We start from the raw sequence: 57671 nt of genomic DNA, 5'->3' as shown, positions 1-57671 counted from the left end.
AGGACTGACCCAAAAGTTCACTTAAAGTGATCGTTTGGCATCAGTCCCTTTTGCTTGTATTCTCTAATACCCCAAGCAATGGGGCTGGTTTTTCCGTTGAGATTATTTCGTCTTCTGCCCCGTTACCGCGATGGTAGGCACGCCCTTTAAGGTGTCCTTCACCGGGCAGACCCGCTCCACGTGCTCGATCAGGGCTTGTACCTTTTCCGGATCAGAGGGGGAATCGATGTCAATATGGTAGCGGATTTCCAGGAAACCAGGACGGACATCAGCTTTTTCCATGAAGCCGTCGGGATCCAGATCCCCTTCCACATGTACTTTGCTTCCTTTCAGCTCCACCCCGTGCTGTTTGGCAAACAGGGATACCAGCACATTGATGCACCCACCCAATGCGGCCAGGATCAGTTCCACTGGATTGGGCCCTTGATCTGTTCCACCCAAGGCCGGCGGCTCGTCAATGATCACCTGTTTATCGTTGATCTCAGCCACTGAGCGCACTCCCTCGCCAGACCATTTTACATCAGAAGAAAAGGTAAGCTTAGGCATGGATCAAACCTCCCCATGGATTAAGTAGCAATTATTTCGATGATTGATTTTTCGCACTTTTCTCACATAAAGAACCTTGACCTAAATATACAAAAAAGATGGATAAACTCTGAATTTGAAATGAATGAAATGTTTTTACTCAAGTCGAGTTAATATAAGAATAATCCATAAAAACCGATTTGACAAGTAGGAATTAAGCAAAAATTTGACGATAGACAGTGCAATTTAAGGATCATAACAAAACCTGTCACTACTACATACTGTATTCCTTTGGGATAAAGACTAAACTTTCCATATGATTATAAAAGGAATTTTTACGGGTACAATCAATGGTAAAAAGATTTCATCCTATTCCACATGTTAAGCCAAATACATCTTTACAGGAGCTACTTCCGATGTTTGATCAAACCGAACACCGTCCCTGGCCTGTTCCTTCCAAACCTTGGCTTATTACACAGACATGGGAACACCTTTTGTTTGCTCACTGGCCTATACCAGTAGAGTCGATTCGAAATCTCGTGCCTTCTATTTTGGAGATCGATACCTTTGACCATTACGCTTGGATTAGTGTAGTACCTTTTCAAATCAGCCAGATCCGTTTACGAGGGATCGTACCGATTCCCTTTTCAACATTTCCCGAGCTAAATGTGAGAACCTATGTGGTATATCGCAACAAGCCAGGCGTTTATTTTTTTAGCTGTGATGCAGCTAGCTGGCTAGCTGTAATCGCTGGAAAAACCATTCATCATTTGCCTTATTATCATGCACATGGCCAACTCATTCATCAAAATGACTGGATTACCTTTACTAGCCGTCGCAATGGTTCAAAGACGATACCCGCTGTCTTTGAAGCTCAATATCGTCCTGTTTCAGGTGTTTATCATGCCTCTGATAATTCGCTGGATCATTGGCTGACAGAACGATATTGCCTCTATACCACTTATCACAATAAGCTGTACCGCTGTGATATCCATCATCTTCCCTGGCCACTTCAACAGGCAGAGGCTGAAATCGTGCAAAACACTTTGATGACTTCTCAGCAAATTTTTCTTCCCAATATTCCTCCCATATTCCATTACGCCAAAAATCTAACTGCCTTCATTTGGACTTTGACCCTGGAAAATGATTAGAAGGAACATGCTTATTCCTTATAAGCCTCAGCTTGTTGACAAAGTTTCCGTTATATGCCGGTTTTCCTTTTCCGTTTCACTCCCGCTCAAAAATACGAGCAAGAAGTCGTTCAACTGGAAAAGGAAAACCGGGTTTGTCAACAGTCTCAGGCTTATTCCTCATAGCCCTGACTGTTCATGAGAAATAAGCCTGTGAATAAAACTCTACTTAATTGACAGCCCGCCGTCCAACACAAAATAACTGCCTGTAATGTATTTCGCACGATTGGAAGCAAGAAAAAGAACCAATTCTGCTAAATCTTCAGCACTTCCGTAATGCTTAAAAGGGATCATTTGCGTAAACAGATCCCGTGCAATCTGAGGGTTTTCAGGTACAATTCCAGCTTCAATGGATTGCATCATCCGTGATTCGATGGGACCTGGACAGATACTGTTCACACGAATATGATAATCCGCACACTCCAGGGCAGCTGTCTTAGTCATCCCAATAATCGCATGTTTCGACATTACGTATGGGGTAAGACAGGGTGCTCCATGAATTCCCATAATCGAGGATGTATTAATGATGACTCCATAATTTTGCTCTTGCATGATGGGAATCACATACTTCAGTCCTAAAAAAACACCGCGCACATTCACGCGATAGACTTCGTCAAAGTCTTCCACCGAAAGCTGTGGTATTTTTGCCACTTTCCCTTCTATTCCTGCATGGTTAACAAAGATATCAATTTTATCAAAATATTCTTTTGTTTTTCGGACGTAATCTTCTACTTGCTTTTCATCCCTTACATCTGCCTGAATCAGCAAAGCACGTTCATCATCTAGGTGTAACTCTGCTGCCAGGTCATTCAATCCCTCTATATCAATATCCACTAATGCCAGAAAAGCGTTTTCTTTCCAAAACTTTTCAGCAATCATTCTCCCAGTTACACCAGCCGCTCCTGTGATCAAAACGACCCGATTTGTAAATTCCATTTTTGCTCCCTTCCTGTCAAATTCGTATGATTTTTATTTTATAATGAAGTCGCAGACATGCCCCCATCAATGGCATAATGAGCACCCGTAATGAATTTTGCTTCATCGGAGGCCAAGAAATAAACGAGATTGGCTACTTCGCCTACCTCACCATATCGTTTCATCGGGATCTTTTGAGCGAATTGTTCCTGGATCATCTGTCCATGTCCTGGAGCTGTTCCTTCTTCAATGGAACGCATCATTCGTGTATGTATGGGCGCTGGACATATGGCATTGACACGAATTCCAAAGTCTGCACACTCCAAAGCTGCTGTTTTCGTTAAACCAATCACGGCATGCTTTGATGCAACATAAGCCCCCAGTCCAGGCGTACCCATTTTTCCAGCCACCGAGGCGGTATTGATCACTGCACCGGATCTTTGCTCTTTCATGACTTTGAGTACATGCTTCAATCCCAGGAAAACACCACGAATATTTACTTGATAGACCTGATCCAATACTTCTATATCCAAATCGGTAATAGCTCCTATTTTCCCTTCAATACCTGCATTATTAAAAAAAACATCAATCCGGCCAAAACGATCCACTGTCTGTCGTGTATAACGGATCACTTGCTCCTCATCTGAACAATCAGCCGGGATGGCAAGAGTTTGTTCATTACTTAGTTGCAATTCGTTAACAACCTGCTTTAAAGCCTCTTCATTTAAGTCAACAAGTGCCAACTTTGCGCCACTTTCAGCAAATTTCCTGGCTGTTGCTTTTCCAATTCCTCCAGCTGCACCTGTAATTAAAACAACTTGATCTTCAAATGCCATGTGTAAACCCCCTGATGATATATATATCCTAATTATAATAGTTTTTCTATTTTCTATATATATTGTTTTTGTATTTTTATGTTTATATCATTTAATATCGTATTTTCTTATAAAAGGTTCCAGATATCTTTCAGCTTGTTGACAAAGTTTCCGTTATATGCCGGTTTTCCTTTTCCGTTTCACTCCTGCTCAATAAAAACGAGCAAAAGTCGTTCAACTGAAAAAGAAAAACCGGATTTGTCAATAGTCTCGATAACTTTCATTTCATCCTTGGCAACCATCCTGCCTTAAATCTTCCTGCGTTATGGCGAAAATGAAATGATCTTCCCAGTTTCCATTGATTTTTAAATAATTCCTGGAAAAGCCCTCTTTGCGAAATCCTGCTTTTTCCAAAACGCGAATGGATGCATGATTATGAGGCATTACCGCTGCCTGTACACGATGTAGGTAGGTCCACTTCATGAAAAGCAAAATTTACAGCTTGCTTCACAGCTTCTGTCATATATCCTTTTCCATTAAATGAACGATCCAAATAATATCCAATGGTACAGTTTTGCCAAGCGCCACGAACCACATTGCTCAGGTTTACTCTTCCAATTAATTGTTGAGAAGATTGCAAGAATATGCCAAAGCCATATCCCAAATCCTTCTGCCAATTTTCGATTACATTTTGAATGGCTTGTATTTGTGCTGGCAAAGTAAAGTGACTTTCAGGATGGCTTGGCTCATAGGACCTAAAAAACGATCGATTCTTCAGGCGTAGTTCCAAAAGCGCCTCCGCATCTTCCAGCTCAAGTCGTCGAATATAAACAGAGTCCAATTTCTTTCCTCCTAGCATTTCACTGCTTTGAAAAGGTTTCCTGTAAACAATCATAACCCATTTTTTAACTTATATCTGTTTTAAACATTGCTTAATGATTCGGGCAATGATATAAATCCCTTTCCTTATCTCAGCAAGTGAGGCATATGAATAAGAAAGACGGAGATACTGGTTGTACTTTGGATGATAGATACTCCCAGGGTAAAATAAAACTCCTTGGGATAATGCCTGATCAAACACCTTTTTCATCGGTACCTGAACGAGAATCTTTACCCATATAAAAAAACCGCCGCTTGGGATATTCCAGGAAGCCAATCCTTTTAAATGCTGCTCAAGAGCCTCTACAGCCACTTGGCGACGGATTTTTAATTGAGATCGAACTGATTCTACATGCTCATGATACAAACCACTCTTAAACCATTCGGCCGCAATCCATTGTGATATAGCGCTGGTTCCATAATCGGTCTGCATCTTGATATCGGCGAGGCGATCCACTACTGGTTCTGGACCGACGATCCATCCAATCCGAAGTCCAGGGCTTAATGTTTTGGACAAACTACCCAGATATAACACTTGTCCATGCTTGTCTCTCGCCTTTAAGGGAAGGGGTGGCCTTGCATCGATCCAAAGCTCTCCATACACATTATCTTCGATAATCGGTAGCTGTTCTTTTTCACAGATCCCCAGAATCTCTTTCCGTCTATCTTCAGACATAACCGTTCCTGTTGGATTATGAAATGAAGGATTCACATACAAAATATTCCGTTTCCGTTGTTTTCCATGAATAGAGAGAGACTTCAGGGTTAAGCCATGTTGATCCATCGGCAGGCCTGAAAGGATCATCCCTGCTGATTGGAACAGTTGTAACGAAAATAAATAGGAAGGCTCTTCCAGTAAAATAGTAGATCCTTTGGACAGAAGCCCAACAGAAATTAACTGCAATGCCTGTAATGCACCTGAAACAATCAGAATGGAAGCCGGTGAAACATGGATTCCCAATGTTTTCAAATGCTCATGAATCGCTTGACGTAACACCAATAGCCCTTTCGGCTCTCCATACCCCAATGAATCCATTTCTTGGATAAAAAGGTTTGTCACCATCTTCCATTTATCAAGCGGAAACAATTGTGGGGAAAGTTCCCCTTTTCCCAAATGAATGAGATCGGAACGGTTTTCTGCCAGATTAATTCTCTGTACGATGGACTGGTTGGGTTTATAAAAGCCTGACTTTACATAGACATTCCAATCAGGTGGAGTGGCGGTCAATAAGGACCACGTATTATTTACCACGATCGTTCCCTTCCCTGTTTTCCCCTCAATCAGCCCCAAAGCCATTAGCTCTTCCAAAGCTGTTATCACTGTACTGCGATTGACTCCAAAGGCCTTCGCCAATTCACGTTGCGGTGGAATTTGGCTTCCAATCGGCCATTCTCCGCAGGTAATCTTATCTTTGATGTATTGAACGATCTGTTGATACAAAGGAATAGTCGATCGTTTACTTGGCCTCCAGTCAATGTGATGCATGAAGACACTCCCTTGAAATTGGTTGGCTTGATCAACATGAAAATTGGTTCAATACATTTTTATCATCCTATATTAACATGAAAACCAACCATATCATAAGGAGTGATTGGTTGGTATGAAAAAAAGTACAGATATAAAAATTGTTTTTGCTTATATTCTGGTCATCTTTCTTTGGTCCTCCGCTTTCCCTGGCATCCGGGTTGGATTGGAAGGCTATTCTCCACAGCATTTGGCACTTTTACGCTTTTTGGTGGGATCGATCGCACTTCTCCTGTTCGCTTTGATCACTCGTATGCGTTTGCCAGATTTCAGAGATCTGCCCGCTATCGTATTATTTGGTTTACTGGGATTCTCAATCTACCATATAGCATTAAATTATGGGGAAACAACGGTCAGTGCAGGAGTAGCCAGCCTCTTGGTTTCAACTTCTCCGATTTTCTCATCGATCCTGGCAAGTCAGTTTAAAGGAGAAAAACTATCTCTACTGGGTTGGATCGGCATAATGACTGGTTTTTTTGGCGTGTTTCTTGTCTCTTTAGGGACAGGCGATTCATTTTCATTGAATATAGGAGCCTTGTACATTCTTTTAGGTACCCTATCGGAAAGTATCTATTTTGTCTTTCAAATCCCTTATGTAAAAAAATATGGCCCTTTGCCGTTTACCACCTATACCATATGGGCTGCTACCCTATTCATGTCAGTTTTCCTGCCTGATCTTGGCCACAGTCTCATTCACGCTCCGATTCCATCTACACTAAGCGCCCTATATCTCGGTTTGTTTCCTACGGTTATTCCCTATATTGCCCTGGCCTATATTACATCACGAGCAGGCGCTTCCGAAGCCACAAGCTCCCTCTACCTCACGCCCACTTTCGCTTTTCTGATCGCATGGATTTGGCTTGGTGAAGTACCGACCCTTTTATCCATCATAGGCGGAATCATCACAATATTGGGCGTTGTCATGGTAAATATCAAGTCTGTAAGCAAAAATGGATACAAGTAGATAAAGAAATGGACGTCTACACTTCCATAAGGCCAAGTACTTGTATGATACGGCAGTCTTCATCGCCGATAAAGGATGTTTCCCTTTCCATTGAGATTTCTACTGGCAAAAAGCTCAAGTAGTGGAAAGGGAAATGAAACAAAAGAAATATCAACTGGATAGGAAAAGGTCTAATAAATCTTGAATAAAATCATTATCATTTTCTTCACCATGGATTGCTTCGATCGTCCATTTAATCCACTGTTTTAAGTTTGGTTGTTGCTCAGTCCATTTTTTTAAATCCCGTTTAAATCTTTCCAAATTGTAATTTGATAAATATTCTTCCAACACCCCTGCCTTTCTTAACAAAAAATATAATGAAATGGATTGTTTACTTGGAAAATCTTCACCAATTAGTTCTGTATGTAATTTTTTCACAATGGGATCGATTACTTCTTGTTTTACTTTATAATCGGCTGACTGGATAAACAGAAACTGTTGCTCTACTTTTTCTATAGCTCCTTTTTCTATTAAACTTTCTAAAATACTTTCATAAAGGTAATCAACCAATGCACTCTCAGTAGCTGGGATATAGTCCATTTTTTCCTTAAAATAAGCAGACCATTCTTCGATCTTTCGATCCCAATCATGGCTACACACTTTGGCTAGCATTTTACTAATATAATCTGTTCGCGGGGTCTGTCTCTTCGCAATTCGTACAATTTTCCTGTCATCAATGTCAAGGTTTCCATCTAGTAGAAGCTCAAGAAAAGTTGCTGAAATACACAGATCTCTTTTATTCATTCGAAACTCGAGATTGAAGTTCTCATTGCTTTGATAAAGACCTAAGAGTACAAATTCTTCTGCTAAGTTGAAATTCAACTTCATCTCTCTCCCTCTGATTATCTGGAATAGGATAGCAAGAATATGTTTTTTAGTAGAATTGTTATGAATAGTGGTACGAAAAACATGATATAACATAAACCCTTATATGATCAAACACTAAAACATAACAAATGGGCAGGGTTACTACTGAATTTATAGACATTCAGCCAATGAACAAAGGAATCTGATGATCTCAATACCTGACAAAAACTTGGTTCCCTCTTTTTCTATTATGATAAAATTAAAAAAGTCAGATTTACCATCAACTTCATTAGGAGTGAAAATATGCAGCCTGACTTGAAGCAATTCCGCTCCGTTTGCCCGCTGGATTGCCCGGATACCTGCAGTCTATCGGTTACAGTCAAAAATAACCGGATTGTTTCAGTTACCGGAAACCCTCATCATCCGGTCACCAGAGGCGTGATATGCCATAAAGTCCGCAAATTCCCTGAGCGCATCTATCATCCTGATCGCGTTCTCTATCCACTGAAACGAACGGAAAAAAAAGGGGACTTGTCTTCTTTTCAGCGGATCACTTGGGAAGAAGCTTATGAAGAAATCGTGAGCAAATTTCAATCCATTATTGCTACATATGGAGCTGAAGCCATTCTTCCCTATAGCTTTTATGGAAACATGGGTATTTTGAACAGCGAGTGTATGGATCGAAGATTTTTTCATCGTCTGGGAGCCAGTCATTTGGACCGAACCATCTGCAATAGTGCCAGTAGTGAAGGAATTCGATATACGATGGGTATGGGAGTCGGCATTGATCCTGAAGATACTGTTCATGCCAAATTGATTATCATTTGGGGATGCAATCTCATTAGCACCAATATGCATCAAGCAGTCTATGTCAATGAAGCCAGGAAAAAAGGGGCCAAAGTTATCGTCATCGATGTTCATCGCAATCGGACCGCCAAGTGGGCAGATTGGTTCATTCAGCTTCGACCTGGGACAGATACAGCTTTTGCTTTAGGGCTGATCCATGTACTGATCGCAGAAAATTATATCGATAAAGATTTTATCAGCAGATACACAAAAGGATATTCAGAGCTGCAACAGGCCGTAAAACCATATACACCTGAATCTGTCTCCAATATAACGGGTGTACCCGCTGAAGATATTATCCATCTGGCCAGAATGTATGGGCAAACCTCTCCTTCTTTTATCCGTGTGGGAAATGGTTTGCAACATCATGACAATGGAGGAATGGCAGTTCGTACCATCTTTTGCTTGCCTGCGTTAACAGGTCAGTGGGGCAAAAAAGGTGGAGGTGCTTTAAAGGGAAACAGCGGCTATTTTGGCTTCAACCGTGAACGAATCCAGCGGCCTGATCTACACCCCAATCCGCATGCCCGTACGATCAACATGAATCAGCTCGGCGATGCCCTCTTATCTGCTGAACCACCCATTTATGCTTTGTTTGTATACAATTGCAACCCGGCACAAGTCGCTCCTGACCAGAGTAAAGTTCGCCAAGGTCTCATGCGTGACGATTTATTTACTGTTGTCCATGATCTATTTTTGACGGATACCTGTCGCTATGCCGATTTGGTACTACCAGCCACGAGTCACTTTGAAAATCTGGATCTCTATCGATCTTATTGGCATTTATATCTTCAACTGCATGAACCTGTGATCGAACCGATCGGCGAATGTAAATCCAACTTTACTCTTTTCAAGGAACTCGCTCACCGAATGGGTTTCAAAGAAGATGCATTTCAAGTTACGGAAGAAGAAATGATTCAAGAGATTCTGGAAACAACAGATAGCCTTTATTTAAAAGGCATTACTTATGAGAAGCTAAAGAAACAGGGATTTGTCAAGCTTACTGTCCCAGATGAACTAACTTTTCCAGCATATATCCCTACCCCTTCCGGGAAAATCGAATTCTATTCTGAGCAATTGGAACAAAAGGGATTACCACCTGTTCCTGCATATATCCCAATTCAGGATAATGACAATTACCCGCTTATCTTCGTCCCTGGTCCCAACCACCAATACCTGAATTCCACTTTGGCCAACATCGCATCACTACAGAAGATGGAAGGAAAACCCTTTTTGCACATTCATCCTGAAGATGCCAAACAGCGTTCGATTCAAACGGGAGATGAAATCCTTATATACAATGAGCGTGGAAGGTGCAAGCTATATGCCAATGTCACCGAAGATGTTTTACCAGGGACCGTTGTCAGCCAAGGGCTTTGGTGGGATGATCCAGAACAGGGCTTGCAGTCTGTCAATCACCTTACTTCCCAGCGGCTGGCAGATATGGGCGGTGGAGCCACTTTCTTTTCCACCACTGTAGAAGTATGCAAGTTTTCATCCATACCCAGTAATAAAGACACAGGAGAGTGATCCCCTGTGTCTGTCCAATCTTTTTGATCTATTCTGATATTTAATTTTAAGCAAGGCTTCTCTTCCATACCCCCTTTTTCCTGGCTCTTGCCTGATTTTCCAAACGAAGCAGGAAATTGATTCGATCCATAATTCCTGGAGATAAATCTCTTCCAAAATATCTCAAACAAGCGAGTCCCTGACGAACCAGCATCGCTTGTAGCAGTTTCCCATCCAGATAAATATCCACTACCAATCGGCCATAACGGTCTCTGTTGCGAAAGCGCTTACGTGTCGAAAGGATGACTTCCTGCGAATTTTTAATTTGTTCGATGACATATCTTTTGGCTTCTAGTGCTTTCTTCCGTTCAAACACATCTTCGGAATGAAGCTCTGGACAGTCAATATACAGTAACCGGACATGCTCTTTCCTGCCGGCTACTTCCACTTCCAACGTGTCTCCATCGACAACACGAAGTACTTTTACCTTCTCCCGCATCATTTTCCCCTCCCGACCGCTCTTCTAGCAAAACCAATCGGCCAGTTCTTCCACTTGGGCTTGGAAAGCTTGTCCAAATCGGTTTATGTATTCTATACCCATTTCATCTGATGAAAAAAACCTGGACTTGCTGCCTGTCACCTTTGGTGTTCCCTATGTGGAATGTTGGGGTGATGCGGTGTCCCTGCCGGGTCTAAAACAGAAATTCTATGGGGGATACCAGCGTCACCATGATTCCGTTCACTCCCCCTCAATTTTGATAGAAAAGGGGAACTTCTGTTCTGTTCCCCTGTCGTCCTATCTATTCCACCGTAGGTACTGGCTTGCCCAACCACTTCTCATAGAAGGCATCGATGTCCGGTTTAAAGTCAAAGATTACCGGGTACCCGGGGGGAACCGACTCCACCTCCAGCTGGGTGGAACAACCCGGGCAGTAATACTCCCGAATCTCCATCCAGCGTGGATCTGGCCCCATCAATTTTGGGTAGATTTCCGCTATCTTCTCCTCAGTATCCCGTACATAGACCAAAGCATTTAACTTCCAATTCTTCCGGTAGTCGCCAAACTCATATCCGCAATCGCACTTAACCACCCTGTCCCCGTTTTCTTTCAACACGATGTACAGGTGAAGGCCAAGGGGCAAAAGAATCTTCTCCGGCCATGGGACCCTGGATTGATGAATCTCCAACATCATCTCAAAGCGTTCAGGATCCTTGAAGGAGCTCATCATCACTTTGACTTCGGAAAAGGGCAGCTTGCCATCCAGGAGGTTCTTGAGTGTTTCGCGGGTGTACTTTGGCATTTTGTTTCGCTCCTTTCAATCAAACTGGAATTCTTCGGGCAAATCCCAGAAAGTGCGGAACTTTTTCGCCCATGTTTCGCTCAGTTCCATGCTGCTCTTGTACATATCCTTTACCGGCTCGATGATGTCTTGTTTCAGGATCCGCTTTCGTTCTTTCTTCATCCACTCTTTGACGGGAACACCCCGCATCTTGCGCTTCCGCCGGATTTCTTGACGGCGTTCTTCGGAGGCTTTAACATCCACTTTCCACTTTCCGTCCTCACCTTGGACGATTACGGCACCGTACACAGATCCAGCTAATCTGGGAGATAGGAGGCCTTCATTGAGATCCTCTTCCACGGCAGAAAATGCCCGTTCCAGAGGATCTCCCAGGCCTGGACCGCCCCGCTGCATCGACAGGTATAAGTCCCACTCTCCGTACTCACGCATAAAGGTGAGGGCTTGCTGGTCAAAATCCACTTTTTCCGCCTTAACCAAGTTTTCCATCTCCGACTCTTCCGGGTTACCGTCCCCTGTTGGATAGGGCAATTTGTTTTTGATCAGCTCCTGCATGTTTGTTCCGCGCATATTATGCCGGTATCCTGAACTGCCAGGATAGCCGCCGAAGAGGCCACCGCCGTTCACCGTATAACCGTCACCGGCGTTGTAGAGGTATTGGTGATCTGTCTTCCAAACCATTCTGAGAGCTTCCATTCCGGGACCTCCCCGGTATTTTCCGTGTCCTGCAGTGTCAGGCTTCACACGGCGGCCCAGGTAAAGGAGGGGTTCAATAAATTCCCATGCTTCAATATCTCCCATATCTCCTTCGGGGTTCCACATGGCTGCACAGAAACCCTCTCCGTCCTTGACTGCACTAGCTCCGGTTCCTTGGGAGGAAATCTCAAAGTTGGTGAAGGCCGACTCGATGCCGAAATGGTTGATTCCCCCTCCTTGCATCAGGTTGCAGGTAACCGGATAACCAGCCAGCACTTCTTCCACATACCCCCGGGAGTAGAAGGCTCGGCTCAAGCTGCGGATCATCCCGGTAAAGCCCGGAATCAGAAACAGCCACGACAGCGTGGTGGAAACGTTTTGATAGTCCGGGTTGCACCAAGAGCCGTAGGGTAAAATGCACTTGGTAGCCAAGTATGCCCCATCGTTTACCTTGTCGTTGGGAATCAGGGTCTGGGTCAACAGCACCCACAAAGCCCCTTGCATCGGGCTGGGTGCACAGTTGAAGGAGTGATGTCCCCACTTGTTGGCTCCTTCAAAGCTCAAAATGTATTCCCCGTCAGCCCCGACTGTAAGCTCCAAGGGGGAGTGGTTCATCGTATCCTTCTGCATCAGCTGGTTGACGGGCTCGTCCTTAAAGGGAACCTCGATGAAGGAAGGTGCCTCATAAGTACCTGGAATCAGCATTTCCTTCACCCGGTTCAGGAAGGAGCGACGTCCCTCTTCAATTGCCTCTCGGATGAACTGCTTGTAAACATCAACCCCTTCCTCTTCCACCAGGCGAATTACGGCATCTCGGATCATCAGGCAACCGGCAAGGCGCGTCTTTTCGTCCAACAGCCAGTACATCGGCGACCGAACGGACATCTGTGCGCGTAGCTCATAGCTTTTTAAAAGCTCGTCGTTCTCCCCGATCTTCTCACAAGGGACAATAAACCCATCCCCGGGGAAACGGTTGGCCTGACCGTAGGACATGCTTCCCGGATATTGCGCCCCTACGTCTATCTCGTGGGTCACGCCGCCGGCCCATCCCAACAGCTCCCCTTTATAGAAAATGGGGATCAGAGTGTGAACGTCAGCGTTGTGAACGTCGCCGATCATCGCATCGTTGTTGCCGAAGACATCTCCGGGGCGAATTCGCGGATTCATTTCATAGTTGTTACGAATCATATACTTGATGGCGTCGCTTATGGTGTGAACGTGGACGATGATTCCAGTAGAAAGGGCGACCGCGTCTCCCTCAGGCGTATACAGTGCGAAACACAGCTCCCCAAGCTCCTTCACAATGGGCGATGCCGAAATGTTCAACGCTGTCTCCCGGGCATTGACCAACCCCCCGCGGATACGGGAGAAGATTCTCTCATACCGGATCGGATCCTTTTCCTTTAGCTTAAGCTTCTCTAGCCCGTAATATCGGCCGGTCTCCCTGAAAAGCCGCTCGCTCTCCTCCAGCATCTCACGTAAGGTGCGCCCGGCCCAACCGATACCATAAACTTTCCCTTGGGACAGATCCATTGCCATCTTTTATATACCCCCTATGTCAAACTTGTTTACTTTTTTGCGCAGGTGGAAAATGCGGTACTGATCCAAGCAAGCCTCTTGATCTGGAGGCACGACAAAGGTGGTGGCGGGTGCTTCGACAATGCTTAAGCCCTTAAGGACGTTTCCGGGTTTCACTTTTTCCATGTCGTAAATGTCCGCCGTGATCCAATTCCCACGCCAATAGACCTCACGTGTGCCCTTATGGGCTTCCGCCGGTGGTTCCGGACCTGCCAGGGGCTCATTGGGCAAATCTGGCTTCTCCACTGGAACGGTTCCAGTGACAATTGCAGTGGTGACAAGATACCCTAGTTCAGGCGATTTAGCGGAACGGGCGTAAATCCGGCCATACAAATTTTCGAACTCTTCGACAATTTCGTCCAGTTCCTCTTTCTTTGTGATTTCACCGGTCCTAGTGTAGAACTCCAAGTCATTGAGCTGTCCTTGATACTGCATCCGCACCGCGTGGCGGAATTTGATCTGATCTTCGGGAATGCCGCTCTTTTCAAACTGGGAGATTACTTTTTGCCGCAGTTCCGCCCAAGCAGCATTCAACAGCACGCTCACCGTCATCGGATCCAACTGTCCTATCCCGCCGATGGGCAAATCCACCGTCCGATCGTAACGATACTCGAAGTCGGCACAGGCGCAGCCGAAGGCGGAGAAGCCCGCCGCCCAAGTGGGGATAATCACATCTTCAAAGTCAAGGCCTTCAGTGCAGCCACCTACATGCAAGGGTCCTCCGCCGCCGTAGCAGAGAAGGGTGTAGTTTACTGGAGCGTACCCTTTACCCAGAACCATGGCCACCACTTGGTTCTTCAGAGAGTCCTCAAAGAGCCGTACCACTCCTGAAGCGGCATCATAGACGTTGAGACCCAAGGGCTTGGCGATCTTTTCATCAATGACCTCGATCGCCCGCTGCTTGTTAAGCTTAATATCCCCACCCAGGAAAAAATCGGGGTTCAAGAGACCGAGAACCAAGTTACAATCGGAGATGGTGGGAGCGTCGAGATTCTCCTGTTCGTTGGAAACCCCAATCCGGTATCCTGCGCTGTCCGGTCCCAGCTCGATTCGGTTGGAAGTTGGGTTCACCCGTACAAAGGTTCCGGTTCCCGCTCCCACAGAGTCAATTTGCACTAGAGGAAGATTCAAGATAAAACGGGCGATATCCGGGGTGCTTTTGATATGGAACTCCCCGTCAGTAATGAGGGCCAGATCAAAACTTGTACCACCGATATCGGTACATACCACATTTTTAATGCCCAGCTTCTCTGCCAGGTATTTTCCGCCGATTACCCCACCGATGGGGCCGGATACTAGTGTGGGAGCCAGTTTCTTAGCGTCGATCCCAATGGTTCCGCCGTGACTGGCCATCACCCTGATGTTAAAACGGCCACCCAACTCATTCACCTTGTTCTGTACCCTCTCCAGTTGGCCACGGGAAGGTTCCGCCGCATAGGCCTCCACCAGAAGGGTGTTGAGCCGAGGGAAATCCCGCCGCACCGGGTACAACTCGGATGCCAGGAAAAGTGGAACCTGAACACCTTTTTTCTCCATCACCTTCTCGGCAATTTCCCGCACTTTCACTTCATGGATCGGATTGCGGTAGGAGTAGAGGAGGTTGACGCAAATCCCTTCGACTTCTTGATCCAAGAGTTCTTCCACCGCCTGAAAGACCTCATCTTCGTAGAGGGGGATGATCACATCACCGAACAGATCGATCCGTTCCCTTACACCGCGGATACGCTCTCGAGGGATCAAGGGCTCATTGTGGCGATGAGTGGCCACATGCAATCGGTCGGAGTAGGAGTATCCCAAATAGGTTTGAATGCCGCGTTCCAAGCGCAGGTAATCCTCCTGACCCGCGGTTACGATTAGCCCCAGACGCTTGCCCTTGCGCTCCAACAGCCGGTTTAACATTGCTGTTCCGGAATAGATGCCGGAGATAATGGTGGGAAAGGCCTCCTCGGGCAACATACCCCAATACTTCAACGCGTCACGACTAGAGTTTGCAACGCCGATAGACTCATCGTGAGGAGTCGTCTGGGCTTTTCCGACAATAAATTCCCCTTTCTCATCAATGATGAAGGTATCGGTCATGGTGCCGCCAGCGTCTATGGCTAAAATCTTTGCTTTGTGTGGCATAGCATAACCTCCTTTTGTATATTGTCGTCGCCCTTTATTTGTAGCAATTACTATGCCACTTATTAAAATAGGGATGATTGGCTAAATGCAGATATCATACCCTATTGGCAAAAATATTACAAATTGTTGCCTATGTGATAGGGTGTCACACATGCTGTTACAGACCGTAACGCTTCATCCACCGGTATACAGTCATCCGGGACACATTTAGGATGCGGGCTGTTTGGGTGATGTTCCACCGGGTCGCCTCCAAGGCCCACAACAGCTTTTCTCGCTCATCCAAAGGTTCCCTTTTCTCTTTCCAACTGCTCATTATCCACACTGCTTCACGGTCTCTCGCCTGTTCCACAATCTCCTTCGGCAGATGCTCCAATCCGATGCGATTCTCAGCGTAAAAAAGCGCCCTATCCAATACATTTCGCAGCTCCCGGAGATTTCCAGGCCAATGGTACGCCTCCAACACACGCATCGCAGCGGGGTCGACTGAGGGCTTTCTCTTACCCTTTGTCAACTGTGCAACCATCCGGTCGACCAATAGGGGCAAATCCTGCTTTCTACGGCGCAACGGTGGAAGTTGAAAATGGATCACCTTAAGGCGAAAGTATAGATCTTCCCGAAAATTCCCCTTCCTCAATTCCTGCTCCAAATCCTTATGGGTTGCAGCGATCACTCGTACATCTACAGGAATCGGCCGCTCCCTACCAAGGGGGTGGACCATCCGCTCTTCTAAAACCCGGAGCAGATAAGTTTGCACCTTCAATGGCAAGTCGCCGATCTCATCCAGCAAAATCGTTCCCTTGTCGGCCAGGAGGAACTTTCCCTTTTTCCCCTGCCTGTTGGCCCCAGTGAAAGCTCCCTTCTCATAGCCGAAGAGTTCACTGGCCAGGAGCTCCTCGGGAATTGCACCACAATTCACCGCAACAAAAGGTCCCTCTCTGCGGGATCCATGGTTGTGGATCGCCTGCGCCAGTACTTCCTTTCCCGTTCCCGTCTCACCGGTGATCAGAACTGTCTGATCGGAAAAAGCCGCTTTTTTCGCCACTTCGATCAAATTGAGCATGGATGGGTGTTGAGTGACGAGGTCAGAAAAGTGAAACCGGGCTACATGTCCCACCGACGTTTGAATCCTTTGGGACCATTCTTTTTTGAACAACACCATGGAACCGAACAATTTCCCAGCGATTTTATAAGGATAAAATTTGGCCACCCAGGCGGTTCCATTTCTGGATCGTAGTTTTTCTTCGAAGATATTGGAAAGACGCTCCCTCCATTCCAAAGGATCAGCCGCCCATTCCAAGATGTTGAAAAGGATTGACTCCTCCTTAAGATCGAGCATCATCTTCGCCGGCACATTGCTACGCTTCACCGTTCCGTTCACATCGATAACGACAAAGGGATCTCCCATAGAATCTGTAAGCGTTTGCAGCGTCAACGCATTTTCTTGTGTTAAATGCAGTGTCAAATTATGTTCGATTTTCCCTACTTGACTGACTAAATAGTACAAATCATGGGCGAGGACTAAACCCTTTTCCCCTGATATATCCAGAATTCCTAATATCTTGTTGGTCAAAGGATCCCGGATCGGTACAGCAGAACAGACCCAGGGATGCCATGCCCAGCAAAAGTGCTCTGCTCCAAACACCTGAGTGGGCTGTCCCGTGGCCAAAGCAGTTCCGATGGCGTTGGTTCCAGCAGAGCCTTCCGTCCAATCCGCTCCCTGGAAAAAGGTGTGTGATTCCGCTGTGGACAGTGATTTTTGGTTTGCCTTGATTTCGATAATGACTCCGCAAGCATCAGTTAACACCGCACTAATTATCTTTTCAGTGGGGAAGTGGAGGAAGATTTCTTCCATAAAAGGCATAGCAACCTCAAGCAGGAGTTTGTTTTCCACTTTTTTTTGCAAGAGATCGTACTGATCAGAGACCACCTGCACTTGGGTTTGAAGTGGACTCACTCTCATCCGTTCGCATCGTTTCCAAGAAGAACTAATCAAACTCCGCAATCCGCTGGGCACCTTTTTCTTTGTTAAATAATCATCCCAACATACGAGAAGTTGTTTTTCCCTCTCCGAAAATTCCGCAAAAGATTGAATGGCAAGCGGACTGTCGTACAATTCAACCGGACCTCCCTTTATAATTTTCTCCTCTCAGTTGCATACACATATCCCAGCATTCCCTTGCAAAAATTTGTGGATCTTTCCTTACTTCCCAAAAGGGTACTCACATATAAACTCAGTATTACCTTATGGAAAATAAGCGCGTTCAGTTGGATAAGTTGAAATGTTCATAAAATATTATTTATAGGAAAGAAGAGATTGAATTTCTCGAAGAAAAGAAACACCTCCACTAAATCGTTTAAATACGATTCAGGAAGGTGTTCTTCCATGTCTCATTTTATGGGTTCAGAGAGAAAAGAGGTCTGCCATTCCCTAGTACTACTTTAATATTATCAGAATATAATAATTAATTCAATAAATTATACCAACGATCGCTTAAAAAAATGGTTATGAAGTCGGCTGTTCTTCTGGTTTATCGAAGAAGCGTTCATGGGTTTTGTTTTTCCAAAACTTCCGATAGTACACATACTGACCGATCAAAAGAACTGTAAACGAAATGGGGTAAGCCAGCCATACTCCATATAATCCCAACGTACGGGACAGGATATAAGCAGCGGGTAATTCCACGAGCAATACACCCAATATCACTAACAGCGTCGGCAAAAATACTGTTCCACTTGAACGCATCAGCCCCGATATTATGATCACATTTCCAAGCAAAATAAATGACCACAATGTAATATACAGCGATTTTTGTGCAATATCGACCGTCGTTGGATCCGTTAAAAACATCGATAAGATCGGTCGGCTAAATATGTATGCCAATCCGGTTAAAACAATCCCAATCGCATAATTCAATATGACTGTTGCTTTTACCAGCTCATCCAACCGATCCTGTCGATTGGCCCCGATGAGCTGCGCACCGAAAATACCGATGGCAATCCCTAAACTCATCGCCGGTATCTGAACATAGTTAATCACTTGGGTAAATGTGGGTGGTACTTCAATTATACCATTTAGGAGCGATTTTTTATTTGTCTAAATACAAGAAGGGAGCTGACCAAAGATCACTTTAAGTGACCTTTTGGTTCAGCCCCGGCTTGTCATCAAGCTCTGACAAACAACACTTTTTGTTTGGCGTATATGAGAAGAGTGGACAGTAAGGATAGTAATAGTTCCTCTAAAGAAGAAGATCTGATGTACCACGTCGTGGTCATTTCTCACAAGCAACTCATGGCTCTAAATATGGGTGTGCCTTCCCGGAATTCCGCAAGCTTAACACAGGAACCTATACTCAGATGTTCAACCGGCTGTTGTACACGTCCCATAAGACGAAGTCCATCTTCGCACTCAATGATTGCCAACAGGTAGGGAGCTTCGCTATTAAACCTTTCTTCACAAACGTGCACCCTTGTAAACGAAAAAACGGTTCCGGTAATTTCCAGGTCAATTGGACGATAACTGTTTGCCGACCGACATTTTGAACAGTAACCTTGTGGAATCAATTGTCTCAATCCACATTCGTCGCACTGATATACCGTCATTCTCAAGGCCAATTCGGTTACCTCCTTTTATAAATATGAACGGTGCAAGTGCCACCGGCTCCGCCTAGGTTGTGAGTCAAACCTATCTCTGCGTTCTTTACTTGCCGCAGTCCCGCCTCGCCGCGTAACTGGCAGACGACTTCCACTCCCTGGCCCACTCCTGTTGATCCCACAGGGTGACCTTTTGCCTTTAGTCCCCCGCTGGGGTTAATCGGCAACTCGCCACCCAGGCGGGTTCGTCCCTCTAAGGCAGCAATTCCCCCTTCCCCCGGTTTAAAGAACCCCAGATCTTCGGTCGCCACAATTTCTGCAATTGTGAAACAGTCATGAAGTTCTGCAACATCCACGTCATCAGGTTTTATGTTAGCCATGGTGTAGGCTCTTTTGGCAGCGAGCCTTGTAGCCGGAAAAGACGTTAACAACTCATTGGCGAAAATCTCGAACCTGCCGGAAGCTTGCCCGGTGCCAACAATATCAACCACATCTTTACGGTGTGTTTCCGCAAGTTCCGGTGCGCATAAAACCATGGCGGAAGCGCCGTCGGAGATCAGGGAGCAGTCATACCGGCTGAGAGGCTCCGCTACCATATGTTGACAGGAAAGTACCTCTTCCAGGGTGATCTTTTTTTGCATATGAGCTTTCGGGTTCAACATGGCATGATTATGATTTTTTACCGCCACCGCCGCCAAATGTTCCCGAGTCGCTCCATACTGATGCATATATCGGCGAGCGACAAATGCAAAAACAGCAGGAAAAGTCAGTCCGTGTCCGACCTCAGCTTCCCAATTGCTTGCTTTGGCCAGAACACTCGTTACCCCGGAAGTATCCAAAGAAGTCATTTTTTCCGCACCTACAACTAGAACTCTCTTGTACAATCCGCTTTTTATGGCAAGGATTGCCTCACGAACAGCCAAGCTGCCTGATGCGCAAGCTCCTTCCACCCGTGTTGCGGGAACACCGTTTAATCCTATGGCCGACGCCGAATAAGCAGCCAAATGATTCTGGTTAATAAAGTTTTCACCGGCAAAGTTGCCCAAATAATAGGCATCTATATCCTCCGGGCCTATACCTGCATCTCGAAGTGCTTGGGAGGCGGCATCAATCACCAACTCAAGAAAGGAAGAATCAAGAACGCCGTAGCGTGTACTTCCAACACCGATCACCGAAGCAAGTGCCAATACTCTCACTCCTTGATATCTATGATTTTTATCGGAAGTACTTTATTACTTCGGGGGTTGAACAAACTCAATCACCACCCCGTCAAAAGATTCTCGTTCCGCAAATGCAACTGAGGAGTTGTGTGCGCCCGGACGCGGTGTCATATCTTTCAAAAGAATTCCGGAACTGGCTGCATGGTGAATCGCTCTGTTTATATCTTCTACCTCAATCGCGATATGGTGGAGCCCTCCGCCTGTTGCGCGAAGAAATTCAACGAGTTCCCCCTCGTCGCCCAATGGTTGCACCAATTCAATCTGCGTATCCCCGATGGGCACAAACACTACTTTTACGTTATACGATTCCACATATTCGATATTGGAAGGGGTTAACCCCAGTCCTTTTTGATAGGGCACAAGGGCTTTTTCGATATCATCCACGATTACGGCTATGTGATTGATTTTCTTAACCATGAATTTTTGCTCCTTCCTGATGCATTTTTCTCAAAATATGTTTCTGGATCTTGCCGACAGAGGTACGGGGCAGTTCCGTCACAAATTCGACATATTCCGGAACTTTAAACTTGGCCAATCTGGTTTGACAAAACGATATGATTTCATCCGGCGAAACTTGATGTCCTTCACGTAATACTACGTATGCCTTGATGCTTTCATCCCGTATCTCATCGGGAATTCCGATGACGGCACAGTCGAATACGCCCGGATGTTGAGTAATGACCTTTTCAATTTCATTGGCTGCCACATTTTCGCCGGCTCGTTTAATCATGTCCTTTTTTCGGTCTACGAAGAAAAAGTACCCTTCCTCATCCATCCGGACATTATCGCCGGTATATAACCAGCCCTCCTTCAGCGCCTCTTCGGTTGCTTGTTGATTGTTAAAATATCCTTTCATTAACGTTCTTCCGGGAACTCCTTTTACAATCAACTCTCCGACCTCTCCCTGCGGCACCTCATTGCCAAAATCGTCAACAACTTTCACTTCATACCCCAAAACCGGTTTTCCGATCCCCATGTTCTTGCGTACTCCATCGATCGGGTTCATCAAGGGTGTTCCAATTGTTTCGGTCATTCCATACAACTGCAACAGCTTTGTATTGTAATTCTTTTCAAATGTTTCAAGTTGTTCTTCCGTAACCGTTTGCGCAAACCAGACCACGCGCAGATTGTGATCCCGATCAGCCGGATCGTATTTTTGTCGCAAAATCATCCGAATGGGCGCGGCAAAGAGAGAACCGACAGTCGCTCCTAATCTCTTCGCCTGTTTAAAATACCGGGAAGCGCTAAAGCGCTCGGTCATTGCTATACTTGCTCCGACGGTCAGGGCGGACATGGTAGAATAATATTGCGCGTTTGCATGGAACAAGGGTAGTACGATGAATGGTCTGTCGTCAGGAGTTAAGCGAATGGATTTCGACATCACTTCTCCTGCATACAAGTAATTGGCATGGGTGATGAGTACGCCTTTGGGACGGGAAGTTGTTCCCGACGTATACATCATGGCAGCCACATCTTCGGAATGAAGCGGAACGAAGGGGACTTCTCCTTTAGATTGTTCTATGATTCGGTCCAAACTCTTGTCTTGATATTCGGTACCTTCATAACGGGCCAGCCAGATATCGCGAAGCGGCAGTTTATCCTTGATGTTATTAAACTTTTTCAGGTAGATTTCCTCAGTAATAAGCAGAATGGACTCCGAATGTCCCAATATATATTCCATCTCATCTTCGGTTGACAGGATATTGGTCGGGACCATAACCGCCCCAATATGTGCCAGCGCAAACCAAGAAATCATAAATTCCAGGCAATTGGGCAGATGAAGGGTAACTTTGTCCTCTTTTTTTACCCCAAATTCAAGAAGGGCCGCCGCAAGTCGATTCACCTTTTCTGAGAACTCCCGATATGTGAGAGTAAATCGTTGTTCCTTGTTATCTTCAAATACGAGAAAAGTTTTGTCCGGGTGAATCGTTACTTTTTCTGTCAAAAGATCGCGAAGTGTACGATTTCCAATAACGTCCATAAGAAAAACCTCCCAATAACTTTTTCGGGAGGTTATTAATGCAAATATGATGCCAATCATAGGCCGTGCTTTTTTTTCTTGCGGACCAAAGTGGTCAAATCGATGCCGAGAACCTCCGCACAACGCTTTAGCGGACGGTAATTCCTCAAATGCCAACTTAGAATTTCCTTTTCATGATCATTTAAAAGTTCCTTCAGCGTTTTTCCTTGGAATGAATGAGAGTCATATTCGCTATAAGTGGCCGAGGAAGTATGGTGACTGTTCCGAATATTTAGAGGCAGTTGTGGTTCATCAATCGTATCCTTATCCGATGTCAATATTAATCGCTCCACCATATTCTTCAGCTCGCGAACGTTGCCCGGCCATTCATATGCAAGCAACTTGTCGATTGCTGCGGGAGTTAAAACTTTGCTTGTCTGATATTTTTTGTTGAATTGGTTAAAAAAGTGCATCAAAAGAGCGACAACATCATCCTTGCGTTCCCTGAGGGGAGGAACCTTAATCGTTAACACGTTAATTCTGTAGAAGAGATCTTTTCGAAAGCGTTTTTCTTTTATTAAAGTCTCGAGATGAGCGTTGGTCGCCACGATGATACGAACATCAATCGGTATGGGTTTCGTTCCCCCCAGCCTTTGAATTTCCATATCCTGCAGTACACCCAGCAGTTTTACCTGCAAGGATAAAGGCATGTCGCCGATCTCATCAAGGAAAATAGTTCCTTTGTTTGCCACCTCAAACAAACCGGCTTTTCCCTTGCGGCCTGCGCCGGTAAATGCTCCCGCCTCGTAGCCGAACAATTCGGATTCTATCAGATGTTCAGGAATAGCTCCACAATTCACTTTAACGAAAGTTCCTTTTTTATGGCGTCCACTGATATAGTGTATATATTTGGCCAACACATCTTTTCCGACCCCTGATTCTCCAAGAATAAGAATCGGCGTATCGGTAGCCGCAATTTTGTTCGCCAAAGAAATAATTCTCTCCATCGCATGACTCCGGTAAATCATTTGTCCACCTTCGAGTTCCGCAGACTGGACCTCTTGCAGCGTTTGTCGATATCCTTCGTTTAACGCTCTGGTCTCATCCAGTTGTCGTTTTAGTTCATTCAATTCCGTCAGATCCCTTACATTTGCAATTACACGCAACAAATTGCCCGCATCGTCAAAAACCGGAGTTGCACTTACCAAACCTTCAGAACCATTAAAATAATTGATGACACTGGTCACTGTTTCTCTTTTTTGAATGGCTTCAGCAACCACTGAATTGGGAAGCCAATTATTTTCCAATAATTGGAAAACAGTGTGATTGTCTAATTGGGCGGGGGTCAATCCAGAGATTCGCAAAAACGCCTTGTTATACCATGTCGTAAGTCCGTTTCCATCCGTAATGTAAATCCCATCATATGAACTATCGATTAAGTGCCTTAGTAAAAGTTCAGACTCATAAAGTCGCTTGGAAAGTTCAATCATACGATCACCTTAATATTTAATATTTGGTGTAATATGTGCATTATCGCATATTTCAAGCAAAAATGCATATGTAAAATTGCATATTTCTTCACACATGAAAGCCATGACCCACTAACTGAAGAGGAATCATGGCTTTCGCTTTGATTTTGTACTTTTACAGGTGAATCGGCATCAGGAACATAGCAATGCTGGTAATGATGATATAAACCAGCAGCAACATGGTACAGAATCCGGCAATTTGACCGAATTTTGTCTTGGTGATATCCAACAGGGCGATTGCCCAGAACGGCTGAATCAGGTGAGACATCATATCTCCCCAACTGTAAGCGAGAGTTGTACTTGCGGGACTGATTCCCAGCTCTTTGGCCGCCTTTAACAAATAGGGGGCCTCAATAATCCATTTGGAACCGCCAGATGGAACAAAGTAACCCAATATACCGGAATACCAATATACAATGGGCAGGAACGTTTGTGGCGTTGAAATGGATGTAAAAAACGTGGTCAATACATGTCCTAAATCCGTATAGGAGATCAGCCCGAAAATACCTCCGTACAGAGGGAATTGCACAAGAATTCCCCATGCTCCTTGCACGCCTTTTTTACACCCTTCCAAAAACACAATGGGTCTCCAGGTTAGGAAGAGGGCCAAAGTCAAGAATAACAGGTTATAAGTGTCAATACTCCAACCTGCAATTCCTTTCGACGTAAAAATGTTAATGAGAAAATACAGGCTGGCAACTCCTAAAATAATGTTCCAACCTGGCCACCAAGCCATTCGGTCGGCAGGGCTGAGATTGGCGGGACGTTGAAAATCGTTTTCTTTGGTAATAGAATCCAATACGCTTTGATCCATCTTGACCTGAGATTTTTTCGGCGTTAACAACGTCAAAATCAATGCGGTGGTGACGATGGTGACAAGGACCAAGAGGATATTAAATTGTGAGAAGATCGTTCGCGTTACTGGAATTAGATCAGTTAAAATGTTATCCTTGAGCAGGAAATTCTCCGGGGTTGCCACAAGCAAGGTGGCAGATCCGGAAAGTCCTGCATGCCAGAGGGTTGCGATTCCGACATAAGCGGCAGCCACTAATAAGCGCATATCTGATTTCGGATTGTGTTTGGCAACAAACGGAACAAAGATGGCTGACACCACAACGGTCAGAGCCCAGTTAATATAACCGGTTAAGAGAGAAACGACGGCAACCAGTAAGGTAGCTTGCCAGGGTTTATCCGGATCGGGGCGGGAACCCAACCAGTTTAATGCCTTTTTGGTTGCAGGGGCGGTGGCACAGACATACGCTACAATGATTGCAAAACTAAATTGGGCCATAAGTGGCAGCAAAACCCAAAGTCCTTTCCCCCAAACTTGAGCCGCTTTAACAGGGGAAGCGTTTCCAAATGAGATGGTCATAAGAAATACGATAATGGAAAGGATGACAGCAATGATCCAAGCGTCAGGAACCCATTTTTGAGTCCATTCACTGGTTGATAGCGCAAAATTACGAAACCGGTCAAGAATTCCGTTCGTTTTGTCGTTTTCGGATGAGGGATGTTGGCTTGAATTTTCATGCAAATTGATTTGTGACATGTTCTGACCTCCCTAGTTGAATAGTTGAATACTTTTTTAAATTGATATATGGCAATTATTGAATTAGTAAGTAACCCCCCTTTTTTTCTCTTTAAAGTAATTAGTAAGCAAGTTCCATGCCAATACATAGCAATCAAATACGAAAAAATGTCGAAATTGTGGTTTTCGCTGAAAAAATAGATCCATCGCTTCTTCGAATGATAATCTGCTGCCAAAGTTCTAACTGCCTCCTGTGCAGGTCGGTACAATGATTTGTTATGATGAGAATAGCAACCGAGCGAAAATTAAGTGAATAAAACAAGAGAGCCATTAAGGCTCTTTTTTTCATTTCTTTGCAAATTGACCCCAAATTCGACGCTCGCTCCCTCTACTCTTCTTAAGATCGCCACTGGTAACAGCTACGCTGGTATTACTCCATCTACCCCTAGGATGGAAATATTTTATTTTATTGAATTATTTTTATATTATTATAATTTATAATTAGATAGGTATGAAGAGTAAACCACTGAAAAGTGAGGGAGAAATTTATGTTGAAAAATAAAGCTCTAGCTCCTCTTTTATCGTTGTGTTTAACCGTTGTTTTTTTCTTTTCTTTTCATGGTAGTGTATTTGCTGCCTCCGAAGGTTGTTATCTCAATCCTGAAGAGACTTTTTGCAAAACTTATACTGTTAAAGTTAATACAACTGGTCATTTTGTTGATATTACATTTTATAATTACTACGGTTACGATACAAAAGTTCAGGTAAGAGACTGGAAAAATGGGAAAATCATATACACTCGATACTCTACTTCAGCGGACGATGATTTTAACGTACTTTTATACAAAGTGTATAGTGAATACCAAGTCATACTAACCTGTCTTGCCAGTGCATCCTGTTACGCTTATGGAAGAATTGATAATAAATAATAAAGCCATTGTACAATGAAACCTTTTCCGTAACCACGGATAAGGGTCTTTTTTTTCTTAGTTCAGAAAAACCAAGTAATTGACACTCTACACAGCTGAAACCATGGGATTCTTGAGTCGTTAGCGTCCATAGTCCGTTTCTGTTTTAGTGGACGCCCAGTACATGTCCATAGTGGAAAAAGGCTACCCTTTTCTTAAAACATGAGAGGATAGACCTTCATGTTGTTGAGTAACAATATCAAAGGGATGAAAAAGAGGTTCTGTTTTCTATATAGCGGAGGAATAAATACCTTACGGAGTAACTGAGATGGTACAGAAGTCGTCACGGAGGAAGGAACCCATCCCGAAGCGCTGGAATAACGCATCCATATTTTAAGGATTCCAAGATAGCTTTTTCTTTGAATTTATCAATTCTAGATGATCATGATCAATGTGGCGATAAAAGCCTAGTATTTGAAGTTCATAAAAGATATTATCACACGATTTTTAAAATTAAAAGGGCTGTTGGCTAGGACAGGCTCCTTTCGATGCCCTTCCCCCCCTATTAATAGTCTTTACACAAAAAACCGCTTAAAAGCAAGCGGCTATGAGGTCGGTTGTTCTTCTGGTTTATCGAAGAAGCGTTCATGTGTTCTGTTTTTCCAAAACTTCCGATAGTACACATACTGCCCGATCAAAAGAACCGTAAACGAAATGGGATAAGCCAGCCATACTCCATATAATCCCAGCGTACGGGACAGGATATAAGCAGCGGGTAATTCCACGAGCAATACACCCAAAATCACTAACAGCGTCGGCCAAAATACCGTTCCACTCGAACGCATCAGCCCCGATATTATGATCACATTGCCAAGCAAAATAAATGACCACAATGTAATATACAGCGATTTTTGTGCAATATCGACCGTCATTGGATCCGTTAAAAACATCGATAAGATCGGTCGGCTAAATATGTATGCCAATCCGGTTAAAACAATCCCAATCGCATAATTCAATATGACTGTTGCTTTTACCAGCTCATCCAACCGATCCTGTCGATTGGCCCCGATGAGCTGCGCACCGAAAATACCGATGGCAATCCCTAAACTCATCGCCGGTATCTGAACATAGTTAATCACTTGGGTAATTGCCCCATAAGCAGCAGTAGCCTGCGCACCAAAATGATTCACAAACGTGACGATGGCTATTTCAGATAACGAAACGACGATCATCTGGATACTCGTGGGCAAGCCGATTTTTATCATGAGTCGTAAAATCTGGGGGTCAAGCCTCAGCTTTTTGATTGTCTCTCTGTCCAATGCCAACGGATGCTTGATTTTAAGCAGATATCCCACTAAAAGAAGAAAAGAAATGAAACTGGCAACGATTTGTGCCAAAGCTGCTCCTTCCAATCCCATTGCTGGTACTCCCCAGCCAAACAAAAACATCGGGGTAAACAGAATCGTTAACCCGGTACTGATAACAAGGAAATAGAATGGCGTCTTCGAATCACCGCTTCCACGCAAAAAAGTGGTATAGATCACATAGAGGAATAACACAGGGAGTCCTGCAAATAGCACATGCATATATTTAGATGCATCCGCTTTTATTTCTGCTGGAGTTTTGATTAATGCAAGCAATGAGTCAGAAAAAAGAATGCCTGCGGATGCTGACAAAATTCCCAACAAAAAACTGAAAGTAAGTGAAGTCCCTACGGTTGACTTCATGCGTTCCAGTTTTTTACTGCCAAATGCCTGGCCAATTAAGATCGAACTGGCACTCCCTAAACCTATGACAAAAGAAACCAGAAAAAAAGTAATCGGAAATACCGCACTCGCTGCAGCCAAGGCATTTTCCCCTATTTTCAGTCCAATCAAGACCGAACTGACAGTTCCCCCCAAAGACTGCAATACATTGCTGAAAACAAGTGGAATAAAAAAGAGGATTAACGATTGCCACATCGGTTTTGAAAAATCGATGGAAAACTTGTCCTTCTTCTGCTCAGGCTGATCTTTCTTCTCTTGAAGCACCTGACTTTCCTGCGACAAAATAGTCCTCCCCTTTTGTCTAATTTTTATCGTATTTTAAATATGTCCGCACACACTATTTTATCTGTTTAAGTCTTAAATTACGACTTAAATTGTATTAACATTTCTTAAATGAATATTTCCAAAATCATCGGCAAAATCACGACTGGGAACCGGACAGTTCCAGATGTTTCGCCAAAATCGCACGTACCCGCCGAACTTCTTCCTGTCCAATCGTCCAGTAAAAAATGCCATGACGTGTAATGGGGATGGTGTGAAAAGATAAACTCTTGATCTCTTGATTGGTAATCGCTCTATATTGTTGTTGCAAAGTGAATACTTTCCAGGGGGAAAGATCTGTTCGCACATGCGTCCCGACCTGCTCCATCACATCATCCAGTCTGGTCAAGGAGCTGAACTGGGTTCCTTTATGAATGATAGCGCGGATCATTTCTTGCTGTCTTTTGTTTCGGCCAGTATCTCCTTCCGGATCTTCTTTGCGCATTTGTACAAACGCAAGAGCCTGTTTGCCATTTACATGCATTTTTCCTTTATGAAAAGTGGACCCATGATATGAAAAATCAAAAGGAACTTCAACTTCCACTCCTCCAAGTGCATCGACAATACTTTTAAGACCTTGCATATTGACTTTCACATAACCATCAATCGGCAAGTCCAAAAACTGTTCGACCGTTTTTTTGGTCAAATCCACACCGCCAAATGCATAACTGTGATTGATCTTATCATGATGATAGCCTGGTATATAAACAAGCGTATCACGGGGAATGTTTGTCATATAAATATCTTCCTGCTTTGGATTTAAAGTCATATAAATAATGGTATCCGCTCTTCCTACATCCCCCGGCCGCTGGTCAATGCCCAACAGCAAAATAGAAATGGGATCTTTGGAAAAATTGACTTCTTGCGAACGCTTGTCTGATTTGGCCTGTTTAGGCGGATCATAGGCTTGATTGGCCGTCCTGTAAAAAACATATCCATAGTAAATAATGATCACTAATAAGATCGCAAGTAACACACCCAATACACGGAAGGCCTTTTTACGGGCTGAACTTGGCTTAGCCATCGATATTCCCTACTCCCTACATCAGATTGTTAATTTATGGTTACGATGTAACAAGTACTTGTACCTTTATTTTTTTACAAATAGCTTGTCTCCATCCTACATACATGATCAAAAGAGGATGATTATTTTTGTAAGGGATCCTGTAAAGAAATTCAGGAATAGAGATTCTCCTAATCGATATTACCTATGATTTTCATTCCGATAAGGCATTGGAATATACTGTACGGTAGGCCTGCGCGTTGGAGATTGTGGATATAATTCCATCAACTGATATACTTCCTCTGGTAAACCAAATCTGACTGGCAAACCAAAGTCTCTCAATTGTTCTCCCGTAATCGGATAATCATGTGTCCAACGCCCTTCTGCCAAAATCCGGGCCAGCTGATCCGCTCTCTCTTCATCCATCTTGGAAACAAGCACTTCTTTTACAAACGCCCGTACTTGATGAATGGCTTTTTGTGCGATGTCTGCTAAAATCAATGTCTCATCACTAATTTCTTCACTGTCTTTGATTTTCAATACTTGTAAAATCGAAGCTGCTGGATACCGTCCCAATTGTGGATCCACCGGACCCAAAACAGCATTTTCGTCCAAAACGATTTCATCCGCTGCCAGACTGATCATCGTCCCTCCCGACATGGCATAGTGAGGAATAAAGACAGTTACTTTGGAAGGATGCTTTTTGAGCGCTTCTGCAATCTGTTCAGCAGCCAACACCAAACCTCCAGGCGTATGTAAAATAAGGTCAATCGGCATATTATCAGGTGTCAGGCGAATCGCACGTAAAATTTGTTCGGAATCTTCTATATTAATAAAATTACGAAAAGGAATGCCAAAAAAGCTGAGTGTCTCCTGACGATGAATCATGGTGATAACCCTTGAACCCCGACTTTGCTCCAGGGAACGAATCGTCCGATAACGATCCTGATTTACTTTCCATTGTTTAAGAAAGGGTAAAAAACCATATAAAATAAACAACAACAAAAGAATATCCATCATAAGACCAATTCCTCCAAAGAAAATAAAGTGCGTCGCCGTATAGTTTGTGCATGTGAAGTCATTTATAAACCACAAGTGCAGTGTCAATGGAAATGAAAAAACAGTCTGTTCTGGAAGAAAAAAGAGGCATTCCTAAGTGAACCTTGGAATCCTTCTTATATTTTTGTTTGTATTACAAACTTGTTTATAATTTTCGGCTTTTTGTCAGATAATCATATTTTTGTACACCTTTGATTCTCGGTTTTCCTAAAAAAGCTTCTGATATAGTGAAAGGATCCTCGCCTATCGCAAAATATAAAACCCCTGACTCTTCGTAAAGCACCAGGGGTTTTCCATCAAGCTCAGATTTTCAATTTCTCCTTCAGAAATCGGCCGGTATAAGACGCTTCGATCCGGGCAATTTCCTCTGGGGTTCCTTCGGCCACAACAGTCCCTCCCTTGTCGCCTCCTTCGGGACCGATATCGATCACCCAATCCGAATGGCTGATCAGATCCAGGTTATGTTCCACAAGAATGACAGTATTTCCGGCATCGACCAGTTTGTTTAAAAGAACGAGCAGCTGCCTTACATCCCTTGGGTGCAGCCCTGTTGTCGGTTCATCCAGCAAATACAGCGTATGATTTTTCGTTTTTTTGCTTAACTCTTTGGCCAACTTGGTCCGTTGGGCTTCGCCGCCAGACAACGTATTGACGGATTGTCCCCACTTCAAGTAGCCAAGTCCCACTTCACAGAGCAGCTTCGCCGTCTCGGTTATTTTCTCCTGGTCCTCAAGAACGGACAGGCTCTCTTGAATGGTCATATCCAATAAGTCGGAAATGGTATGGCCTTTGTACGTAACACGGAGAATATTTTCTTAAAAAACGTCTGCCGCGGCAAGCCGGGCAACGCACTTCAACCTCCGGGAGAAAATGCATGTGAATCGGTACAACGCCGAGTCCCTGACAGTTTTCGCACCTGCCTCCAGGCGTATTGAAAGAGAAATGTTTAGCCGTTAACTTACTGCGTTTTGCTTCGGGCAAACCGGCAAACCAATTTCTCAAGTGTGTATACACTTCGGTATACGTGGCAATGTTGGATCTCTTCATGCGCGAAAGGGGTGACTGGTCGACGGTGACCAGCTGTCCAACCGCATCCCATCCGGTGATCCTTTCGCAGCCGATGGGCTGTCCCTTTTCCTGATAAGAAGCGGCAAGCACATCGAACAGGAGCGTGGATTTCCCCGAACCTGAAACACCAGTCACAGAAATAAGGCAGCCGAGAGGAAACGAAATGGTAATGTTTTTCAAATTTCGCGCATGCGCATTTCGGATCGTCAGAAAATTACCATTTCCTTTCCTTCGTTTGAACTCTTCCATACGATGGCTTTCTTCCCTGAAATAAGCTCCGGTTACTGAATCGGGGTTATTCAGCAAATCCTCCAATCGCCCCTGGCCAACCACATTTCCTCCAAGGCTGCCAGCACTTGGCCCCATGTCAATGATGCGATCAGCCGCCCGCATCACCTCTTCGTCATGTTCAATCACCAGCACGGTGTTCCCCAAATCTCTCAATTGATTCAACATTCGAATTAATCCTCTTGTATCTCTCGGATGAAGTCCAGCCGTCGGCTCGTCCAAAATATAGAGCACACCGGTCAGTCCCGAACCCAGTATCGTTGCCAGCCTCAGCCTTTGAGCCTCTCCACCGGACAGCGTGACCACCTGCCGGTGAAGCGACATATAACCAAGTCCTACATCAATGAGCCGTTTCGTTCTAACTGCACAATCGTGCAGGAGCGGTTCGACAATGAGCAGTTGCTCTGAAGTCAGCTTTTCCTGCAACCTGTCCTGCAACGAATTCATCCAGGCCAGCGCATCCGCGATCGACCAGGAAGAAACCTCGACAATGGAAGCCCCTTCGACGGTAACGAGAAGGCTTTCCTTCTTTAATCTTGCTCCCTGGCAATCGGGGCACAATTGCTTGTGAAACAACTTTGATTCGCCGGGTTCGCCGCCCTTCTCCCTGTATCTTCTCCATATTCCCGTTATCACGCCTTCAAACTTCCCTTTTCCCACCGTTTTCGGCGGCTTTACGTTCGGGAAATGCCTCTTGAATTCTTCACTCTCCACTCCAAAAAGGAGCAAGTCGCGTTGAACCTCATTGTATTCCTTTATAGGCAGATGTTCGTCAAAAGAAAAACCGTAATGCTTGGCCGCAGCCTTCAGGATATTCGTATGATAGTCAATAAGAAGATCGTGCCAGATCAATACACCGCCGCCGCGCAAACTCCGATTCCCATCAATTACGGCGTCCATGTTCAAGGTGGCGATTTGGCCCAGCCCGCTGCAAGTAGCACAAGCGCCTTCCGGTTTGTTGAACGAAAAATGTGTCATCGTCAATTTCTCAAGGGGATGGCCGCAATTTGGGCAATGGACCATCCCGTGTGCATGATAGGATTCTTCTTCATCCAAAATTCCGTTCTGAGGAACTTCTCCTTCAAAGGAAGGTTCGATCGTCGTCCCGCAGGATGGACAAGGACGCTCTCCAATTTTGGCAAACAGGATTCTGAGATAAGTATAGATATCTGTCACGGTACCGACGGTCGACCTCGGATTGCGGTTCGTAATATGCTGTCCTACACTGATGGACGGGCAGAGTCCGTGAATGGCGTCAACCTTTGGTTTGCTGGCCTGATAGGTAACCATCCCCAATGATTCCATAAACTGACGCTGGGATTCCCGTTGCAGTGTATCCAGCGCTAGGGTGGATTTCCCGGAACCTGAGGGTCCGGTGATGACAACAAGCTTATACTTGGGAATTTCCAGCGAAATATTTTTCAGGTTGTTTTCCCGAGCACCTTTAATCTTGATATTGCCCTGCAAACTCATTCCTCCTTGCGTTGTATTCAAGCTGGCAAATTCATTCTACAACATTCATGCAAGTGCTAAAGTTATATTCCATTTTCCTTATATTCTTTTGAAAAACTTTGTCTAGCAGCTTTAAACTTCAGTTATAATGTTTATGGAGGGGAAGCCATGAACATAAGACCGATTGACATTGCCAGAAAACTGAATATCAGCACAAGTGCCCTGAGACGTTATGAAAAGTGGGGAATTGTTCCTCCTGCAGAGCGCGCAGCAAATGGCTATCGGATGTATACCGAAGAACACGTGGCATATTTTGAATGCTTCCGGGCCATGCTCCCTGGTTTTGGCATGAAAATCACAAAGGAAGTTTTGCGAAAAGTGCAAAGGAAAGAGGTGGAAGACGCGCTCTGGATCGTTAACCAGGAGCAGGCACGTCTCCACCAGGATAAAACGATGGCGGAGAAAACCGTTCGGATCTTGGAAAACGAGGAACTTGACAAGTTCGAACTGGGAGGGAATAGAAAATGGATGACGATTGGGGAGGTTTCCGCTTTCACAGGTGCTTCAAGTTCGGCCATCCGGCATTGGGAAAAGGAAGGGCTGATTTCGTTGCCTCGGGACCAGGAAAACGGCTATCGTAAGTTCAATCGCACTCAAATCCGGCAAATTCAGATGATCCGTATATTACGATCGGCCAATTATCCACTCGAAGTCATCAGGCAGGTTTTGAAAGAGTTCGGCCACAACCAGATTGAAGTCGCAAGGAGATTTGCCCGGGATTCTCTCGACAAACTGAATTACATCAACCGCAATCAAGTACGGGGTATATACTACTTATACCGGTTATGCAGTTTATTGAAATTACTTTGACCTTGCACTGAGGCTATGTCTTGGAGAAGTACATGGCTTAAGGGATGGATCAATATAGCTATTTTTTCGGTTCCTTTCTACTTTTGGGTCTTTGCAGGTATGGGAACGAATTGCAATCCCTTGTCTGTTCGGATCACCAATGCTGTTCCATCATGATTTTTCTTCATTTCATAGACCCTGCGAACATCCAGTTTCATGCTGCGGATAAACTCCCCTGTTTCCGCGTCCAGAAATACAAGCAAGCCCTTCGTAGAAACACAAACCACTTCCTCCCCCACAAACAAAGCTTCCAATAAATATCCAAAGAGATAATTCCCTCGCTCCTCTGCCTCTTCATCCACCATTTGCTGTGCCTCAATGGACACCCGCCATTTGATCTTCTCTTTTTGTGTAGATATGACGAATACATTACCCATCCATCCGGGTGGAACATCCAGATCAATGCCACAACAACAAACTCCCCATTGGTTATCTGCACTGAAATCAACTTTGGAAATATGCATGAGATAATCTCTGGTATCACACACTTCCTGGGGATAACATACCTTCCTGCCCCCTTTCGAAAAAGGAAGGGCATAAATCGTAATCCAATCCACTTCATACTCATAACTGGTGGTATAACCCAAATAATGGGAGTTTGGCGAGATGCTAAGCAGTTTATACTCCTCTTGAACTTCATCAAACTTTTCCCACTCTCTGGTTTGCAAATCATAGATTACATCGCCAAAAACAAGCCAGCGTCCATTGGGGGTTAGCACTCCCTCCCCCCTCTTTTCCAAAACCTCTTCGATGTGCAGATCATCATACCGTCGCAATTGAATACCATCGAGATGAGGTCCCTGGACAATCACAATCTCTCCATCTCCTGAAATATCCACTTTCAGACGATACTGATCGGTATATACCACACTCTCTAACTGCAAAAATGCTTCCAAATCAACTTCCTCCACATAGCCATGTTGGAGTGCCCACAGAAATTCGTCTTTCCTTAAATGTGAGGCGTCATATCACCACTTGGCTATACCACCATACCCATATGCCGAAACCAGCTCATGTTTATAAGGATGGAGCACAAAACTGTAAGGTTTTGAAACATTCGTATCCATCAAAGGAGAATCAAAACTTTCCAATTCCCTTGCTTTCTCTGCACAATACAGGTACAAGGAATTTCTCCGATCGGCCATATGCTGCGGACGTTTTCCATCATGGCTACGGATGAGTAAGGAAGCTCCGTGATTCAACAATAAATCCACCATTTCCCAATGATCCCCAAATACAGCCCAATGCAAGGGAGTTTGTCCTCTGTGATCCTGGATATTCGGATCACCCCCTGCATCCAGTAACTGCTTCACAATGGAAGGTTTCCCTTTCCAATCTTTTACCGATGTCGAATTCATAAATAGTGCAGCCTTATCAATATCGCTTTCCATGATCGCCCAGTGAAGAGGGGTTTCCCCTTTATGATTGGGCAAATTGGGATCGGCTCCATGTTCCAGCAACAACTGCACCATCTCTTCACGGACACTCCTTCTTTGAACGGCATAATGCAAAGCAGAATTCCCCTCTTCATCCTGAGCATGGATATTGGTCCCATGCTCAAGCAGTAGCTGTACCACATCCAACCGTTTTTCATCTACTTGCTTCATCAGTGGAGTCTGCCCCCAAAATGCTCTTTCTTCCATATTTGCCCCTTCAAGCAGAAACCGTTCGGCCTCCTCCCGGTTTCCAGCACCATGTAAAACCGTATTCCATCTTTTCTCTGCTGCCTTTGTCGCCATATCTTCAATCGTCCAAAGTGAGCCGGGAAAGTAAAAATATGATTTTTCCAACGTGACCTCTTTTTCCAATAAAAACGCAACGACCTCTTCCCGTAATTTTCGCGCGGCTGTAGCAATAGGTGGAAGTCCCTCCATATTTTTCGCTTCCAGATCAGCTCCATATTGCACCAGTAACCCCGCCACCCGACGATCTCTTGCATAATGAAGTGGTGTATTCTGCTCATCATCGCGCAAATGAACCTGAGTAGGATCTTCCTCCAAAAGTTTCTTCAGCTCTTCCCATTCTCCCCATTCACATAGTGTAAAAATATCTGCCTTCATTCGCTTCTACCTCCCAACACTGATCCAATTGGCTTCAATAGATATGGAATCCATCTTTTTGCGCATTTAATCAGAATACTTTTCCGTTTAGCCCAACACCAAAGGCGGTGGTAGCCGTCGTATATCTTAATATGAATTTAAATTGAAATAAAGACAAAAAAATGTAAAACATTTTATGTTCTTAATAGTATACAATTATGCTTAGATTTTCGTATAAAGGGGAATTTATATGCTCAAAAAATGTCTATTATTGTTAAGTATTGCTTTAATTGTCATTCTTGCAAGCGGATGTGGGCTTATCGGTATTGTTAAAGGTGACAAGCAAAACGAACAAAAGTTACAACAAGATCAAAATATGAATAACAGTAATAACAGTCAAGATTCAAATGCTCCGACCAATGATACTAACAACCAGGATGATACGAACAAAGGCGATGACGCTAATCCGAATCCTGGTTCTGACGAAAGCGACCAAAATTCGGGTGCTTACAAAAAGGGGGACATTAACAAAGGCGGAGACGTGAACCCGAATTTTGGTTCTGACGACCAGAATTCCGGTTCTTACAAAAAAGGGGACATTAACAAAGGCGGAGACGTGAACCCGAATTTTGGTTCTTACTGACCAGGAAACCGGAAGTGAGTTAAAAATCATATCCATATAAAAAGGTTCACACTATGATAGTGGGAACCTTTTTATGTGGTTGCCTCATGACCTTTTTGAGCAAGCCATTTTTCTTGGGGTGAAATCATGTCCTCTGCTTATTATCAATACCTGATCCTGCTTCCCTCTGAATCTCCCTTCTGCTTGAACGAGATGCAGGAGAAAATACAGAAAAGGCTGGAACAGCTGGGCGAACCATTTTCTTTGGCATCCAAAAACCATCAATTAACTTTAACTATTGGCCAGTGGAATTTTTATATTTATCTCAATCATGACCCGTATGTGCAAATCGAATCTGCTGAAATAGCAAAGAGATGTCATAGTGAAAGAGCCGCACAAATTCGAGGGATCAAACAGCGACTGGAAACAGTAGGTGATCCTGATTTCAATATGGATTACTTTCATACGGTTTTATTTATCCTGGAAATCCTGGAACAAGACTATCATGCCCATATTTTTGACCCAATGGAAGGAACATTTATAAACTGAAACCATCAATCAAAAAGGAGCCTTCTCCACCAGGGAGTCAGCTCCTTATCCTTTTATTTCTATCCCTTCACCACAACTCATTTCCGTCTGGATCTACATCGATAATTCCTCCGAAAACTTCTTCGTCAATGTCTTCTTCGAATATTATAAGTATTTTGTTGCGATTCTTATGAACGAATTTCGATGGACAGAATTGATCCTTCATCTGGAATGTAAACAGGTATTCTGTATGGAGAGATATCAGGCTTGAATTTTGTTTTGTTTGTGTTGCAAACTTGTTTAAAATAATTTAAACATAGATCAACGAACATTAGGACCTTCGACAGTGATCTCAAGTCATTTTTCCATTTACAGGAGATATGGCCCGAAATGCTCCCTCTATCCAAAAAAAGCAACGAGCCTGAGTCCGTGAGACCAAGTCGTTGCCCTTTGTTTATTCCAAAATGGATTCAATGATACCCTCCGCCATTCCTGGTTTCTGAGCGTTTTCTCCCCGAAACCCCTTGACTTTTCGTGATCCATAAACCTCTGGAACGGGCAAAATCATGGGGGGTTTATGGAAAATCGGGAACATCTGGCCCAATCATTTACTTTTTTATTATAACATTCGCAACCCCATCTGTCAAAAAACATCATTTTTTGTGTCTATTCTTCCAATTTACCCCTGTAAATTTTCTGGATTAACTGGAATTGATTGATATAAAAAGTAATAATTGTATCCGATTTTCCACGAACCTCTTCACTAAATCCCTCTTTCTATTGCCACTCATCCTAACTTTTGATAGATTCAAAACAACCATTCTAACCAGGAGGATCAACCCATGCGAATTCGAGTACAGTATCAGATTCCCCATCCTGTCCCTCTCCCTTACTCGCTCAATTACGCATTGATGAGCTATCTTTACCGGGCCATCCGCTCCGTCAACCCGGACCTGGCCGATTGGTTGCATCATGAGGGGATTCGTTACCAAAACCGTTCATATAAACCATTTGTCTTCTCCTCTTTGCAGTTTCGCAAGCAAAAAAATACCCAGTCCCATCGGATCGTGGAAGGAGATGCCTTCTGGTACGTGGATTCGATCCGTCCGGATGTGATTCGTACGATTTATGAAGGAATTCGGGTATTGGGAGCCCTTCAGATCCTTCATCATGTCTTTCCTCTACTGTCGGTCCAGCTCCTGCCTCAGCCGGACTATCAACAGGTGATGAATTACCAGACACTCAGCCCGATCGTGGTCCCCATCCAGCGGCGGGATCAGCTGGTCTTTTGTCATCCTTTGGAAAGTGACTTCTATGACCAAATCCGCACATCTCTCCGGCGGTGGGCTGTCATGAAGTGGGAGGACCCCTCATTTGAAGAGGCTCCCATCCATATCCGTCTCCTGGACCCCGCTTCTTTTGATCTGAAACAAGCCTCGGTCTTGACCAAAGTAAAAGAAAAAAATCTGAAAGGGTATCAGTTTCCCTTTCAGATTGAGGCATCTCCCCGTATTCAGGAAGTTGCGATGGAAGCGGGACTGGGCAGCTATTCGAGCCAGGGATTTGGGATGGTTGCTGTTCAGCCCAGCACGGACCGGAGCTCATCAAACCGGTGATCTTCGGTAAACCGGCCATACCCGCTCGATGTCTTGGCTCCCGCTCCGCTCCATTCAAGCGCTTGTTTCAGCCAATTGGACACTTTTTTCACATCTTCTTTATAACCGGCATAGGCGGAACGGGGGAGGATCGGAAACACAAAGGTAACCCCCGCCGCCACACACAAGAAAGGATTGGGTTTGGGATTTCCCGAATCAACCGGCGTGTACAGATAGGGGCGGCGATAGTAATCCTGATAATGAACCGTAATAATCTCTTTTTCCAGCTTGACAGGCTGGACGGGAACAGCATCCAAAAAGAGGATATGTCCCACTTCACGCAGATCCGGATCATCCGGGCCAAAAATTCGGTCCAGCTCTTTTTTACTCACTTGCTCCTCCATCCACTGCTCCGTCCATGCCCGAACCATTCCCTTTACTGAAGAACCTGCCAAATAGGGGACGGAGAGAGTATGATGCCAGCTCATCCCATTTTCCACCGGGTGGGGACGTCCTATTCCGGTGACAAAACGGCTGATCGTCCTCATAAAGAGCATATTTCCACGGTATTGTTTCACTAAAGAGAGATATCTTTCCCTGACCAGCTCATCCAGCTGCTGCTGATCTCCAACGATCTTTCCGGCCACTTTATCCGTCCAGTAAGCTTTTTGCTTGTTCCAGGTCTTCTCCCAGTCACCCTGTTTATAAACCAATTCCCATGTATCACAGAACTTGTCATACCACAGCCCAATATTGGCCTGCTCCGGACAGGTTCGCAACGAATGATTCCGCTGATTATATAAAGGCAAAAAAGAGTTGGTACTCATCCGCGATCCTCCTCTCTTTCTTTTAAGTAAGTGGAGGTCAATTGTTTGTGCCAGGCCAGCCAGGCCAATGCTTCGGCAGTAGCGAGCCGGTACTGTTCCCGCGTTCCTTCGGTCAGTGCCATCAGCAGGTCGTTCGCCCCGCGATAGGGAGCAGTCGGACGATCTCCTGTCAGCCAGTCCTCTATATCCTCATAGAGATATTTGTATACTTCGGCATCCTTATTTTTACTGCTGCTAACGATTCTCGCCAAGGCTTGCCCCAACCCGTTCATCAAAATCTCCAATGCGAATTTTTCCGTATAGCTGGCATAATTATTTTGCTTCGTCTTCATCAATTTCGTATGTTTTAAGACGCACTGTAAGGAATGGTTCGCCCGCTCCATTTCGAAACGTGGTTCACTCACTTGGGATCCTCCTTTGCCCAAAATTGTGTTGCAAACCATCCCAACCCCGTTGTTTCATTCCCGCCAATTTTGAGATAGGGGCGTTCCCCGACAAACGCAAAAAAGTCTTTGCACACTGTTGAGTTCGTCAAACGTGGCATCAAAAGAACATACATCAAAGTATCCGGTGGCAGGTTTTCTTCTTGCCATAAGCTTTCGCTTGTTTTCTTCTTATTCAAACGGTTTTTGGTCTGGATCGGCAGAGTAAACTTCGCAAAATATTGAAACTCATCATCCGAAATCACGACCAGCTGTTTACTTACTCTTTTCCGAACGGATGGGTGTTTGATCAATGGCCGAATCCATGCTCCCACCTCATCGATTTCCGGCCGTTGGATCAGCTCATAGGTAAACTCCTCCAGATAAATCTGATTCCTAGCCGCTTGATTCGGAGAAATCCATTTGGCTTTCAAATCGGAGGAAACCCAGGCATGACTCGGCTTGATCACCCATTCCTCATCACCCAAATGGAAATCTTTCTCCTCAATCATCTCTAAATCCCGTTGAAATCGTTCGATCAGATACGGGCAAGTCACCCAATAATAATGTCCATTGAGTGATCGGACCGGGAGCAGCAGAAGTCTCGCATCGCTAAATCCCATCTCTCCCGCACGGGTTTTTTCCCCAAACACTTGGTTTATTTTCTCCTCTCCAAACTCTTCCAAAACCGCTTTTTCCCGAAACGCTCCCTTCACCGCTGAGCCGGGGATGTATGGATACTCCGTCCACGATTCCCGGGCAACAGGCAAATCCAGAATTCCCTGTTGCTTTCCCTGACCCGGATGAATTGATGTTTCGGCGAAAAGTCCCATGATTCGCCCATTCATTCTGCTTCCTCCCCTTCTTTCCATGTTCCGATAACCACTTGTCCCATGCCAAATGCATTGTTTTCTCCCACCCACTTGCCATGCAACCGCTCAATCTTTTCTTTCTCCTGCATCGATGCTTCAAAAAACCACGTACAACCCGGAGGCAATAAGGGGATCACTTCCCGCGGTCCTTTCTCTTTCAGATCCCATCCACCCACTCTCCATATCTTCCCAATACTCGCCGCGATACAGGTACCTGGAGCCGATGGTGGACCATAGTGAATCACATCGGGTAACTTATCTGCCTTCCATCGTCCCGGCGTTAGCAAAGAGAGAGTATAGCGAAGTTTTCCGTCAGGAGCAGGCTGTAAGTTGGGAACCTCTGGTAACCGGAAAGAGTCTGACCTGATCCGGACATCGGCAAAACGCCCTTCTCCCCCAAGGGGAAGCGCCAATTTTTCCTTGATTTCCCAATCCGCCGGAATCCCTTTGACCTCGACTTGCAGGGTAACCCCTTTGTTTAAGCGAATATGTACGCTGGTATATAAATGCCCACCTTTCACTCTTTTCTCGTATATATCCCCTCGCATAATTCCATGTTTCTGCTCTTTTCGCCATAAATCGGAGGAGCGCCGGAGTTGGGAAAAATCAGGTATTTCCCCCCGTAACACACTTGCCAGTGCCTCCATCGTTCCCCACAGTTCGAGTAGTTTCCCGCCCGCGACTCTCTCCGCCGGTTCAAGAAGACGCAGGGGGTGATTGATCTTCTGATTGAGATCGGTATAAGAAGGAGGACCGGGAACGAGTGGTTGAATCTGCCATATTTCTTTTTTCGTCTTCCGATCTTCCATGATCTTTCCAAACAGGGTAAGCGGAAGCGGAACCAATGTTTTCCCATGCTCAGCGAGAAAGGGCCCTTTCATCTGAAGCAGTCCCAAGTGATGTTCATCCCCTAATTCAGGCGGAAAAGGGGTCTGTTCAGAGTGCGGACTCCAGCCACGCTGCGCCGCGAGGCTCGTACGAATCGCGCCTTGCAATGGATTCATCAAGGGAGGAAACATGCTCTCCGGCTGGACCATGTCGATTTCTCCCGCTTCAAAAGGCGTACTGTTACGAAAAAACAACAAGGTATCCAGCGGACGAAATTCCCATAGATGTGTCAAGACAGCTCGCCCCCTTGTTCCCGAATAAACTTGATCAACTGCGCTCCATCCGAGGAATACTCTCCCGCAGCCAAATGCACTTTTCCCTGTTCATCCCGATACGACTGATAACAAATATTCAACATCGATTCGGCCAACTGCATCCGGGTAACCAGATCCCACTTTCCCCGCCGAATGCGATTCAATTCCTCCGCTACGACTTTTTTCATCAGCTCTTTTCGTTTGAGCAAATCTTCCGGATAAAACGGGAACCGTTCCAAATTCCTGAATTTATTCAAAAAACTATTGGTAAAGATTTCTTTTAATGGCAATTCCTGATCATTCACAGTTGCTTGCGGTTGTAACATAAACAACAACTCTTCGACAGCCGATTTGCCCAGCTGATCATCCCTCTCCCATGGGGCGGACCAAACGATCTCCGCACCCGCGCGCTTCCATACGCCAATCGCCAGGCTATCTCTTCCGCACGCTTCCTTGGCGATCTCATCCAGGAGATGCCGCCCAAATTGCAGCACACTTTGCAGGGGAGACTGGCAATGTGCAAATACAATGCCCGTGGAACTGGTCGCTTTGTTGCCCAGATGCTGTTCAAACGCCTGAACATACGCATCATGTAACCGTTTGGCACATTGAACTGCCTGCTCCATCGGCAACATGGCCATGGCATCATCCCCACCCGCATAAATCACGACGCCGAGATGTTCTTTGACAATGCTGTGGATTTGTTTAGAAAAGGAATCTAATGCCCGGCTTACCCGACTACTCTCTTCCGACTGCAACAAGGCTCCCAAGCGATCCCCATCCATGATGAGCAAGGCAAAGTAAGGTGCCGGCTTCGCCTTTACTTTTTCGCATAAATGGTTATACGCTTTCTTGATCGATTCCCGCTTTGAACTTTTGAATGCTCCTTTCTCAAGAAACGTATCCAGGGCATACTCAAGGTGAAATTTCCCGTCCAGCTTCGTTAATTTTTGAGCCGTTGGCGTGAATGCACGAACATCATCAAAATGGTGGGAAAGCTCTACATCCTTCCTGTTATATGAAGTGACGGTCTGGACATACTTTTCTACCGCTTGGGCAGATTCCTGTCCATTTTTTCCTTGCAAAGATCGATTGACTGCCTGAAGCCAGGGAACCGCGGCAATGGATAACACGGAGGGAAGTTGTTTGGCTACTTCGGGAAACTCCCACCCAATCGATTCTTCTGCTACATAGGGAAAAAAGCGCTTTACCAGAGCAATGGCACAGAGCCGCTCTTTCTCTGTCAGATCATCGGGATTTACAGATTGATCCAATGTTTCCCAAAACCGTTTTTGTTCTTCCGTTCCATCATCATATCCCGAGATCTCTTGCCACTCGCTCATCAGTGTGCATTTCGCCCCTTTTTCAATCGGGGAGATATGGTTTCGCCAATTTTTACGGCGATCTAAAATATCGTCCCGGTCAGAGACTCCCCAAGCGATCTCCCAAAATCCGTTTACCTGCCGATCCCAGATTTCCTTTACTTCAGGCCGTTTCCATCGCTCCCGTTCTTCAAATGACTCCACGGAGCCGACACGGTTTTGTAAATATTTCCAGACCGCCTCGGTAATCTGATTCCATCGTTTTTTTACTGCTTCCGTTACTTTGACCGGAATATCCCGTTCTGAACATTTGGGAATCGCTGCTTTAAAGCGATTGGGAAGAGTTCCCATCCAAAGGGCCGACTGACCTGTACGCTTCCCTTGAATCGCTAAAATGAGTTCATGAGAGACTTCGTCTGAATGCTTTGATACATAGATCGTGGGAAAGATGATTCGTCCTCCCAACTGGATCACTGCATCCATCGCCACACCTGTCAAATAGGAGAGAAGAAAGGAGCTGACCAGCAAATCGCGTGTCTGACGTGACTGAGCCACAAAGCTTTGCACAGGTCCGATCGTCCAATGCAATGAAGAAAAGTTCATGTCAACTCTCCTTTCAGGAAAGAAGATTTCCCCAGAATGGCTTGAAACTCTTTCCAGCATTGATGTGCATTCAGGTGGATCGCCTTTTGTTCTGTCTTCTTTTCATACCTGTGATATCGGTCCAGTTCGCGCGGATAAGGTGCAGATAAAAAGGAATATTGCAAAATATACTTGCCCGTTTGCAGCTGAACGATCCGTAACCATATAGGCGAAGCCACTTTATAGGCAAAGTAAGGAGCAGGTTGTCGGGATGAATTCTCCTTCACCTGTCCAGGCTTAGGAGGTTGGATGGTAACCGGCCCCTTCACAACAGGCAGGCCAAATGCATACTGTCCGTCACCCTTTTTTCCCTTTTTGAACAGGCTATAGGCATACTCCCAGGCAGAAAGTTCATCCGGAAATTCCGTTTCCGACACATAGACGGCAGAATCCTTCGTAAGCAGGGTGTATCCCCACTCGGACGGCGGAAGATCAAGAAATGGATACCAACGACTGATCGTCCGTATCGCTGTGTTCCACTTTTTCACATAATCTTGGGGAGAATTTGCCTTTTGGGGGAGGGGTAAATCGGATAACCAAGAGGCAGCCGGGCAATGGGCCGATGGAGTCCATTCTTCAATTTCCAAACTCCCAAATCCCCGACGGGATTGACTTCCCAATCCTCCAACATAAACCATCAACCATAAGCTGGCCAGGGTGGCTTTCCAGCATTCCTCGATCCTGGCTTTCTCTTTGGAGGTTCAATCGCAAAAATTATAAGTGGACAGCCTCAAAAATTATGAGTGGACGTCTAACTAGCGAACTAGACGAGAGATTAGGCACGCTTTTGCGTGTAGGGACTTGCGTCCCTAATATCTCTATAAGAGATTAGCTTATACACACATTCTTTATCTCGCAGGAGGAGACAGGAAAAGAACCCCGGGCCCCAGCGCCTGGCCCCTGCCTATCTTGTCCGCGAGGTCGACCGCGATCACCAGGGCTTAGGGAGAATACGTCCGCGATTGGTAAGCTGGCGGCAGGAGTCGACAGACATTCGCCCGCGGTGCCTGGCAAGAGGAATCAAAGGGAATCGGCCGCCTGGCGTCTCTGAGGTGTAAAAATCCCTGGAGTGCTACGGGTCCCTCCCTGCTCTTTCCGCGGCTGAGAGAGGCGTATATTAGGTAGTTTGTAGCAAGCCCTTTGCGATTATTTGGCGATTGTAAATAACTAGCTTCCAAATTTGTCCAATGACACAAATGAAAAGTAACCTCAAAGGTGACACAAAAATGGCCCAAATTATTTTTTTGACACAAAAGTAGCTCCAATTCTTTAGAAAATAGGGGGTACTCTTGTTTTATTTTGCAAAGTCAGAATAGTTTAGGCTTATTGTGGATTTTGATATGATTGACATAGACTAATTCTTATACTGCCTACTATTCCAGCTTGGGAAGGAAGAACTGTGGCAACAGTGAAATTGGTTCCGCATGATATATCTTACGCAAACCGCATGTTTCAGTTGGTTTCCGCTCCACAGGTGAAGGATGCCCTTGGGATAAGAGACGAATCCGTTGAAGATACTAAGAAATTTATCAATTGGATCATTGAAGAGGAAAAGAAGGGAAAGCAAGTTTCTAGGGTAATTCTGAACGAAAATGACGAACTCATCGGTGTGACCACACTCATGCACATCAATCACGAAAAGAAACGATGTCATATTGGAACTTGGATTGGTCATGATTATTGGGGAATGGGATACAACCAAGCATCGAAAATTGCAATTCTTAGGATTGCTTTTGAAGACTTAGGGATGGAACACGTTTTTGCAGGTGCAAGAAAGGTGAATATTCGTTCCCAGAAAGCACAGGAGAAACTACCCTTCATTCGCCTCAATGTTGAATCTTTATTTCCTGATGAACATGAGTTTTTAGAGAAAAAGGAAAAACAACCGTGTGTTTTACACGCATTCTTTAGGGAAGATTTCGAGAAATATATTAGCTCAATCAAAAAGTATAAGTTATGAAGTAGACAGAAGGGGACGGTTCTAAACCGTCCTTGTGTGTCATTTTACAAAATTATTTTTTAGTACGCCGATTTATGACGGATTAGGCGCGGGGCTACGTGGCCGGGGCCCTGGGGGGTGTAGGATGGAAGAAAATAACGGGCTTGTTTGATTTTCCGCTTATAAAAATGACGTAGAACTTGAGTTATACGACGGATTGAGTTATCAACGAGGCAAATAAACGGCAAGAAAAGGCATGACAACGGTGGAAAAAACCGTCGTACAACTTTATGGACCGATGGGGTCGCTGTAAGGTAATAGGAGTATCAGGATCAACGGTAGATGTGTTATTGCAAAGATTCTAGTCATGAAAAGGGATAAAATCATAACAAATGTGATGCGTACCTTTAGCAAACTAAAAAGAGAAGGATTAATGATAAGCTCTCGTCTTCTTTGTTTGCACAATAGGATGAAGGGGAGTGACAATTGGATGCTCCTAGAACAGATTGTGGAAACAAAAACTGGCTCCTTGGATGAGAAACCAGCTGAACCAAGATTTGTAGACTTCACATAACCTTCTGGAGTTTGAGCCGATCGCATCTAAATGAATACAATGCATACATAATAAACCGAGTCCTAGAAACAGAACTTTTTGTTTGCACTTTTGATGAATAAGAGTGATGGAAATTATCGTCGAAAATGAACTCTATGACAAAACGGTAGAAAGCCAAAAAAAGGTAACGAGCCTGGGCCTTGAGACCAAGTCGTTGCCTTTTGTTTATTCCAAAAATGGATTCAATGATACTATTATTGCATTTCTAAACCCTTGGCAAGACCCGCTTGGGCGTTACTGTTCTAATTCCAAAATGGATTCAATGATACTCTCCGCCATTCCTGGTTTCTGAGAGTTTTTGTCCCTGAAACCCCTTGATTTTTCGTAATCCATAAACCTCTAAAGTGGTCAAAATCAGGGGGGGTTTATGGAAAATCCCAAATAACTAGCCAAATTATTTATTTTATTATTATAACATTCGCGAGCCCATCTGTCAAAAAACATAATCTTTTACGTCTTTTCATCCAATTTATCCCTGTAAGTTCACTGGATTATATGGAACTTATTGATATAAAAAGAAATAATTGTATCCAATTTTCCATGAACCTATACCTAACCATAAGAAGTTCTAAACTCAACCCAAAATATATGTATAATCTTTCAAATTTTGTGGTAACAAATCATATAAAACTTATAAGAAAGTTGAGGGATCTTTATAAATACACAACCACTCTTTATTACTCAACCTATTTCCCTGGTTAAAAGTGAAGGGACGCTCGCTATTCAAACAGAGCAAGAACAGAAGCGATTTCCTATTGAACAAATTGAATCAATCTATGTCCTGGCATCTATTACCTGCACAACCAAATTACTTGAACTTGCTAGCCGATATGGGATTCCGATTCACTTCTTTCATTACTACGGTTTTTATATTGGCAGTTTCTTTCCAGATCAAACTCCCCCTGAACAAAGTGAAATCGTAGTCGAACAAGTACTTTCTTATTGCAATGCACAGAAAAGACTCTTTCTTGCCAAAGAATTCGTACTTGGTGCCCAAACGAATATGCTTAGAAACATTACTCAACTCACTAATAAAATAACGAATAAACTAGATCTCTCTCAAATACAAGAAAAGAAAAAAGAACTTAACCTTTTACGTTCAAAGCTCTCTACAATATGCAATCTTTCCCAATTGCTTGGATGTGAAGGTAGATTTCGATTGACTTATTATCAAATATTAGATGAGTTTATGAAAAGGGACTTTCCTGAATTCCTTATACAAAAACGAACACGTCGCCCACCGAAAAATCCAATGAATTCTCTTCTTTCTTATTTAAATTCCCTGCTATATGTCACCATCATTGAACAATTAAGACAAACACCTCTTCATCCAACCATTAGTTATTTACATAGCACGAAAGTTAAACGGCTAAGCCTCGCTCTTGACATTAGCGAGATTTTTAAACCCGTGATCGTTGATCGACTTATCCTTCGAATGATCACTTTACGCATGTTAGATCACACCTGTTTCGAAGAAAGAGACAAAGGATGCTTTCTTACAACCATCGGGAAACAAAAGGTGATAAAAGAATACCAAAGAAAATTGAACTCTACTTTCTTCCATCGCCAAAAAAATAAAATATTCTCCTATCTCCAGCTTATTCGTCATGAATGTACGAAATTAGTTCAGCATTTTAGTCAACAAAAATCCTATCAAAGCTTTCGTATATGGTGGTAATGATGTTTGTCATCGGTGTATATGATGTCCACACTGATCGTGTTACCCAAATAAAAAAGATCTTTCAAAAATATCTTTTCCGTGTGCAGCGCTCTACGTTTGAAGGAAACCTATCCAAACATCAATTGGAAAAACTGCAACATGACTTACAGCAGATCCTTCATCCGAAGTATGATCAAGTCAGATTATATATCACCGCAGATGAAAACGATCTACATACTGAAGTTCTAGGATATAAGAACGAGCAGGATTTTGATCCTTTCATTTTTTAAACTTAAGAAAAACAAAGGCAACGACGTGTCAAAGACACAGGCCGTTGCCTTTGTTTATTCGCAATTGATTCAAATCGTAGTCAGTGTTCTTCAATGAAATCTGGGGTCAAAGTCCTAATTCCAAAATGGATTCAATGATACCCTGCCTGTTGAATGGCACGTGTTGCCCCTTTGGCGAACTTTGTTTATGTTCTAATTCCAAAATGGATTCAATGATACCCTCCGCCATTCCTGGTTTCTGAGAGTTTTTGTCCCCGAAACCCCTTGATTTTTCGTGATCCACAAACCTCTGGAGTGGTCAAAATCACGGGGGGTTCATGGAAAATCGGGAACATCTAACCCAATCATTTATTTTTTTATTATATCATTTGCGACCCCATCTGTCAAAAAACATAATTTTTTGTGTCTATTCATCCAATTTACGCCTGTAAGTTCTTTGGATTATATGGAATTTATTGATATAAAAAGAAATAATTGCATCCGATTTTCCATAAACCTCTGACTAACGATCCTCAGCTCAAACCATCTGCTCGGTTAATTTCTTATCTCCATCAGGAGTGAGGTGATCCAATAATACTGCATTGTCTTATAACAAAGGTTCTGCTTTCAAACTTCCCTTTGTTTCCACGATTCCATTTTTCCATACATTTCTTTCACGCAGGTAAACAGGCACGCAAACTTCCACATCCATATCGTATTTTTCCAACAGAGGTAATTGATTGAATATATGTGAACCTTGCAAGACTTGAACTACCAGCCTGTAATCAACTTCTATCTTTTTTATCTGTTGATATGCTTCATCCATAATATCCTGTTCCATATCGTACACACAATAATGACCTTGGTTGTTTTCCTTAATTCGCCAACAATCTTCTTATAGATGTCTTTCTCTGGTTCCATCCTTGCTCACCTCAATGAAATAAGAACGCTGTTGTCAAATGCAGTCAGCAAATAGTCTATGACCAGGAATTGTCTTGGCAAATCAAGTATACGCAAGAAGGATATGAACAACAATATTTTTTGAAAAAAGAAGAACAGTTGAAAAAAAGTCCATTGCTTACCCAAAAAGACTATAATTAGTGAGAGTCCAGAACGTACTATACGAAAGGATAATCCCTTTGAAATGGTTTACAAACACAATCTTACATCCGGGAGAGAGTTCAAATGAAAGAAGAAGCGAGAAAACAACTAGAGACATTCCTCAGGCGAGTGGAAGAAGGTAAAAATCAATCACAAGGATACATCGCTCGTAATTGGTCTCTAATTTTATGTACGTGGGGTAAGGATTGGACAAGTGACACAACAAATCTTATCGTCTCCTCCCTGTATCATATCGTCAGTCAAGCGATTGATCTCATGGAGCAAGAAAGCGTTCCAATCGCTGAAAGAAAAAAGTTTCTAAACCAGATTCGGCAACTTGCAGATGACATGGAAGAACTAGTAGATGACTGGGAAGAAGAACTCTCATAGAATATGAAAATACAAATTGATTTAAATCATTTCATTTGTAATAAAAGACAATCCAGACCTTCGACACGGTAATAAATTCGTCCTTTCTCCATCCCCAGTAACGGGAAGCCGCCCATCTCCAATACGAACAGCCGAGATATCAATACCAGCTGTTCACGCAAAGAAAAAACAGGTAGGCTGCGATGATTCCTACCTGTTTTTTCTTTTATTTATGAAACATTTTTTATTCCTTTAAAAACAAACTTTACTAAATAATCCCTAATAAAAGTCCTGCCAGCAAGAGTGACTCATCTGAAGTCTTTGATCCATTATTTATTGTTCTTTTCCGTAACGAGTGCGGCAATCTTGTCAAATGCTTTCGATTCATTGGAACTCGATACCATCTGAATACCCATTTCCTGAATGCGCTTGTACGCTTCATCCAGCTTTGCCTGCAACGTGGCAATCGTTTCATTGGCTCTGGCAAGCTGTTCTTTCAGATTGTCACGTTCTGTTTCCAGAATGCGCCGATCTGCTTCCACTTCTCTCTTCAGGGCTGCTTCACGAATCGCAAGTACTTTCTTGATCTCTGCTTCTGCTTTCTTTTCAGCTTCTGCTTTCACTTCTTCCAGTTTTTGCGGGAAGGCAGCTACTTCTGCTTCCAGTTCGTTCATTTTCTGTTCACGTTTTTGGATGGCAACTTCACGTTCATCGAGTGATTTTTTGTATGTATCCAATTCTGCATTTCTTTTTTCCATTTCCAGGTTAAACTCTTTCCGTCTGCTGGCTAATTCATCTTCCAATTTATCATGCGACATTTTTTTATGTCTTTCAAAATTATACTTAAACTCTTCTTCTGCACGCTTTTGACTTTGTGCCAATTTTTCTTTTTGCTCTTTCACCAGTGCCTCATATTCTTCACGTGCTTTTTTCGTTTGAGCTATGATCTCATTCAGTTCAGCGGTGGCTTTTTCTTTGGCTTCAATTAATTCTTTTTCTTGGGCGAGCTTCAGTTCCTGGTGTGCATTGACCAGCCCAGCAAGGGTATGTGCTTCTTTTTCTATGCCAAATAATTCTTTTAGTTCCGCTTCCTTAATCGCAATAGCCTCTTTGACTGTTTTCAGATTATTTTTTTGTTCAGCAATATCCTCACTGATTTTGCTAAGCAGACTGTTTACCGACTTGGACAGGTCTTTTATCTTATCTTCTATATCCACTTCCATGATCTGATTCGCTTTTGTGATCGTTTCCGTCTTCTTTTTAGCGGTCGTTTCAGCAACAGGATCCAGCTTTCCTTTTTCCAGCTCGGCAATCCTTTTCTCTGCCTCACGAAGTGCCTTAAGGATCGTTGCTTTTGTATCTTTCTCGGTGATTTTAGCCATCCTTCTTCCTCCTCTGTGTAAAACCGCTAAAGTGATGTACAAATGCATTATAGAACATATGTTCGATGATTGTCAACCTTTAATTTCGATTTGTAAAAAAAGAATTGCGATTTAGCTAATTAAGGAACGTTTCGTCAAAAAATGGGCGTGTCCCAAAAGTAGAATAAGTTCAACAATAGCAAACCCATATGATAAAATTTTTTTATCTATCATTCTATGAAAGGAGCATATATGAATCAGCATCTACGTCTATTTGATAAAGAAAATCTAACCAATCTCAACTGGAAAGAAATAGAGAATGGAACATTTGCGCAAAGGTATCATACGCCCTTCCTGCAAAAAGGAACACAAACGTTTATCGCCAATGTACAAACCGAACTAATGCTACTACAGGTAGATTCGCTGTTACTTCCCCTCACAGTCAATCAAAAAGAATATGAGAACTCGTATGTGGTTTCTCCTTATACGCATTATGTTACCTATGCCAAAAAAGAACTGGCCGCTTTAAAAAAGTACTGGCTCTCCCTGTTACTTCATCCACTGCTCAGTGGGCTTGATTATTATTTGCGTGCCTGTCAGATCAATCGGGTAGTGATTGTCAACAATTGGCTCGTTTCAACCAATCTCCATCCTGCTTTTACTACACAACAGGTTGAGTGCATAACTTCTTTCCTAACAAAAAGATTTCCTGACCATGCCATTTTATTTCGCTCAGTAAATGAATTCTCTCCAGCTGGGCAAGTAAATATCTTTTTGGAAAATCATTATATCCCCATTCCCAGTCGCCAGGTCTATTTTTATGATCCAGCACAAGAGTCCACCCTAAACAGTAAAACGCGCTGGCTCCTCAAACGGGATAAAAAGTTATTCGAGCAATCTGGCTATCAAGTGGTAGAGGCGGCGAAGATTCCTGAGCAGGCATTACCGCGTTTGATCGAACTGTATAACTTGCTGTACCTGAAAAAATATTCGATCTACAATCCGCAGTTTCAACTGTCTTTTTTAACCCATGCTATCGAACAAAAATTCTTGCATGTCTATGCCTTGCAAAAAGACAAACAGATCGATGGAGTGATTGGTTATTTCATACAAGACCAGACCATGACTACGCCTTTTTTTGGCTATGACATTCATCTACGGCAACAAATCGGTCTATACCGGATGTTATCTTCCCTGCTTGTCCAAAAAGCACATGAACATCAATTATTACTTCATCAAAGCTCTGGGGCCGCCTCTTTTAAGCGTTGTCGAGGAGCATGCGCTGCACTTGAGTATACCATGGCTTATGTCGATCATCTGCCGAAGTTTCGACGGCAAGCCTGGCATGGATTAAGTTCCATCCTGCAAAAACTAGCCGTTCCGATCATTCAGAAATATAAATTGTAAAGAGGAGACGAAAATAGACACTTGCAAGCTCAGAAGTGAGCGGAGAAAACAGCCCATATTCATCTATTACTGGTGTTCATTGCGGACATGGGCATCTAGCCTGATGTGCCCATTTTTTTCTGCATTGCTTGTTCATTTAGCAGTATAGTAGGAACCCCCACTTGCATTCCGAATAAAGCGAAATATAAGAAACCCGTACCACTTTGGTGTGATACGGGTACTTTTTTTGGGACGGACTTTTTTAGTTCTACCCTTTTTTGAGTCATTCCCTCTCTGCTTCATCAAAATAACTGAACTGATCAGGATAGCTTGCAAAAAAGTTAATCATTTCTTGACTGATGTTCCACTGAAAGATCTCTGTAAGTGTCTCGTTTGTAAAGAATGATTGTACAAGCTCTCGGTTTATTTCGAATTGATAATCTACAAATCCTCTATGCCCAAAATTATGAATATTCGCTACCTTGGCGGTATTCTGATAGAAATCCAAGGACCGTAAGGAAATTCGATATCTTCCCTGCTGGCGATACGTAGAGAAATGAATTTCCATATTGGAAAGATCGTAAACAATAGACCATATGGTATCCTGACGTTTGACTGCTTCTAACACCTGAAATGCATCTTCAACCGTTGTCGAAGGCTGATTATTAATGGTTTGAACCATCTTTGATGCACGAAAAAATCGTTCTAGAGAATTGGCTTTGTACTCATCTTCATGAAAGATATATTGGTCCGAGTATTCTAATGATTCAGTATATATACTGTTTGCAAGAACAGGGATAGGTAACCTCTCTTTCGTAAATATAAGAAGCTTTCCATCTAAGTACTCCAGTATAGCCACATCCCCAGAAGGATCACAAACAAAATAGTGAATGTGAGAGGAGTTCTGGCTAACCCGGATGTTATTAGCAGCTTTCAGGACCTCCTCCACAGAACTACAGGTATCTAACATATACTGAATCCACTGAAGTTCATTTATCGCCGGACGATCGTCTACCACAGGATACTTGGTTTCTGGCAAGGTATTTTGTTCCACCACGAGCCCTTTTTCATTAATTCCTCCTACTGGGAACTCCTTCCCTACTTGTGAAAAAGTAAGACTTCCATATTGGGAGGTCCATGTTAGGGGTTTTTCTGGTGGTTGGATAAAGGCGGTTTTCTTTAAACCTCGTAAGTTGGTAAACAGACATCCGTTGTCGTAAAAGATATCATAGTTCCTGCCTACTATTCGTCGCTCTTCGTTTTCAAGGAAAAAAGTAGTACACATTCTTTTTCATCTCTTTTCTAGATAGTTTACGATTCAGTAAGCAACCGCTTCAATCTTTCAATGTTTCCTGATTCCAATTGATCCAAAAAAGTATCAATCACATGATCGATTTGATCGCTTTCCTGATGAAGAATGGAAGCTAAACGACCCAGTCTCACTTGCTTTGCTCGCTCTCTCTCCAGCTTCGTTAACTTTTCCTGGTATGGAATTGGATCTTCCTCTCCCTTTTCAATTACTCTTTTTACCAACAGTGTTTCAATATCTATTTTTGTAATTGGATTTAAAGAACGAGCAAAGTTCCTTTCATCCACAAGGTAGTGAGACTCCAACCCAAAATACTCGCATAGAGCTTTTAATCGTTCTTGTGGAATAGGTCTTCGCTTTTTTATCCAATCGGAAAATTGTTGAGGGGTAATACCAAGCTCTCGACCAATTTGAGAATACGATTTCTTATTGATTAAGACTAAGTACTCCAAAGTGGTTTTAGAATTAAGTATGGTACTTTCGTTCATCTTCGGCCTCCTTTGACATAATTTACATCAATCATAAAAAAAGACATAAATTATGTCAATAGAAATAATGTAATTTCTGTTCGAATATTTTTTCTTTTCTTTATAGATAGATTCACCTTAACTGTTGCAGAACAAGTCTTCTGCGTCACTTTTGGGTTATGATAAGTGAAAGAAAGTAGGAAAAGGCGGGGCTTAAATTGGCTCTTGCAAGCTGTTCTTTAAAGATTGTCACGTTCTGTTCCAGAATACGCCGATCTGCTTCCACTTCTTTCTTAAGAGCCGCCCACAAATCGCAAGTACTTTCTTGATTTCTGCTTCTACATATCGATATTATGAGGAAGTCAGCTTGTATTAAGTTTGTATTACAAACTTGTTTAAAATAATTAGATCATAGATAAACGACAATCCGGACCTTCAACACGGTAAATTCGTCCCTTCGCCATTCCGAGCAAACGAGAAGCCGCCCCATCTCCAATACGAACAGCCAATGTTTCGATATCTTCATTCGAACTGAACAGAATCGGTCGTTGTGTTCGCCACCTTTCATTGATCACGCGATAATACACACTTTGCCTGGATGGTGTAGGATTGGCCTTCCCGATATCATCCCAAATCAACACGGGAACTTGAATCAAACTTTGGATTCGTTCATGAAACAACGGATAATCCGATTGCTTCAACCCCATTACCTCTTCCATCAATGCGACATCAGATACCATGAGTACCGTGTTTCCTCGCTGGATCAACTCTTTCGCGATCGCCACTTGCAGATGCGTTTTTCCCAGACCAAAAGAATTATGTTTTCGCTTCATGATTACCCGCTGTTCTGGCGGAAGTTCATTCATCCTCTCTTCTCCATAGACAGCAACAAATCCCAGACTATTCTCTGTGTTCCTTTTGATCTGTTCAAACTCTCTGACATATTGAGTAGCCGCTTCCCAAAGCGTTCGCTGGAAAGGATATTTCACCTGGTAGTTTTCCAAAGTGGCATGGGCAAATTCTTCTGGAATCATGGCACTCTGAAACCTTTTCTCGATCCTCTTCCTTTCCAAGCAAGCACACACAGCAGCCAATCCCGCTCCATCCCACGATTTCACGATATACCCCAGGTCTTGACATAATGGACAATCAACCACCGTTGCCGAAGATGTGAAATTGGCCGTAGTATCCCTGTGCGACTTCTGTTTCAAAGCTTGAATCCGCTTGGTAATCTCCTCCATCACGAAAGAATTTGTCTTCTTTAATCCTGTAGGCATGCTTTTTCCCCACCTTTTGTGCCTGTTGTTTGGCTTGTTTCCTGGCATACCGATCACGTATGACTGCTTCACAATAAGCAAATGAGCGAATACGATCACGAGCATGTTTCGGTTTAAACACTCGAAAAGCATAGTCAATCCCTTCCAATATGTCATCCAGAGGAATGTTGTCTACTATCAGGCTGGCCATCGATTGGTAATCTGCGGGTGTTGGTATCATTCCCACTCCCCTTTTGGTCAGATACGCTTGTTCAATTTGGCTGACCAGGTCTTTTTCTTCTTCTCTCTTTCTATCTTCTTCTATCTCTATTATTTCTTTTATAGACCGGTCATTTTTGCTCTCTCTCACGATCATTTTTGCGCTATCTTTAGAAAATAGCTCTTCATTCCCTTGAGCAGATGGATCAATTTTTGTCTTTCTATTCAGAATAGATAGGTTATTTATAGTCTTTCTATCCAGATAAGAAAGTTCATTTTTCTCCTCTTCATCGAATCGTGAGCGGTCAAAAATATCCTCTCTTTGTGAAATCTGTTGCTCGACTCCGCCTTGTCTAACCATTGCCAGATTTATATAAATCCTCTCCCCATACGGAGCCCGCTTCATGAAAATGTAGTTATGTTGCTCCAAACGCTTCATGTTTCTTTTCACCGTACTTTCACTGATGCCCAAATCTTCTGCAATTTCAGCGTAACGAATCGGTTGGCCGTTACAAACGATTCCTACAAGGCTTCCACTTTGCTCTACCTCTTGCGTCATCTGGCTGATACACCAAAGCAGTTCCCAGATCGCTGGACCGATTTGTTTTTTATGTGATTTGGTAATGAGAGCGGGATTGAAAACGAACATGGAAATGACCTCCTATATTTTAACGATTATGACTAATATAACCATTTACTTTTCATTCTTGAGTTTTTGTGTTAAGATGAGTGTAAGTAAACGTTCTTTGTATATCCTCGCCCATCTGGCGGGGCTTTTCTTTCTCATGAAGCCACTTGATCATTTGTGGAAAATCCATTCGTTGAATATCGTTTGTTCCAATAGGGACACAGAACACAATCTTTTGGCTTTGGCGATCCCAGTAGCCTGTGAGCCAGAGTTTATACATTGAATCACTTCCCGAAAATATGATTCACATTTCTGACTTTATTATAAATTTCATCATTGATAATTGTCAATTACTAATTAGTAATTTATTTGAGAGGGATTTGTAATGATACAAATTAAACAGCGTCGGCCACGCCTTAAAAAACTCCTGAAACAAATTGATAAAACACAAAAATGGCTTTCAGAGATTACTGGCATTAACGAAGCTACTTTATCACGTTTCGACAGCCAGCGCCGGCACGAATATATGCATCTATTTCTCATAAAGGAAGCTCTAGGTCTAAAATGTATTGATGAATTATATGAAGAAGAGGAATAATTCAATTAAAAAAACGACAAGAGATGTTTAACTCTTGTCGTACTTATTGTTGATTACACTATTATCGCATCGTCCTCCCTTAATGAACCCCGTTTGTCCAGACATTTAAGCAACATTTGAAGTTATAGATTGACGAAACTCTTTAGGGGATAAATATCCCAAAGCAGAATGTG

General features: G+C 43.7%; 51 protein-coding genes and 1 pseudogene. 15 read left to right on the top strand and 37 right to left on the bottom strand.

The window, feature by feature from the left end; all coding sequences use genetic code 11:
* Positions 1-102: 102 nt before the first annotated feature.
* On the bottom strand, positions 103-546 hold the full coding sequence (locus tag BMZ78_RS14025) for an OsmC family protein (protein ID WP_093231067.1): 444 nt from the start codon (positions 544-546) through the stop codon (positions 103-105).
* A gap of 395 nt (positions 547-941) precedes the next feature.
* Here BMZ78_RS14025 and BMZ78_RS14020 point away from each other — a divergent pair, with 395 nt between their 5' ends.
* Positions 942-1676, top strand: a complete 735-nt coding sequence (locus BMZ78_RS14020; RefSeq protein WP_093231066.1) for a YqjF family protein — start codon at positions 942-944, stop codon at positions 1674-1676.
* A gap of 204 nt (positions 1677-1880) precedes the next feature.
* Here BMZ78_RS14020 and BMZ78_RS14015 read toward each other — a convergent pair whose 3' ends face one another.
* The 5 genes from BMZ78_RS14015 to pdxR all read right to left on the bottom strand — a co-directional run bounded on the left by BMZ78_RS14015 (position 1881) and on the right by pdxR (position 5810).
* On the bottom strand, positions 1881-2651 hold the full coding sequence (locus BMZ78_RS14015; RefSeq protein WP_093231065.1) for an SDR family NAD(P)-dependent oxidoreductase: 771 nt from the start codon (positions 2649-2651) through the stop codon (positions 1881-1883).
* A gap of 38 nt (positions 2652-2689) precedes the next feature.
* Complete coding sequence (locus tag BMZ78_RS14010) at positions 2690-3466, bottom strand: SDR family NAD(P)-dependent oxidoreductase (RefSeq protein ID WP_093231064.1); 777 nt, start codon at positions 3464-3466, stop codon at positions 2690-2692.
* 264 nt (positions 3467-3730) lie between these two features.
* Positions 3731-3889 (bottom strand): GNAT family N-acetyltransferase, encoded by a 159-nt coding sequence (locus tag BMZ78_RS19500; protein WP_341849645.1) that lies wholly within the window; start codon positions 3887-3889, stop codon positions 3731-3733.
* Positions 3879-4286 carry a GNAT family N-acetyltransferase gene (locus tag BMZ78_RS14005; RefSeq protein ID WP_341849644.1) on the bottom strand — a complete coding sequence of 136 codons (408 nt, stop codon included), beginning with the start codon at positions 4284-4286 and terminating at the stop codon, positions 3879-3881. The genes BMZ78_RS19500 and BMZ78_RS14005 overlap by 11 nt, the downstream gene beginning before the upstream one ends.
* Positions 4287-4355: 69 nt before the next feature.
* On the bottom strand, positions 4356-5810 hold the full coding sequence (gene pdxR, locus BMZ78_RS14000; RefSeq protein WP_093231063.1) for a MocR-like pyridoxine biosynthesis transcription factor PdxR: 1455 nt from the start codon (positions 5808-5810) through the stop codon (positions 4356-4358).
* A 115-nt stretch (positions 5811-5925) separates the two neighbouring features.
* Between pdxR and BMZ78_RS13995 the strand changes: the two genes are divergently transcribed.
* Positions 5926-6813 (top strand): DMT family transporter, encoded by an 888-nt coding sequence (locus tag BMZ78_RS13995; RefSeq protein WP_093231062.1) that lies wholly within the window; start codon positions 5926-5928, stop codon positions 6811-6813.
* Positions 6814-6963: 150 nt separating this feature from the next.
* On the opposite strand, the gene BMZ78_RS13990 is transcribed toward BMZ78_RS13995, so the two are convergent.
* The gene (locus BMZ78_RS13990) at positions 6964-7674 is read right to left on the bottom strand and encodes a GPP34 family phosphoprotein (protein ID WP_175482492.1); all 711 of its coding nucleotides are present in this window, start codon (positions 7672-7674) and stop codon (positions 6964-6966) included.
* Positions 7675-7962: 288 nt separating this feature from the next.
* Here BMZ78_RS13990 and BMZ78_RS13985 point away from each other — a divergent pair, with 288 nt between their 5' ends.
* On the top strand, positions 7963-10035 hold the full coding sequence (locus tag BMZ78_RS13985) for a molybdopterin-containing oxidoreductase family protein (protein WP_093231060.1): 2073 nt from the start codon (positions 7963-7965) through the stop codon (positions 10033-10035).
* 46 nt (positions 10036-10081) lie between these two features.
* On the opposite strand, the gene BMZ78_RS13980 is transcribed toward BMZ78_RS13985, so the two are convergent.
* From BMZ78_RS13980 to BMZ78_RS13925, 12 genes are all read right to left on the bottom strand, one after another.
* Positions 10082-10516, bottom strand: coding sequence for a thermonuclease family protein (locus tag BMZ78_RS13980; RefSeq protein WP_093231059.1), 435 nt, complete (start codon positions 10514-10516; stop codon positions 10082-10084).
* Positions 10517-10814: 298 nt separating this feature from the next.
* Entirely contained in the window at positions 10815-11315 is a 501-nt protein-coding gene (locus BMZ78_RS13975; RefSeq protein WP_093231058.1) for an acetone carboxylase subunit gamma, read from the bottom strand.
* Positions 11316-11330: 15 nt separating this feature from the next.
* Positions 11331-13547, bottom strand: coding sequence for a hydantoinase B/oxoprolinase family protein (locus BMZ78_RS13970; protein ID WP_093231057.1), 2217 nt, complete (start codon positions 13545-13547; stop codon positions 11331-11333).
* A 3-nt stretch (positions 13548-13550) separates the two neighbouring features.
* On the bottom strand, positions 13551-15710 hold the full coding sequence (locus BMZ78_RS13965) for a hydantoinase/oxoprolinase family protein (protein WP_093231056.1): 2160 nt from the start codon (positions 15708-15710) through the stop codon (positions 13551-13553).
* Positions 15711-15867: 157 nt separating this feature from the next.
* A complete protein-coding gene (locus tag BMZ78_RS13960; protein ID WP_093231055.1) occupies positions 15868-17823 on the bottom strand; it encodes a sigma-54-dependent Fis family transcriptional regulator in 1956 nt (651 codons plus the stop codon).
* Between the two features lie 390 nt (positions 17824-18213).
* Entirely contained in the window at positions 18214-18747 is a 534-nt protein-coding gene (locus BMZ78_RS13955; protein WP_281244577.1) for an MATE family efflux transporter, read from the bottom strand.
* A 239-nt stretch (positions 18748-18986) separates the two neighbouring features.
* Positions 18987-19322, bottom strand: a complete 336-nt coding sequence (locus tag BMZ78_RS13950; protein ID WP_093231053.1) for a Zn-ribbon domain-containing OB-fold protein — start codon at positions 19320-19322, stop codon at positions 18987-18989.
* 5 nt (positions 19323-19327) lie between these two features.
* Entirely contained in the window at positions 19328-20488 is a 1161-nt protein-coding gene (locus BMZ78_RS13945) for a thiolase domain-containing protein (protein ID WP_093231052.1), read from the bottom strand.
* 45 nt (positions 20489-20533) lie between these two features.
* A complete protein-coding gene (locus BMZ78_RS13940) occupies positions 20534-20938 on the bottom strand; it encodes a VOC family protein (RefSeq protein WP_093231051.1) in 405 nt (134 codons plus the stop codon).
* Entirely contained in the window at positions 20931-22502 is a 1572-nt protein-coding gene (locus BMZ78_RS13935) for an AMP-binding protein (RefSeq protein ID WP_093231050.1), read from the bottom strand. The genes BMZ78_RS13940 and BMZ78_RS13935 overlap by 8 nt, the downstream gene beginning before the upstream one ends.
* Positions 22503-22558: 56 nt before the next feature.
* Positions 22559-23971, bottom strand: coding sequence for a sigma-54 interaction domain-containing protein (locus tag BMZ78_RS13930; protein ID WP_093231049.1), 1413 nt, complete (start codon positions 23969-23971; stop codon positions 22559-22561).
* A 154-nt stretch (positions 23972-24125) separates the two neighbouring features.
* The gene (locus BMZ78_RS13925; protein ID WP_093231048.1) at positions 24126-25559 is read right to left on the bottom strand and encodes a TIGR00366 family protein; all 1434 of its coding nucleotides are present in this window, start codon (positions 25557-25559) and stop codon (positions 24126-24128) included.
* A gap of 527 nt (positions 25560-26086) precedes the next feature.
* Here BMZ78_RS13925 and BMZ78_RS13920 point away from each other — a divergent pair.
* Positions 26087-26467 carry a hypothetical protein gene (locus BMZ78_RS13920; protein ID WP_093231047.1) on the top strand — a complete coding sequence of 127 codons (381 nt, stop codon included), beginning with the start codon at positions 26087-26089 and terminating at the stop codon, positions 26465-26467.
* Positions 26468-27051: 584 nt separating this feature from the next.
* Here the strand turns inward: BMZ78_RS13920 and BMZ78_RS13915 are convergent.
* From BMZ78_RS13915 to uvrA, 4 genes and pseudogenes are all read right to left on the bottom strand, one after another.
* Positions 27052-28494, bottom strand: coding sequence for an MATE family efflux transporter (locus BMZ78_RS13915; protein WP_341849643.1), 1443 nt, complete (start codon positions 28492-28494; stop codon positions 27052-27054).
* 139 nt (positions 28495-28633) lie between these two features.
* On the bottom strand, positions 28634-29557 hold the full coding sequence (locus BMZ78_RS13910; RefSeq protein ID WP_093231046.1) for an LCP family glycopolymer transferase: 924 nt from the start codon (positions 29555-29557) through the stop codon (positions 28634-28636).
* 180 nt (positions 29558-29737) lie between these two features.
* On the bottom strand, positions 29738-30556 hold the full coding sequence (locus BMZ78_RS13905; RefSeq protein WP_217645013.1) for an SDH family Clp fold serine proteinase: 819 nt from the start codon (positions 30554-30556) through the stop codon (positions 29738-29740).
* A gap of 341 nt (positions 30557-30897) precedes the next feature.
* Positions 30898-33418, bottom strand: a pseudogene (uvrA, locus tag BMZ78_RS13900) (excinuclease ABC subunit UvrA).
* A gap of 153 nt (positions 33419-33571) precedes the next feature.
* Here uvrA and BMZ78_RS13895 point away from each other — a divergent pair.
* Complete coding sequence (locus tag BMZ78_RS13895; protein ID WP_093231045.1) at positions 33572-34273, top strand: MerR family transcriptional regulator; 702 nt, start codon at positions 33572-33574, stop codon at positions 34271-34273.
* A gap of 77 nt (positions 34274-34350) precedes the next feature.
* Here BMZ78_RS13895 and BMZ78_RS13890 read toward each other — a convergent pair whose 3' ends face one another.
* Positions 34351-35208, bottom strand: a complete 858-nt coding sequence (locus BMZ78_RS13890; RefSeq protein ID WP_093231044.1) for a hypothetical protein — start codon at positions 35206-35208, stop codon at positions 34351-34353.
* Between the two features lie 72 nt (positions 35209-35280).
* Positions 35281-36372 carry an ankyrin repeat domain-containing protein gene (locus BMZ78_RS13885; protein WP_093231043.1) on the bottom strand — a complete coding sequence of 364 codons (1092 nt, stop codon included), beginning with the start codon at positions 36370-36372 and terminating at the stop codon, positions 35281-35283.
* Between the two features lie 229 nt (positions 36373-36601).
* Between BMZ78_RS13885 and BMZ78_RS13880 the strand changes: the two genes are divergently transcribed.
* From BMZ78_RS13880 to cas6, 3 genes are all read left to right on the top strand, one after another.
* On the top strand, positions 36602-36994 hold the full coding sequence (locus BMZ78_RS13880; RefSeq protein WP_093231042.1) for a hypothetical protein: 393 nt from the start codon (positions 36602-36604) through the stop codon (positions 36992-36994).
* A 126-nt stretch (positions 36995-37120) separates the two neighbouring features.
* Positions 37121-37522 (top strand): nucleotidyl cyclase domain-containing protein, encoded by a 402-nt coding sequence (locus BMZ78_RS13875; protein WP_093231041.1) that lies wholly within the window; start codon positions 37121-37123, stop codon positions 37520-37522.
* 821 nt (positions 37523-38343) lie between these two features.
* On the top strand, positions 38344-39117 hold the full coding sequence (cas6, locus tag BMZ78_RS13870) for a CRISPR-associated endoribonuclease Cas6 (protein WP_093231040.1): 774 nt from the start codon (positions 38344-38346) through the stop codon (positions 39115-39117).
* Here cas6 and cmr6 read toward each other — a convergent pair.
* From cmr6 to BMZ78_RS13840, 6 genes are read right to left on the bottom strand one after another with little or no spacing between them, the layout of a single operon-like run.
* A complete protein-coding gene (gene cmr6 / locus BMZ78_RS13865; RefSeq protein ID WP_093231039.1) occupies positions 39081-39923 on the bottom strand; it encodes a type III-B CRISPR module RAMP protein Cmr6 in 843 nt (280 codons plus the stop codon). The genes cas6 and cmr6 overlap by 37 nt on opposite strands.
* Positions 39920-40327: a type III-B CRISPR module-associated protein Cmr5 gene (cmr5, locus tag BMZ78_RS13860; protein WP_175482491.1), complete on the bottom strand. Its 408-nt coding sequence runs from the start codon at positions 40325-40327 to the stop codon at positions 39920-39922. The genes cmr6 and cmr5 overlap by 4 nt, the downstream gene beginning before the upstream one ends.
* Positions 40324-41193, bottom strand: a complete 870-nt coding sequence (cmr4, locus tag BMZ78_RS13855; protein WP_175482490.1) for a type III-B CRISPR module RAMP protein Cmr4 — start codon at positions 41191-41193, stop codon at positions 40324-40326. The genes cmr5 and cmr4 overlap by 4 nt, the downstream gene beginning before the upstream one ends.
* The gene (locus tag BMZ78_RS13850) at positions 41190-42338 is read right to left on the bottom strand and encodes a type III-B CRISPR module-associated Cmr3 family protein (RefSeq protein ID WP_093231036.1); all 1149 of its coding nucleotides are present in this window, start codon (positions 42336-42338) and stop codon (positions 41190-41192) included. The genes cmr4 and BMZ78_RS13850 overlap by 4 nt, the downstream gene beginning before the upstream one ends.
* A complete protein-coding gene (gene cas10, locus BMZ78_RS13845; protein ID WP_175482489.1) occupies positions 42335-44284 on the bottom strand; it encodes a type III-B CRISPR-associated protein Cas10/Cmr2 in 1950 nt (649 codons plus the stop codon). The genes BMZ78_RS13850 and cas10 overlap by 4 nt, the downstream gene beginning before the upstream one ends.
* The gene (locus BMZ78_RS13840; protein ID WP_139203333.1) at positions 44281-44943 is read right to left on the bottom strand and encodes a hypothetical protein; all 663 of its coding nucleotides are present in this window, start codon (positions 44941-44943) and stop codon (positions 44281-44283) included. The genes cas10 and BMZ78_RS13840 overlap by 4 nt, the downstream gene beginning before the upstream one ends.
* A 779-nt stretch (positions 44944-45722) precedes the next feature.
* On the opposite strand from BMZ78_RS13840, the gene BMZ78_RS13835 reads away from it, so the two are divergent.
* The 4 genes from BMZ78_RS13835 to cas2 all read left to right on the top strand — a co-directional run bounded on the left by BMZ78_RS13835 (position 45723) and on the right by cas2 (position 48825).
* Positions 45723-46283 carry a GNAT family N-acetyltransferase gene (locus tag BMZ78_RS13835; protein ID WP_093231033.1) on the top strand — a complete coding sequence of 187 codons (561 nt, stop codon included), beginning with the start codon at positions 45723-45725 and terminating at the stop codon, positions 46281-46283.
* Between the two features lie 659 nt (positions 46284-46942).
* Positions 46943-47167, top strand: a complete 225-nt coding sequence (locus BMZ78_RS13830) for a hypothetical protein (RefSeq protein WP_093231032.1) — start codon at positions 46943-46945, stop codon at positions 47165-47167.
* A 357-nt stretch (positions 47168-47524) separates the two neighbouring features.
* Positions 47525-48553, top strand: a complete 1029-nt coding sequence (gene cas1b / locus BMZ78_RS13825) for a type I-B CRISPR-associated endonuclease Cas1b (RefSeq protein WP_093231031.1) — start codon at positions 47525-47527, stop codon at positions 48551-48553.
* The gene (gene cas2, locus BMZ78_RS13820; RefSeq protein WP_217645012.1) at positions 48553-48825 is read left to right on the top strand and encodes a CRISPR-associated endonuclease Cas2; all 273 of its coding nucleotides are present in this window, start codon (positions 48553-48555) and stop codon (positions 48823-48825) included. The genes cas1b and cas2 overlap by 1 nt, the downstream gene beginning before the upstream one ends.
* Positions 48826-49411: 586 nt before the next feature.
* Here cas2 and BMZ78_RS13815 read toward each other — a convergent pair.
* Positions 49412-49645 carry a hypothetical protein gene (locus tag BMZ78_RS13815; protein ID WP_093231029.1) on the bottom strand — a complete coding sequence of 78 codons (234 nt, stop codon included), beginning with the start codon at positions 49643-49645 and terminating at the stop codon, positions 49412-49414.
* A gap of 344 nt (positions 49646-49989) precedes the next feature.
* On the opposite strand from BMZ78_RS13815, the gene BMZ78_RS13810 reads away from it, so the two are divergent.
* On the top strand, positions 49990-50295 hold the full coding sequence (locus BMZ78_RS13810; protein WP_093231028.1) for a hypothetical protein: 306 nt from the start codon (positions 49990-49992) through the stop codon (positions 50293-50295).
* A gap of 308 nt (positions 50296-50603) precedes the next feature.
* Here BMZ78_RS13810 and BMZ78_RS13805 read toward each other — a convergent pair whose 3' ends face one another.
* A complete protein-coding gene (locus BMZ78_RS13805; protein ID WP_093231027.1) occupies positions 50604-51656 on the bottom strand; it encodes a hypothetical protein in 1053 nt (350 codons plus the stop codon).
* Between the two features lie 231 nt (positions 51657-51887).
* Here BMZ78_RS13805 and BMZ78_RS13800 point away from each other — a divergent pair, with 231 nt between their 5' ends.
* The gene (locus BMZ78_RS13800) at positions 51888-53042 is read left to right on the top strand and encodes a GNAT family N-acetyltransferase (RefSeq protein ID WP_175482487.1); all 1155 of its coding nucleotides are present in this window, start codon (positions 51888-51890) and stop codon (positions 53040-53042) included.
* A gap of 262 nt (positions 53043-53304) precedes the next feature.
* Here BMZ78_RS13800 and BMZ78_RS13795 read toward each other — a convergent pair whose 3' ends face one another.
* The 4 genes from BMZ78_RS13795 to BMZ78_RS13780 form a co-directional block, all read right to left on the bottom strand.
* Positions 53305-54306: a linear amide C-N hydrolase gene (locus tag BMZ78_RS13795; RefSeq protein ID WP_093231025.1), complete on the bottom strand. Its 1002-nt coding sequence runs from the start codon at positions 54304-54306 to the stop codon at positions 53305-53307.
* Positions 54307-54332: 26 nt separating this feature from the next.
* Positions 54333-54818 carry a helix-turn-helix domain-containing protein gene (locus BMZ78_RS13790; RefSeq protein ID WP_093231024.1) on the bottom strand — a complete coding sequence of 162 codons (486 nt, stop codon included), beginning with the start codon at positions 54816-54818 and terminating at the stop codon, positions 54333-54335.
* Positions 54819-55201: 383 nt separating this feature from the next.
* Positions 55202-55915 (bottom strand): ATP-binding protein, encoded by a 714-nt coding sequence (locus BMZ78_RS13785; protein WP_175482486.1) that lies wholly within the window; start codon positions 55913-55915, stop codon positions 55202-55204.
* A 31-nt stretch (positions 55916-55946) separates the two neighbouring features.
* Positions 55947-56921 (bottom strand): winged helix-turn-helix domain-containing protein, encoded by a 975-nt coding sequence (locus tag BMZ78_RS13780; RefSeq protein WP_093231022.1) that lies wholly within the window; start codon positions 56919-56921, stop codon positions 55947-55949.
* Positions 56922-57285: 364 nt separating this feature from the next.
* On the opposite strand from BMZ78_RS13780, the gene BMZ78_RS13770 reads away from it, so the two are divergent.
* A complete protein-coding gene (locus tag BMZ78_RS13770; protein WP_093231020.1) occupies positions 57286-57498 on the top strand; it encodes a hypothetical protein in 213 nt (70 codons plus the stop codon).
* Positions 57499-57671: the final 173 nt, after the last annotated feature.

It is taken from the genome of Thermoflavimicrobium dichotomicum, from assembly GCF_900114055.1.
Lineage (GTDB): Bacteria > Bacillota > Bacilli > Thermoactinomycetales > Thermoactinomycetaceae > Thermoflavimicrobium > Thermoflavimicrobium dichotomicum.
Note: the sequence above shows the minus strand (reverse complement) of the source record. Positions and strands in the feature narration are given on the sequence as shown.

Excerpts from the sequence above, each read along its gene's own strand:
- BMZ78_RS13905 (WP_217645013.1), bottom strand. The coding sequence starts at position 30,556 with ATGATGGATATTCTTTTGTTGTTGTTTATTTTATATGGTTTTTTACCC.
- cas2 (WP_217645012.1), top strand. The coding sequence starts at position 48,553 with ATGATGTTTGTCATCGGTGTATATGATGTCCACACTGATCGTGTTACC.
- BMZ78_RS13975 (WP_093231058.1), bottom strand. The coding sequence starts at position 11,315 with ATGCCAAAGTACACCCGCGAAACACTCAAGAACCTCCTGGATGGCAAG.
- BMZ78_RS13790 (WP_093231024.1), bottom strand. The coding sequence starts at position 54,818 with ATGAACGAAAGTACCATACTTAATTCTAAAACCACTTTGGAGTACTTA.
- BMZ78_RS14010 (WP_093231064.1), bottom strand. The coding sequence starts at position 3,466 with ATGGCATTTGAAGATCAAGTTGTTTTAATTACAGGTGCAGCTGGAGGA.
- BMZ78_RS13780 (WP_093231022.1), bottom strand. The coding sequence starts at position 56,921 with ATGTTCGTTTTCAATCCCGCTCTCATTACCAAATCACATAAAAAACAA.
- BMZ78_RS13885 (WP_093231043.1), bottom strand. The coding sequence starts at position 36,372 with ATGAAGGCAGATATTTTTACACTATGTGAATGGGGAGAATGGGAAGAG.
- BMZ78_RS13935 (WP_093231050.1), bottom strand. The coding sequence starts at position 22,502 with ATGGACGTTATTGGAAATCGTACACTTCGCGATCTTTTGACAGAAAAA.
- BMZ78_RS13920 (WP_093231047.1), top strand. The coding sequence starts at position 26,087 with ATGTTGAAAAATAAAGCTCTAGCTCCTCTTTTATCGTTGTGTTTAACC.
- cas6 (WP_093231040.1), top strand. The coding sequence starts at position 38,344 with ATGCGAATTCGAGTACAGTATCAGATTCCCCATCCTGTCCCTCTCCCT.
- BMZ78_RS13805 (WP_093231027.1), bottom strand. The coding sequence starts at position 51,656 with ATGGCTAAAATCACCGAGAAAGATACAAAAGCAACGATCCTTAAGGCA.
- BMZ78_RS13795 (WP_093231025.1), bottom strand. The coding sequence starts at position 54,306 with ATGTGTACTACTTTTTTCCTTGAAAACGAAGAGCGACGAATAGTAGGC.
- cas10 (WP_175482489.1), bottom strand. The coding sequence starts at position 44,284 with ATGAACTTTTCTTCATTGCATTGGACGATCGGACCTGTGCAAAGCTTT.
- BMZ78_RS13815 (WP_093231029.1), bottom strand. The coding sequence starts at position 49,645 with ATGGAACAGGATATTATGGATGAAGCATATCAACAGATAAAAAAGATA.
- BMZ78_RS13985 (WP_093231060.1), top strand. The coding sequence starts at position 7,963 with ATGCAGCCTGACTTGAAGCAATTCCGCTCCGTTTGCCCGCTGGATTGC.
- BMZ78_RS13810 (WP_093231028.1), top strand. The coding sequence starts at position 49,990 with ATGAAAGAAGAAGCGAGAAAACAACTAGAGACATTCCTCAGGCGAGTG.
- BMZ78_RS13800 (WP_175482487.1), top strand. The coding sequence starts at position 51,888 with ATGAATCAGCATCTACGTCTATTTGATAAAGAAAATCTAACCAATCTC.
- cmr6 (WP_093231039.1), bottom strand. The coding sequence starts at position 39,923 with ATGAGTACCAACTCTTTTTTGCCTTTATATAATCAGCGGAATCATTCG.
- BMZ78_RS13930 (WP_093231049.1), bottom strand. The coding sequence starts at position 23,971 with ATGATTGAACTTTCCAAGCGACTTTATGAGTCTGAACTTTTACTAAGG.
- BMZ78_RS13995 (WP_093231062.1), top strand. The coding sequence starts at position 5,926 with ATGAAAAAAAGTACAGATATAAAAATTGTTTTTGCTTATATTCTGGTC.
- BMZ78_RS14025 (WP_093231067.1), bottom strand. The coding sequence starts at position 546 with ATGCCTAAGCTTACCTTTTCTTCTGATGTAAAATGGTCTGGCGAGGGA.
- BMZ78_RS13770 (WP_093231020.1), top strand. The coding sequence starts at position 57,286 with ATGATACAAATTAAACAGCGTCGGCCACGCCTTAAAAAACTCCTGAAA.
- BMZ78_RS13970 (WP_093231057.1), bottom strand. The coding sequence starts at position 13,547 with ATGGCAATGGATCTGTCCCAAGGGAAAGTTTATGGTATCGGTTGGGCC.
- cmr4 (WP_175482490.1), bottom strand. The coding sequence starts at position 41,193 with ATGAATGGGCGAATCATGGGACTTTTCGCCGAAACATCAATTCATCCG.
- BMZ78_RS14020 (WP_093231066.1), top strand. The coding sequence starts at position 942 with ATGTTTGATCAAACCGAACACCGTCCCTGGCCTGTTCCTTCCAAACCT.
- BMZ78_RS13895 (WP_093231045.1), top strand. The coding sequence starts at position 33,572 with ATGAACATAAGACCGATTGACATTGCCAGAAAACTGAATATCAGCACA.
- BMZ78_RS13875 (WP_093231041.1), top strand. The coding sequence starts at position 37,121 with ATGTCCTCTGCTTATTATCAATACCTGATCCTGCTTCCCTCTGAATCT.
- pdxR (WP_093231063.1), bottom strand. The coding sequence starts at position 5,810 with ATGCATCACATTGACTGGAGGCCAAGTAAACGATCGACTATTCCTTTG.
- BMZ78_RS13925 (WP_093231048.1), bottom strand. The coding sequence starts at position 25,559 with ATGTCACAAATCAATTTGCATGAAAATTCAAGCCAACATCCCTCATCC.
- BMZ78_RS13830 (WP_093231032.1), top strand. The coding sequence starts at position 46,943 with ATGGAAATTATCGTCGAAAATGAACTCTATGACAAAACGGTAGAAAGC.
- BMZ78_RS13880 (WP_093231042.1), top strand. The coding sequence starts at position 36,602 with ATGCTCAAAAAATGTCTATTATTGTTAAGTATTGCTTTAATTGTCATT.
- BMZ78_RS13965 (WP_093231056.1), bottom strand. The coding sequence starts at position 15,710 with ATGCCACACAAAGCAAAGATTTTAGCCATAGACGCTGGCGGCACCATG.
- BMZ78_RS13940 (WP_093231051.1), bottom strand. The coding sequence starts at position 20,938 with ATGGTTAAGAAAATCAATCACATAGCCGTAATCGTGGATGATATCGAA.
- BMZ78_RS13910 (WP_093231046.1), bottom strand. The coding sequence starts at position 29,557 with ATGGCTAAGCCAAGTTCAGCCCGTAAAAAGGCCTTCCGTGTATTGGGT.
- BMZ78_RS14015 (WP_093231065.1), bottom strand. The coding sequence starts at position 2,651 with ATGGAATTTACAAATCGGGTCGTTTTGATCACAGGAGCGGCTGGTGTA.
- BMZ78_RS13980 (WP_093231059.1), bottom strand. The coding sequence starts at position 10,516 with ATGATGCGGGAGAAGGTAAAAGTACTTCGTGTTGTCGATGGAGACACG.
- BMZ78_RS19500 (WP_341849645.1), bottom strand. The coding sequence starts at position 3,889 with ATGCCTCATAATCATGCATCCATTCGCGTTTTGGAAAAAGCAGGATTT.